The sequence below is a fragment of the Pseudomonas japonica genome, assembly GCF_013522925.1.
Lineage (GTDB): Bacteria > Pseudomonadota > Gammaproteobacteria > Pseudomonadales > Pseudomonadaceae > Aquipseudomonas > Aquipseudomonas japonica_A.
The window spans coordinates 230687-288357 of record NZ_JAAMQU010000005.1 but is presented as its reverse complement, the minus strand read 5'-3'; the positions used below and the strand labels follow the sequence as shown (position 1 = coordinate 288357).

Here is a 57671-nt window from a genome sequence, read left to right as displayed (position 1 = left end):
GATCAGCAGCTGCAATGGGTTGCCCGTGGTGCCATAGGCCAGCAGCAGGGTAAGGGCCATGATCGCCATCTGGATGATGATTGCCAGCAGCAGCGACGACATGTCCAGCCCGAACAGGCTGGGCACGATCCGGCGTAGTGGACGCAGCAGTGGCTGCGTGGCGCGCACGGCGAACTGGCTAAGTGGGTTGTAGAAATCCGCCCGTACCAGTTGCAGCACGAAGCGCAGCAGAACGATCAGCAGGTAAAGGCTGCCCAGGGTTTGCAGCACGTAAATCAGTGCAGTGTTCAATCCAATCATCTAACGCTCCTTAGTGGGCGAGTTGTTCTGCCAGTTCTTTCGAGCGATGGGCTGCCGCACCCAGAGCCTGTTCCACCAATGCCTCGAAGCCGCCGGCCTGGAAGGCCTTGATCGCCGCTTCGGTGGTGCCTGCCGGAGAGGTTACCCGACGGCGCAGCTCAGCGGCATCCACATCGCTGTCGGCGGCCATGCGCGCAGCACCAACGGCTGTTTGCAGCGTGAGCCTGGCGGCGGTTTCGCGGGGCAGGCCAAGGGCTTCGCCGGCCTGGGTCATGGCTTCGATCAAGAGGAAGAAATACGCTGGGCCGCTGCCGGATACCGCCGTTACGGCGTCCAGTTGCTGTTCGCTTTCCAGCCACAGTGCCAGGCCCACGGCGCCGAGCAGCTGCTGCGCGTCACGCTTTTGTTCTTCGCTGACCTGAGCCGTTGCATACAGGCCGCTGGCCCCTTCGCGTACCAGCGCCGGGGTGTTGGGCATGCAGCGCACGATGGGGCACTCACCAAGCCAGGTGTGCAGGCTGGCGCAGGTAATGCCCGCGGCAATCGACACAACCAGTTGGCCCGGGCGCAATGCAGGGCGCAATGCCTCGCACACGGCCTTCATGGCCTGGGGTTTGACGGCGAGTACCACGATGTCGGCATTGTTCGCTGCCGCGGCGTTGTCTTCGAACGTGGCGATGCCATAGGCTGCGGCGATGCGTTCGCGGGTGTCCTGGCCTGGATCGCTGGCCGAGAGCCGGCTGGCCTCGACGCCCTCGGCGCGCAGGCCACCGATCAAGCTCGCTGCCATGTTGCCGGCGCCGATGAAGGCGATACGTGGTGTGCTCATGAAAAATTCCTGTGATCGGATAATCAGGCGGTGGGTTCAGGCTTGCTGTAGTCGCGGGCGCCGAACAGTGCGGTACCAATGCGAACCCAGGTCGCGCCTTGGCTGATCGCGGCCTCGAGGTCATCGCTCATGCCCATGGACAGGCTATCCAGCGTGCCATCGAGGCTGTCACGCAAGGTGCGCACGCGTGCGAAGGTAGCGTTCTGCTCGTCAATGCTCATGCCGGGCTCGGGAATGGCCATCAAACCGCGCAGGCGCAAGCCAGGGAGGGCGGCAACCGCGGCGGCCAGGGCGGCAAGCTCGGCGGGTTCACATCCGGCCTTGCTGGCCTCCCCGCTTATGTTCACCTGCAGGCACACGTTAAGGGGCGGAAGATGGGCAGGCCGCTGTTCGGCCAGGCGTTGGGCAACTTTCAACCGGTCTACCGAATGCACCCAGTCAAAGTGCTCGGCAATGGCCTTGGTCTTGTTGGACTGGATAGGCCCGATGAAATGCCAGGTAAGGTCCAGGTCCGCCAGTTCGGCTTGCTTGGCCAGCGCCTCCTGAAGGTAGTTTTCGCCGAAATGCCGCTGCCCTGCGGCATGAGCTTCGCGCACGGCCTGGGCGGGCTTGGTCTTGCTCACCGCCAGCAGGTTCACGCTGCCAGGCGCCCTCCCCGCGGCCTGAGTGGCGGCACCGATTCGCGCGATCACCGAGGAAAGGTTGTCTGCTATGGTGGACATTAACTTGGCGCCAGCGGCTTTAGGGGTCTGCGGCATTCTACCTGCTTGTCTGTATTTGGGGAGTCTCATGGACATTACTGAGTTGTTGGCCTTCAGCGCGAAGCAAGGTGCCTCGGATTTACACCTTTCCGCCGGGCTGCCGCCCATGATTCGCGTGGATGGCGACGTTCGCCGCATCAACCTGCCGCCGCTGGACCATAAGGCCGTGCAGGCCTTGATCTACGACATCATGAATGACAAGCAGCGCCAGGATTTCGAAGAGTTCCTGGAAACGGACTTCTCTTTCGAAGTGCCGGGGGTTGCGCGCTTTCGGGTGAACGCGTTCAACCAGAACCGTGGCGCCGGCGCGGTGTTTCGGACCATCCCCTCGAAAGTACTGAGCATGGACGACCTGGGCATGGGTGATGTGTTTCGGCGCATTACCGATGTGCCGCGGGGTCTGGTGCTGGTAACCGGGCCTACGGGCTCGGGCAAGTCCACTACATTGGCGGCAATGATCGACTACCTGAACAACAACAAGCATCACCATATTCTTACGATCGAAGACCCGATCGAGTTCGTTCATGAATCGAAGAAGTGCCTGGTGAACCAGCGTGAGGTGCATCGCGATACGCTCGGCTTCTCCCATGCGCTGCGCTCGGCACTGCGGGAAGACCCGGACGTGATCCTGGTAGGGGAGATGCGGGACCTGGAAACCATTCGGCTGGCGTTGACGGCAGCGGAAACCGGCCACCTGGTGTTCGGCACCCTGCACACCACCTCGGCCGCCAAGACCATCGACCGCGTGGTGGATGTGTTCCCGGCCGAAGAGAAGTCTATGGTGCGCTCGATGTTGTCCGAATCATTGCAGGCGGTGATCTCTCAAACCCTGCTGCGCAAGATCGGCGGGGGGCGAGTGGCGGCCCACGAGATCATGATCGGCACGCCTGCCATCCGTAACCTCATCCGGGAGGACAAGGTCGCCCAGATGTATTCGGCCATCCAGACGGGCGGATCGCTTGGCATGCAGACGCTGGACGCCTGCCTCAAGGACCTGTTGTCCAAGGGCCTGATTGCCAAGGACGCGGCTCGGGAAAAAGCCAAGAACCCTGAAAGCCTGTAAACCGTGCCCTCCGTCAGGAGGGCACGTATTCAGCGCTGGGTGATACGTAAGGTGGTAGCGGCGGGCTGCTTCGGCAACACCCGCTTGGCCACTACGTAATGAGCTTTCCAGTACGGCTTGTTCAAGGTGTCGATAGACACCGCCTTGCCACGGCGCGGGGCATGGATGAACTTGTCGTCGCCCAGGTAGATCGCGACGTGGTTCACCTGGCGGCCCTTGATGTTGAAAAACAGCAGGTCGCCGGGCTTGAGGTCTTCCCGGGCAACCTTCACCCCATGGCCGTCGGCCATGGCGTTGGAAGTTCTGGGCAGGTCAATGGCTTTTACGTCATTGAAGGCGTATTTCACCAGCCCGCTGCAGTCGAAGCCCTTGCTTGGGCTGCTGCCTCCCCATTTGTACGGGGTACCCAATACCTGAACCGCGCGGCTGAGCACGGCATTGCTCTGGCTGTTCTGCCGGGCGGACATCTGGGCAGCCGCTACCTGAGCGGAATGGATACCAGCCTTGCGCGGAGCATGGCGGGGGGCGCGGGGCGCGGATTCGGCTTCGCCAGCCTGAGCGGTGTAACCCGAAAAACTCGAAGGCAGCGGTTGCTCACGGTTGGAGGCGTAAGCGGCCAGGGGACATAAAAGGCAAACTGTCAGCCATGTCTTGATTAGTAGGTGCATTAGGCAGGGCTCGATGATGTGGCGCGCAACTTTATAACAGCTTTTTTGCCCGTTTTTGACCCGCTGGTCGATCCGGGACCGCGCCACGGCGAACCCTCAACAGGGTTTTATGTCTATGACATCCACCCAGCCCCCGGTTTAGCCGGTTTCGCTCTCGCTTTATACTGGGTTACCGCTTGTCGGGTAGCCGTCGGAAAGTCACACTTTCTTCCACAAATTTTAATAATCGAGAGCGAAGTCAGCCTCTATGAATACCTATCGACCCGAGCCCAAGCTTCAAGACACGCACAGCATTGTGTTCGGCTATGCCTTGTGGATTTTTGGCTTCACAGGGGCTCACCGCTTTTACTACGGCAAGCCGGTGACCGGCACGATCTGGCTGCTCACGCTCGGCTTGCTAGGCATCGGCTGGTTGATCGACCTGTTCCTGATCCCGGCCATGGATCGCCAGGCGGACCTGCGCTTTCATAGCGGCCCGCTGGACTACAACATCGCCTGGTTGCTGTTGACCTTTCTGGGGCTGTTCGGGGTACACCGCCTTTACCAGCGCAAATGGATCACCGCGGTGCTGTACTTCTTTACCGGGGGGCTGTTCGTGGTGGGGATCCTTTACGACTTCTGGACGCTCAACGAGCAGATCTCCTTGAAGAACCGCGAGGCGTATCGCGGCTAGCGCGTGTGTCAGGCCGGCTGCGATAATCTGCGGCTCGCCCGGGCAGTCCGAGCGCACACAGGGCAGGGTACAGGTTGAAGGCATATTTTCTTGGCTGGACGGCGCAATACGAGCGGCGCTTCATCGCGTATTTGGCCACCTCCCAGCCTGTGGAAGTATTGGCCCCTCCCAGGCTGGCCCAGCGCGTTCAGCGCAAGATCCAGTCGCTGAACAAGCGCCTGGGAGGCGTTCGAGTGAGTGATGGCTGGCTGGGGCGGGTGGTTTGCCGGCTGCGCAATACAGGCCCGGCTGATCTGCTTGTGTGCAACGAGGGGCAGGTCCGTCGCAATGTGAACCCGGCCATCGTTCGGGCGTTTCCAGGCCGCAAGGTGCTGCTGGTTCGAGATCTGGTGGACGCCGCGTTTCTGAGCGAGGTTCGCCCGCTGTTTGACGCCATCTACAGTTTCGATCAGCAGCAATGCGAAGCGCTTGGAATGCGCCCCCTCAACCAGTTCTTTCCGCTTGGCTTTACCGAAACCGGGCGCGACGTGGCAAGGTCGACCGTAACGGGCCACGTCATGAAGTGCTTTTTCCTGGGCCGCGATAAAGGACGAGCAGCCATGCTCGAAGCGCTCGCGCAGAGCCTGCGGGCCAGTGGCTGCGAGCCGGATTTCTACATAGTGCGAGACGAAACCACGAATACGGTCACGCCTTACCACGTGGCCGATGTGATGGACTATGAACAGAACCTTGCCCATGCGCAGCAAGCCGACGTGCTGGTTGAGATCAACCAGCCAGGCCAGGCCGGAGTAACCTTGCGCACCTTGGAGGCTGCTTATTTCGGTAAGAAGCTGATCACCAATAACGGTGCAGTGAAAAACCTCCCGCTCTACCATCCGAGCAACGTCTACGTGCTGAGTGACGATGGCAATGCCGATCCGCAACAGCTGCGGGCGTTCCTGCGGGCGCCGCTGGTGGCCTTGCCTGACAACGTGCTCTATCGCTACTCCCCGGACTTCATGCTCGAGCAGTTGCTGGCCGATGCTCGGGCGGCAGGGTCCAACCCAGCCACATGCTGATGCGCCAAGCTCTTTCGCAGCGTTTGCAGATCTGCCCGCTCAACCACCGAGGTGGGTAACCGGCTGTGTGTAGACAGGTTCAGCACCTGCCTGCCCGTGCCATCGAAGGCACGCTTGAGCACGCGGAAGCTGGGCAGGATGCGTACATCGAAGTAATCATTAAGCCCGCAGGGCGATCGCTTGCCTATGCGGTCGTCATAGAACCGTTGCGCCGAGCCATTGAGGTCTACGCCAACCATGAATACCTTGTCGAAACCCAGGTGATAAGCCAGTTGCAGACAGACGTAGGCCACCGTGCGCGCGTCGAAAAACCCGTAGCTCATATCCTTGCTGAAACCAATACTGCGTGACCGCTTGCTCAATATGTTGCGCGAACGTGTCGCGCGATCACGGTCGTGGCCTAGCAGGTGCTTGAATCCGGTAGTGGGTGCTTTACGTAAAGGGTAGGCAACTGCTTTCTGTTCGGGCGTCAGCCGGGCGATTTCGTCTGGCCACAGGGCAAGGTTTTCCGCTCGCGCCAGGGCGGCCTGATACAGCTCCGGTTGTTCGCGCGGGAAACCGCGGTCGGTACATACGTAGAACAGCGGCCTGATAGCAGTGTCGAGGAGGTGGGAAATCGCACCGTTCATTGTAATGATCGGAACGGTCGAAAACTCCTGCACCGGGAAATCCTGGGTTGAGGGGCCGGAAGCGAGGACAATCACCGACCCACGCATGGTATTTCTGCACGCTGAAAAACAGCGGCTGGAGAGAACTGGCTGCAACATGAGAAACGGCACACCGATACAAGATCAGGGCACACTGCGTCGATAAACTAACCCGCATGCGTGCCTGATTGAGGAAGGAAGGCGTAGTGAGTCACGCTACCGGAGCCTGCCCTTCCATTGAAAACCAAAAGTATAAACTGAATGTGTCTGCCTTGTGCGCAAGCGGGTACGGTCACGGCCGTACCCCTTGCGTGCAGGGCCTTACGCCTCGTGAGTCAGGTGACCGTCGGCGAGTGTGTAACGCACGTTGCCCGGCAGGCAGTGCCCGAGGAAGGGGCTGTTTTCCCCACGCGAATGCCAGCGCTCGCCAGCCAGGGTGCTGGCGGTGGGGTCGAACAGTACCAGGTCTGCCGGGCCCCCCACTTTAAGCTCCCCGGCAGGCAGGCGCAGCGCCTGGGCCGGGCCTGAGGTGAGGCGGGCCAGTAATGTGGGCAGGTCCAGTACCCCTTCTTCTACCAGTGTCAGCCCAAGCGGCAGCAGTAGCTCCACGCTGCTGATACCTGGCTCGGTCGCTCCGAACGGCGCCTGCTTGGCGTCGCGTTCATGGGGTTGATGATGGCTGGAGATTGCCTGTATGACACCGGCTTTCACCGCTTCGCGCAGCGCGTCGCGGTCTGCCCGGGTGCGTAATGGCGGTTGCACGTGGTACAGGCTGGAGAAGCCGGTCAACGCTTCATCGGTGAGGATCAGCTGGTACAGCGCTACGTCCGCAGTAACCGGCAAGCCACGTGCCTGAGCCTGGGCGATCATTTCGGCGCCACGGGCCGTGGTCAACTGGCTGAAGTGAGCCCGTACGCCGCTTTGCTCCACAAGCAACAAGTCTCGCGCCAGCGCGACGGTTTCGGCCGTTTCCGGTATCCCCGACAAGCCCAGAAAGCTTGCCGTGGGGCCTTCGTGCGCCAGGCCACCGGCCGCCAGGTCCCGATCCTGAGAGTGGAAGACGACGGTCAGGTCGAACGTAGCGGCGTATTCCAGCGCCCGGCACAGCGTGCGCGTGTTGCTGAAGCTGTTCAAGCCGTTGCCGAAGGCGACGCAGCCTACATCTCGCAGCGCAACCAGCTCGGCCAGTTGCTCGCCTTCCAGGCCTTTGCTCAGCGCCCCGATGGGGTACACCTTGCAGTGGCCGGCATCGCGGGCGCGGTCCAGGATCAGCTCGGCCACGGCGGAGGTGTCCAGCACTGGGCGGGTCAGCGGAGGGCAGCACAACGAGGTCACGCCACCTGCGGCCGCAGCCCGGGTTTCGCTGGCGATGCTGCCCTTGCGGCTATAGCCGGGCTCGCGCAGGGCCACGTTGAGGTCTACCAGCCCCGGCGCGGCTATCAGCCCTTGAGCGGCGATCTGCCGCGCTGGCGCAAAGCCGACAGGGGCTGCGCCAATGGCCACTACCTTGCCGTTTTCCATATGGAGGTCGGACAGCTGATCCAGGCCCGACGCCGGGTCGATGAGCCGGGCGCCGATAATGCTTAAACTCACTGCACGTTCTCCTGCTCGAACTGCCGTTGGGCTGCCTGGCCGCTCATGGCCATGGACAGCACGGCCATACGCACGGCGATGCCGTAGGTGACCTGATTGAGAATGACTGACTGCGGGCCGTCGGCCACTGCTGACTCGATCTCTACGCCGCGGTTGATGGGCCCTGGGTGCATCACGATCGCATCGGGGCGCGCCAGTGCCAGGCGCTGAGTGGTCAAGCCGAACAGCCGATAGAATTCGCCTTCGCTGGGCAGCAACCCGCCTTGCATGCGCTCACGTTGCAGCCGCAACATGATCACTACGTCCACGTCCTTGAGCCCCTGGGCCAAGTCGGTATAGACCTTCACGCCATACTGCTCCACGCCGACCGGCAGCAGCGTTTTCGGGCCGATCACGCGGATGTCGGGGCACCCCAGGGTTTTCAGCGCAATCATGTTGGAGCGCGCCACCCGCGAGTGGAGGATATCGCCCACGATCGCCACTGAGAGATTTTCGAACCCACCCTTGTGCCGGCGAATGGTGAGCATGTCGAGCATGCCCTGGGTAGGGTGCGCATGGCGGCCATCGCCCCCGTTGATCACGGCGACATCAGGCGACACGTGTTCGGCGATGTAATGAGCTGCGCCGGAGTCAGCGTGGCGAACCACGAACATGTCGGCGGCCATCGCCTCCAGGTTGCGCAGGGTATCGAACAGCGTTTCGCCCTTGCTGGTGGAGGACGTGGACACGTTCAGGGTAATCACGTCCGCGGAGAGCCGTTGCGCCGCCAGTTCGAACGTGGTGCGGGTGCGTGTGGAGTTCTCGAAGAATACGTTGCAAACGGTCTTGCCGCGCAGCAAGGGGACCTTTTTGACCGCCCGGGCGCCTACCTCGAGAAATGAGTCGGCAGTGTCCAGGATCTCGGTCAGCAATTCCCGGGGCAATCCGTCCAGAGACAGGAAGTGCCGCAGTTGGCCCTGATCGTTCAGTTGCAAGGGGCGCTTGGCGTGGGTCGGGTTCATCGAGGAGACTCTTGAAGGCCGGAGGCAGGCTCAACAGCTTGCTGCTCCAGGGAAAGCGGGGAAGGGCCGAGCAATTTTACCCGTTCGTTCAGGGCCAGCGACAGGGTCACCCCGGCAATGTCTGGGCGGATCGGCAGCTCGGCGGCGTCCAGGTCTACCAGGCTGACCAGCGTTACGCTGGCTGGCCGGCCGTAATCGAACAGCTCGTTCAAAGCAGCCCTGATGGTCCGGCCGCTCATCAGTACGTCGTCAACGAGAATGAGGTGCTGGCCTTCGATTTCGAACGGCAGGTCCGACGGGCGTACCTGGGGATGCAGGCCGTTCTGGCTGAAATCATCCCGATAAAAGGACACATCGAGGGTGCCAAACGCAGCGGCAATACCCATTTCCTGAAGCAACGCCTGGGTTACCCAGACCCCGCCAGTTCGTATGCCGATGAAACGTGGTGCGTCGATGCCACGGGCCTGAAGGCGTGTGCGCAGGTCGATGGCCATCTGGCGGATGAGGTCCGCGGGGTTGGGTAAGGTCATGCAGGCTCCAATCGGCCGCGGCCAGCGGCCCGGCAGGGGTCAGAAATCAGAGAGTTGCGCGGCGTTGGCTTCCAGCCAGCCCTCCAGCAGCAGCCGCGCAGCGATGGCGTCCACTGGGTTGTCTCGGTAGCTGTGGGTGCGTTGGCCTCGGGCCATGCGCTCACCCTTCGCTTCGAAGGTGGTCAGGCGCTCGTCATGGGTGTGTACCGGCAGGTTGAAGCGGCCATTGAGCTGGCGGGCGAAGCGCTCCGCGCGGGCGCTCATGTCGCTTGGGCTGCCATCCATGTTCAGCGGCAGCCCCACCACCAGCGCATCGGGTTTCCATTCCTTGATCAGGGCTTCCACCTTGAGCCAGTCCGGCACGCCGTTTTGTGCCTTGAGTACGCACAGCTCACGGGCCTGGCCGGTGATTACCTGGCCCACGGCGAGGCCGATCTGCTTGCTGCCGTAGTCGAACCCCAGAAGCAGGCGCACGGCCATCAGGCGTGCCCCGCCTGGCTGGTGAGCAGGCTCAGGTTCACACCCAGGCGCGCGGCGGCTGCGCTGAGCCGCTGCTCGCTGGCCATGGAAAACAGGATGTCGGGATCGAACGGGCAAGTCAGCCAGGCGTTTTCGGCCATTTCGCTTTCCAGCTGGCCGGCTTCCCAACCGGCATAGCCCAGGGTGATCAGACTGTTGGCCGGGCCGCTGCCATCGGCGATCGCGAACAGTACGTCCTGGGACGTGGAGAGGGAAATCCCGCCCAGGTCCACGGTGGCGTCGTATACCGGGCCACTGGTGTGCAATACGAAGCCGCGGTCCATCTGCACCGGCCCGCCGCCATACACGGGCACCAGCTGTGCCGAAAGCGGTGGCGTGGCCTCTGGCCGGAGCTGTTCGAGAATATCCGCCAGGTTCAGCTCCTGCGGCCGGTTCACCACCAGCCCCATGGCGCCACGGTCAGTGTGCTCCACGATGTACGTGAGGGTCTGGGCGAAGTTCGGATCGGCCATGTGCGGCATGGCGATCAGGAACTGATGCTTGAGGTAGCTGGTTTCAAGGGTTTTCATAGGCGTAGTGTGGCGCTGCCTCGATGTGCTTACAAGCGATGGACTGTCACTAGTTGCTGGACAACCGGTCGCCCTTGGCGAACCGCCATGTCCTGATGATTTCGAGCCGATCGATGTCCGAAAGGTCCCCGGTGAACGGTGCGAATGGCGCCGCCAGGCGCACGATACGTTGTGCGGCTTCGTCCAGCAGGGGCTGGCCGGAGGATTCGAGTATCAGCACTTCGTACAGCGAGCCGTCGCGGTTGATCGACACCAGCATGCGCAGGCTGCCGTAGATCTGCTGCTGGCGTGCCCGCTCGGGGTAGTTCAGGTTGCCGACCCGTTCGACCTTCTTGCGCCAGTCTTCCTTGTACCAGGCGCCCTTGTCACGCATGGTCGAGGCTGCACTCAAGCGATAGATGCGAGGGCGTTTGGCGTAGGCCTGCTGCTCGTTCGACAGCTCTGCTTCAAGGCTGGCGATCTCGCTGGACAGCTGCGAGCTGTCGAAATCGGGCGTGGTGACCTTGGGTTTTTCGTCCGCGGGTTGCTGCTGTGGGCGTGCTTCGACCTTGCGTGGTTGCACGGTAGTGGTGGCCACGGCCTTGGTTTTCTGCGGCGCCTGCTCGCGTACGGGGCGCGGTGCCGGTGGTGGCGTGACCTTGTTGATCTGTTCGCTCTGGAAGGGCGCGACCTCGGTGGTTTTGGGCACCGCGTTGTGTTCGAGCGTGCCGCTGCCCTGCTGATTGTCCTGGGCCAGGAAATCCGCTTTTTCGGGTGCCTTGTCGCTCTTGAAGGTCGACAAGGTGATTTCCAGCGTTTTACTGATCTGGGCAGGGGGCTCCAGGCTGAAACTGACGCCGAGAATCACCGCCAGGTGCAACAAAGCGGCGACGAACAAGGCGAAGCCCAGGCGGTCTGCCGGGCGGGCCGCCTTGGGCGCAAGCTTTGAGGAAATGTCGGTAAAGCTGGTCATCGGCTATATGGAGCCCACACCGCTGGGAGTCGAATGGCGGAGCATCATACCGCAAATGCCCCGCTTCGGTGCCGCCGCTGGTAGGCGGGCGGCAGGATGCATCAGCGGCTTTGCAGCTTGCGCTCTATCGCGTCCATCAGCAGGCCGCCGATATCCGTGCCGTAGGCTGCGTCGATTTCACGGGCGCAGGTAGGGCTGGTCACGTTGATTTCGGTCAGGTAATCGCCGATGACGTCCAGGCCCACGAACAGCAACCCCCTTTCCCGCAGGCTGGGCCCTACCTGGGCGGCGATCCAGCGGTCACGGTCCGAAAGTGGGCGCGCCTCACCACGGCCGCCTGCGGCCAGGTTGCCTCGGGTTTCACCTGCGGCAGGGATCCGGGCCAGGCAATAATCCACAGGCTCGCCGTCGATCATCAGGATGCGCTTGTCGCCCTCGGTGATGGCCGGGATGTACTTCTGCGCCATGGTCTGGTGGGTACCATGAACCGTCAGCGTTTCGAGGATCACCGAAAGGTTGGGATCACCCTGGCGGTGGCGGAAAATGGACGCACCGCCCATTTCATCCAGCGGCTTGAGAATGACGTCGCCGTGTTCGGCCACGAATTCGCGGATGATGTCCTGGCGGCGGCTTACCAATGTTGGCGGGTTGCACTGCGGGAACTGGGTGGCGAACAGCTTTTCGTTGCAGTCGCGCAGGCTTTGCGGCTTGTTGACCACCAGCACGCCGGCCCGCTCCGCTTGCTCCAGGAAGTAAGTGGCGTACACGAACTCGATGTTGAACGGCGGATCCTTGCGCATCAGGATCACGTCCAGGTCTTGCAGCGCGATGTCCTGGGGGGCTTCCAGTTCGTACCAATGCTCCGGGTCGGCGAACACTTTCAAGCTCGACGCCTTGGCCCGTGGCTGCCCGTTGGCCTGGTACAGGTCTGGCAGCTCCATGTAGGTCAGCTCCCAGCCACGCGCCTGGGCGGCGAGCAAAAGCGCCAACGACGTGTCTTTCTTGTAGTTGATACGCGAAATGGGGTCCATGACGATGCCGACGCGAATGGGCATGGTGGTGTGTCTCCAGGCAGAATGGCAGGCTTTGATGGCCGTCAGGGTGGCCCGCTCAACCGTGCTGGTCAAGGGCGCCTGCAAGGGCGCCTGCAAGGGCGCCTGCAAGGGCGCGGCATGGAAGCCGCCTCAAGACTGTGCTAAAAAGCTCCGAGGCCCGCGCGTGACGCACCGCAGCGGCGCACGGGCCACCCGCCGACGAAACCGAACGAGCGATCATGGAACAGCATTCGCGAACGTATTCGCGGAACTTGAAGGTCATGGTGGTCGATGATTCCAAGACCATCCGCCACACCGCTGAGACACTGCTCGAGCAGGTGGGGTGCGAGGTCGTCACCGCCGTGGACGGCTTCGATGCCTTGGCGCAGTTGGCCGATCACGCTCCCAGAATAGTGTTCATCGACGTGATGATGCCTCGTCTCGATGGCTATCAGGCCTGCCAACTCATCAAACAGAACCCCCGCTTCTCTGGAACTTCAGTAATAATGCTGTCGTCTCGCGAAGGTCTGTTCGACCGGGCCCGTGCGCGCGCCGTTGGCGCCGACCGGTTCCTCACCAAGCCGTTCGATCGGGCCTCGCTGCTTGAAGCAATCCATGCTCAGGTGCCGGAGTTCCAGCCTTTGCCAACCTGACGGCGAGCGCGAAAGCGTTGATGCAGACGTCAATTCATAACCGAACGAGGACCAGCATGGCTCGAATCCTGATCATCGATGACTCGCCGACAGAATTGCAGAAACTGACCGGCATGCTCGAGCGGCAAGGGCACCAGGTGCTCAAGGCCGCCAATGGCGGCGATGGCGTTGCATTGGCCCGCCAGGAAAAACCCGACGCGGTGCTGATGGATATCGTGATGCCGGGCATGAACGGGTTTCAGGCTACCCGTCAGCTCACCAAGGACGAGTCGACTGCCAGCATTCCTATCATCATCATTACCAGCAAGGACCAGGAAACCGACAAGGTGTGGGGCGCGCGTCAGGGCGCGCGGGCCTACTTGACCAAGCCTTTCGAGGAGAGCGAGCTGGTGTCTGCCCTTGGCGATGTGCTGGCGAACTGACTGAGCGCATGAACGCTTCGTATACCGCTTTCGAACTGTTGCTGGCCATTGATCAACGCTGCCGCGCCCGGGCCGCCGGGCTGCCGGTGGAGCTTGAGGGCGAGCAGCCCTGGAGCGGCATCAGCTTTCGCATGGGCAACGGCTGGTATGTGGCCCCCATGAGCGAGGTGGCCGAAGTGCTGCCCGAGCCTCGCATGACCCGTATTCCGGGGGTAAAGCCTTGGGTATTGGGTGTAGCGAACCTGCGGGGGCGCCTTCTCCCGGTGATGAACCTTTCCGGATATTTCGGCGCGGCGCTGTCCAGCCACCGACGGCAGCGCCGCGTACTGGTGATCGACCACGAAGAAGTGTTCACTGGCCTGCTGGTAGACGAGGCGCCAGGCCTGCAGCATTTTCCCGCCACGGATATGGCAACGGTGCGCCCCGAAAGCCTCGACGAAGCGCTGTCCCCTTTCGTCAAGGGCTATTTCTTTCATGAGCGGGAATGGGCAGTGTTCAGCCCGTTCTCGTTGGTCACGGCAGCGGAGTTTCTGAATGCGGCGGCATGACACTGGCGGGGCGCGCGCATCGAGCAGTCAGGGCGCGGGTGCGACCCGGCAGGGCTCGCGCAGCACGGCTCAGATCGCCGGCCTGTTCGTGGCCCTGGTGATCCTGATCATGCTGCTGTTTGCCAATTTCGCTTACCTCAATACCCAGGGCAATCATGACAAGCAGTACATTGGCCATGCCGGTGAGCTGCGCGTGGTATCGCAACGCATTGCCAAAAATGCAACCGAAGCCGCCACGGGCAAGGCAGAGGCCTTCCGCGAACTGACCGCGGCGCGTAACGAATTCGATCGCCGCTGGCGCTACCTTACCGAGGGCGATGCCCACACCGGCCTGCCCCCGGCCCCGCATACCGTGCATGAACAAATGGTTGCGGTGCAGCGGGACTGGGACCGCCTGCGCAAAAGCGCCGATACCATCCTGGCCAGTGAGCAGACCGTGCTGTCGCTGCACCAGGTGGCCGCCACCCTGGCCGAAACCGTGCCGCAGCTACAACTGGAGTCCGAAAAGGTCGTTGATAGCCTGCTGCGCCGTGGCGCGCCAGCGGAGCAAGTGGCCGTCGCCCAGCGCCAGTCGCTGCTGGCGGAGCGCATTCTTGGATCGGTCAATATCGTGCTGGCGGGCGATGAAAACGCGGCACGGGCGGCCGAAGCCTTTGGCCGTGACGCCAATCGCTTTGGCGTGGTGCTCAACGGCATGCTCAATGGCAGCAGCACCCAAGGCATCCGCCAGGTGGACGACCTCCAGGCCCGTGCCCGCCTGCAGGAAATCGCCGAGCTGTTCGCGTTCGTCTCCGGCTCGGTGGGTGAGATCCTGGAAACCTCCCCAGAGCTGTTCAGGGTACGCGCCGCCGCCACGGATATTTTCAATTTGTCCCAGACCCTGCTGGACGAAGCCTCGCGCCTGGCCGACGGTTTCGAGGACCGCGCCGGCGGGCGTACCCTGGATGTGGTAGGCGGATACGTGCTCGGCCTGCTGGCGCTGGCGTGCATCATCCTGATGGCAACCATCATGGTCCGTGAAACCAACCGGCGGCTGCGCGAAACCGCAGAAAAGAACGAGCGCAGCCAGCACGCCATCATGCGTTTGCTGGACGAGATCGAGGGCCTGGCCGCTGGCGACCTCACGGTCACTGCTTCGGTGACGGAAGACTTCACCGGCACCATTGCCGACTCGATCAACTATTCCATCGACCAACTACGGGACCTGGTCGCGACCATCAACCGCGCCGCCGAACGGGTGGCAAGCGCGGTTCAAGATACCCAAGGCACCGCTCGCCAACTGGCCAAGGCATCCGAGCATCAGGCTCAGCAGATCAGCGAAGCTTCTCGCGCCATCAGCGACATGGCGCAATCCATCGACCATGTGTCGAGTAACGCGTACGAATCGGCCAAGGTCGCCGAGCGCTCCGTGAACATTGCCAACAAGGGCAGCGAAGTCGTACACAACACCATCCAGGGCATGGACGTGATCCGCTTCCAGATCCAGGACACCTCCAAGCGCATCAAGCGCCTGGGCGAGTCGTCCCAGGAAATCGGCGACATCGTTGGCCTTATTGATGACATTGCCGAGCAAACCAACATCCTTGCCCTCAATGCGGCGATTCAAGCCTCCATGGCGGGCGAGGCGGGGCGCGGCTTTGCCGTGGTGGCCGATGAAGTACAGCGCCTTGCCGAGCGCTCCTCGGCCGCCACGCGGCAGATTGAAATGCTGGTTCGCGCCATTCAGGCCGACACCAACGAAGCGGTCATGTCCATGGAGCAGACTACCTACGAAGTGGTGCGCGGGGCATCGCTGGCCCAGGACGCTGGCGTAGCGCTGGAAGAAATCGAAAGCGTGTCCCAGGACCTGGCCGCGCTGATCCAGCGCATCTCCAATGCGGCGCAGCAGCAAACATCCTCGGCAGGGCAGATCTCCCACACCATGGCGGTTATCCAGGAAATCACCACGCAAACGTCTTCGGACTCCACCGCCGCAGCAGAAAGCATGAGTAACCTGGCGCAAATGGCCAGTGACATGCGCCGCTCGGTGTCCGGGTTTACTTTGCCGCCGGCCGAGGCCGTGAAGCCATGAACAGGGCAGCATGAAATTCGACAGAGAAGGGCGTGCCGATGTGGTTGGGCTGCAGTGGCTCAAGCCAGAGTTGGCCGTGACCCTGGCCCAAGCGCGTCATGCACTGGATGCCGGGACCGATGGCCTGCCCGAATGCGCCCGTGCCTTGCACGCCGTGGTCGCCACGCTGGGTTTTGTGAATTTCCCCGGGGCGAGTCGCCTGGCTCGTGACCTGGAGCGCCTGGCTACGCTGCCCCAACCCACGGCAGCAGCGGTAGACGCCCTGCGCCACCTGATCGACCGGTTGCCCGGTTACCTGGAGCGCGTTGCCACAGCCCGCCATGACCTGCCGCTGCTGTTGCAGCCTTGGCTCAATGAAATCCGCGCCACCCTTGGTGAAGCACCGCTCTCCAATGCCGATATGGCGGACCTGGTAGGCCGGCCGGTTGCCGATGAACCGGTTCGCAGCATGCCGGCTGTAACCCCGGACCGTGCCGGGCTGGGCCCCTTGGTTGCCGCTTTGTGCGAAGAGTTGTCACGCAACAAGGCCCGGCTGGATCAATACCTGCTCGATGGCCGGCGTAACCCGGCTGAACTGGTGGCGATTGCCCCGTCGCTGAGGCGCATTGCCGATGCGTTGGCGGTGTTGGGGTTCCAACAGCCGCGGCGGGCCATCCTCGACCAGATGGGGATCATCCAAAACCTTGCCAACGGCGCCCACCCGGTGGACGACGCCAGCATCATGGACGCCGGCGGCGCGCTGCTGTACGTGGAAAGCACCCTGGCCGGCATGGTTGGCCCCGAGGATCTCGTACCCGGTGCCGCACAAATACCGCCTACGGAACTGGAGCGTATTCATCACCTGGCGATCGAGGAGGCGCTTACCGCGCTGGAGCGCATAGAGCAATCGATCAGCGAATGTGCGGATGGCGGCTGGGCCGCCGACCACCTGGCGGGGATCCCGGCTCAGTTGCTGGAACTGAGGGGGGCGTTGGCGATGGTGCGTCCCGAAGCCTTGCTGTCACTGCTCGACGCGCTCGAAACCTATGTCCACGACCGCCTGCTGCCCGCCAGACAGCCACCAGCGGCGGGCGTGCTGGAAACCCTCGCTGACGCATTATGTGCCATCGAATGGATGCTGCGCCGCTGGATGGTCGATCCCAGGGAAGCGGAAGAAGCCTTGCTGGCCAGCGCCGGGCATGCGCTGGCGGGGCTGTGGGCAGGCAAATTACCGCAGGCCACGGCATCACCGCAACCTGCGCCGGTACCGCCAGAGCGTGAGCCGGGAGAAGAGCCTCTCGATACCCAGTTGCTGGATATCTTCCATCATGAAGCCCGCACTTATCTGGAAATACTTCGCGGTTACCTGCGAAAAGCCGTTGCGCCAGCGGCAGTAACCGAGGCATTGCTGAGGGCACTGCATACGCTCAAGGGCAGCTCATTCATGGCCGGTGTAGTTCGCATGGGCGAGATGGCAGCCCCGGTTTATAGACTGTGCAGGGAGTTTCACACCCGACAGCGGCCCTTGGGCAACCCGGAACTCGGCTTGTTGCGCGAAGCACTGACCCTCCTGGAGCAAAGCCTGGAGGAGGTTGCCCGCCACACACCGCAGGCCATTACGCAAGACCATCGCCTGGCAGAACAGGCCGAAGCGCTGCTGGCGCGCACGCCTGCCAATATGAACAGCGGCCCAGCCGAATCGGGCGTTCGCGATCAGCGCGGTCAATTGCTTACCCAGGGCATTGAATATCTGGACGAAGCTCAGGAATACCTGACCGACTGGCAGCGTCAGCCGGGGCCATTTTCCGACCTGCCCTCGCTGATAGAGGCATTGGACCGCCTTGGCGAGATGACGCACTTGGCCGAATTGCCGGCCATGGATGCGCTATGCGAGGCCCTGCTGGACCTCTATGGCGCTATCGACGAAGCCAGCCTGGCCGCCTCCGCCGCTGTGCTCCAGGCAGCGGCGCAAGCTCACGATGCCCTCTACGACATGTTTGACGAATTAGCGGCGGGTCAGCCCGTGGCTGCGCGTCCGATGCACCTTCGTCGGCTGCGGTACTGGATTGAAAACGCCCTCGCCCCTGACGACTTGGGCGCGGTAGGTCAGGCAGCGGCACAGCGCCTGCCTGAAGCCTTGCCTTCCGGGCCGCCCGGTGCAGGTGCGCCGCATAGCGAATGGCTGGCGTTCTTCCTGGACGAGGCCGCCGACCTGCTTGAAAGCGCCGACGAGGCGCTACGGGTGTGGCTTCAAGATCCTCAGCGGGATAGCGCGCTGGTTGCCCTGGAGCGCGACCTGCACACCCTGGCAGGGGGCGCCACGCTGGCGGGGCTTGAGCCTTTTGCAAGCTATGCCAGAGCAGTTGCCGGGTTGTATGGCCGTTTGCACGATGCGGCCACTATGGATGGCGAAGCACGCGTACGTCAGGCGCACGAACGCCTGCACGAATGGTTGAGGCGGATGGCCGAGGCCGGCCCGGACGGCCCGCAAGAAGCACCTTGGTTATCCGTGTGGCTGGAGGATGTAAATGCGGCACTGCCATCACCGGGCGAGGATACGTCTGGCGTTGAGGAGAACGACGCGCAGGCTACCGAGCGCGAGCTGCTGCAGGTGTTTCTCGAGGAGGGCGCCGACCTGATTGAAAGTGCGGGCGCGGCGTTGGCTCGATGGCAGGCCGAGCCGAGCAACGCGCTGGAGGTGGAGAACCTTCTGCGTGACCTCCATACCCTCAAGGGCGGTGCCCGCATGGCAGAGGTGGGCCCCGTTGGCGACCTGGCCCATGAGCTGGAAACCCTCTACGAGCGGGTGTCGGCCGGGGAGCTGGAGCCCGCCCCGGCCCTGTTCAAATTGCTGCACAAGGGCCATGACCGCTTGGCCTTGATGCTCGATACGGTTCGCGCGGGCGATGCGGCGCCCGTGGATTTCACCCTGCTCGATGCGGTGCAAGGCTACGGCAGCCGGATCCTGCCTCCGCCCCGCGAACCTGCACGGCCTGCCGTGGCAGATCAGGCGCCCATGGCCGAGCGCGGCGGCGCCGACCAGATCAAGGTGGCCGCGCAAACCCTGGAAGGCCTTGCCAACCTCGCTGGAGAAGCCTCTATTACGCGAGGCCGGGTGGAGCAGCAGGTCAACGATGGCCACATGGCCATGCTGGAAATGGAAACCACCCTTGCCCGCATGCGTGATCAGTTGCTGCAGCTGGACAACGAAACCGTGCAGCCGCCAGGCGGCCGCGCTTCGCCCGCTGGGGCCCATGACGCTTTCGATCCGCTTGAGCTCGAACGTCAGACCCATCTGCGCGAGCTTGGCCGCGCCCTGCTGGAAGCGGTATCCGACCTTTCCGATCTGAAAGATACCTTGGCTGCGCGCAACCTGGAGGCACAGGCGCTGCTCGCGCAGCAGGCGCGGATCTGTTCCAGTTTGCAGGAAGGGCTGATGCGCACGCGGATGGTCCCGTTTGCCCGGGTATTGCCACGGCTGCAGCGTATCGTGCGGCAGGTAGCCGAAGAGCTGGGCAAGGACGTTGAGTTCGAGACACTGGACACTGAAGTCGAGATGGACCGCACCGTGCTCGAGCGCATGATCGCCCCCTTGGAGCACATGCTGCGCAACGCCATCGATCATGGCCTGGAAAGCGCGCCGGCACGGTTGGCCGCGGGCAAGCCAGAGCAGGGGCGGATAACTTTGCGGGTCGCCCACGAAGGCGGCGAAATCGTGATCGAAATGAGCGATGACGGTGCCGGCATTCCCCTTCAGGCCGTACGCGACAAGGCCATCAAGCGAGGCTTGCTCAGCCCTGACAGCGATTTGCGTGACCACGATGTATTGCAGTTCATTCTGCAGCCGGGGTTTTCCACGGCACAGAAGATCACCCAGATCTCCGGCCGTGGCCTGGGCATGGATGTGGTGCACGAAGAGGTGAAGCAGCTGGGCGGCAACATGATCATCGACAGCCAGGCCGGCAGTGGTGCGCGCTTCGTGATTCACTTGCCGTTCAGTGTGTCCATCAACCGAGCGCTGATGGTGCAGTGCGGCGAACAATTGTTCGCGGTACCTCTGAACAGCATCGAAGGCATCGTGCGGGTAGCGCCGGAGGAACTGGCCGCAGCTTATGCCACGCGCGTGCCGCGTTATCGCTATGCGCAGCTGTCTTACGACCTGCGCTACCTGGGCGACGTGCTCGGTGTCACCCCCCGGCCCGCCGCGCTGGAAGGCGGTTTTCCGCAACCGCTGCTGCTGGTCCGCGCCCCGGATCATCAGGTGGCCTTGCATGTGGATGCGCTCGCGGGGTCGCGTGAAATCGTGGTGAAAAGCCTCGGGCCGCAGTTCGCAGCGGTGCCTGGCCTCAGTGGCGCTACCATCCTGGGCGACGGCCGCGTGGTGCTTATTCTCGACCCGCTGGCGCAGATCCGTGCCGCCCACCTTCGCCCTGGCCCGACGGCCATTCCCACCGCCCGTTACGTGTCACCACCCACCAAGCCGTTGCTTGCCTTGGTGGTGGACGACTCCGTAACGGTGCGCAAGGTCACCAGCCGTCTGCTGGAGCGGCACGGAATACGTGTACTCACCGCCCGGGATGGCGTTGAAGCATTGCAACTGCTGGCCGAGCAGCAGCCCGACGTGCTGCTGGTAGACATCGAAATGCCACGGATGGACGGCTTCGAACTGGTGAGCAGGCTGCGCGCCGAGCTAAGGCTGACCACTATCCCGGTGATCATGATTACTTCCCGAACCGGGGAAAAGCACCGCCAACGCGCCATGGCGTTGGGCGTGAGCGAGTTCCTCGGCAAGCCCTATCAGGAATCCCAACTGCTGCACCTGATACGTTTCTGGAGCAGCAAGCATGCCTGAGCGGGCCTTTTCTCGACGTGACACGCTGAGCACGTTGTTGCTGCCACTGGCCGAGCGCCAGCTGATCGTTCCGGACGTGGCAGTCGCCGAACTGATCGGCTACCGGCCCGGTGTACCTGCAGGCTCGGTGGCGGCATGGGACCTGGGCAATATTACCTGGCGAGGGCGTCCGTTGCCGTTGGTGAGTTTCGAAGCGGCTTGCGGGCAGCCCCTCCCCAGCGGCGAGCGTGTGCGTATTGCCGTGATGCACGGGATAGGGCCGCGGTTGCCGTTCTTCGGGCTATTGGTGCAAGGCATTCCCCGCATCTTCAAGGCAGACAGCCAACTGAGCTACATCGACGTTCCGCTGGCCTCGCTGGAACTGGCGGCGGTGCTCGCCGGCAATGACGTTGCCCGGGTGCCGGACCTCGACGCCCTCGCCGGGGTCATTCTTCAAGGCCGCCTCACTGCGGGCTGAAGTCACCCCACAGCTGCTGTGCCAAGGCAAGCGCGACTACCGGGGCGGTTTCCGTACGCAACACTCTCGGGCCCAGCCGTGCCGGATGAAAGCCCGCAGCCTGGGCCTGCTCCACTTCCACTTCGCTCAAGCCACCTTCCGGGCCGATCAGGAACGCTAGCGAGGCGGGCGTTGCGTGGCTGCTGAGGGGGGCGGACACCGGGTGCAGCACCAGCTTGAGATCCGCTTCGCACGCTGCCAGCCATTCGGCCAATGTGAGGGGTGGGTGAATCACCGGCACCGTAGAGCGGCCGCTTTGTTCACAGGCGCTGATCGCTACCTGGCGCCAATGAGCCAGGCGTTTGTCGGCGCGCTCGTCCTTGAGGCGAACCTCACAGCGCTCGCTGACCACTGGCGTGAGCTCATTCACCCCCAGTTCTGTGGCCTTCTGGATGGCCCAGTCCATGCGTTCGCCACGGCTCAGGCCTTGCCCGAGATGCAAATGCAACCGGGATTCCGGCAAGCCCGGCATCATTTCCTCAACCTGTACGCTCACTGTTTTCTTGCCAACCTGCAGCAGGGTCGCGAGGTACTCATGGCCCCTGCCATCGAACAGTTGAACGCGGTCTCCCTCGGCCAGCCGCAGTACGCGGCCGATGTAATGGGCCTGCGCCTCGGGAAGCTGGTGCTCACCCACGGCCAGCGGCAGGTCGACATAAAAACGGGAAAGTCTCATGAGGCCACAATCGTCCCACAGATAAAGGTAATGAAGCGGCGGGCGTCAGCCCGGGTCGCGGAAGTTTGGATGCAGCCCCGTGGCTACGCTTACGGGGGCGCCATCGCGGGTGGCGATATCAATGCCTTCGGTGGCTACCTGCGCGAGGAAGTCGATCTGCTCGGGCGTAATCACATAGGGCGGCAAGAAGTACACCACACTGCCCAGGGGCCGCAGTAACGCACCACGCTCCAGTGCGTGTTCGAATACTTTGAGGCCGCGCCGCTCCTGCCACGGGTAGGCCTCGCGGCTGGCCTTGTCGCGCACCATTTCGATGGCCAGCACCATGCCGGTTTGCCGTACTTCGGCAACGTGAGGATGGTCGGCCAGGTGCGCGGTGGCGCTGGCCATGCGCTGCGCCAGGCCCTGGTTGCGTTCGATTACCCGGTCCTGCTCGAAGATATCGAGCGTGGCCAGCGCCGCCGCGCAGGCCAGCGGGTTGCCGGTGTAGCTGTGGGAGTGCAGGAACGCCCGAAGGGTGGAGTAGTCGTCGTAGAACGCCTGGTACACCTCGTCGGTGGTCAGGCAGGCGGCCAGTGGCAGGTAGCCCCCGGTCAGCGCCTTGGACAGGCAGAGGAAATCAGGGCGAATGCCGGCTTGTTCGCAGGCGAACATCGTACCGGTACGGCCAAAGCCTACGGCGATTTCATCGTGAATAAGGTGCACGCCGTAGCGGTCGCAAGCTTCACGCAGCAGCTTCAGGTAAACCGGATGGTACATGCGCATGCCGCCAGCGCCCTGGATCAGGGGCTCGATGATGACTGCGGCGATGGTGCCATGGTGCTCCGCGAGCGTTTGTTCCATGGCGGCGAACATCGTGCGCGAATGCGCTTCCCAGCTCACGCCTTCCGGGCGCAGGTAGCAATCCGGGCTAGGTACTTTGAGTGTGTCGAGCAAAAGCGCCTTGTAGGTTTCGGTAAACAAAGGCACGTCCCCTACAGACATCGCGGCGATGGTCTCGCCGTGGTAGCTGTTGGTAAGGGTAACGAAGCGCTTCTTCTCCGGCTGGCCGCGGTTGAGCCAATAGTGGAAGCTCATCTTGAGCGCCACTTCGATGCAGGACGAGCCGTTGTCCGCGTAGAACACCCGGTCCAGGCCTTCAGGCGTGATCCGTACCAGGCGCTCCGACAGTTCGATGACCGGGGCATGGCTGAAACCTGCGAGGATCACATGCTCGAGCTGGTCGACCTGATCCTTGATGCGCTGGTTGATACGCGGGTTGGCGTGGCCGAACACGTTTACCCACCAGGAGCTGACGGCGTCGAGATAGCGCTTGCCATCGAAGTCTTCCAGCCATACACCGTCGCCGCGCTTGATCGGGATCAATGGCAGGCGTTCGTGATCTTTCATCTGCGTACAGGGGTGCCATAACACCGCCAGGTCGCGGTCCATCCAGTGCTGGTTGAGGCTCATGATCAAGCTCCATTGGCGCCGAGAAGGGGCCGGTGAAAAAAGATGGCAAGCCTATGCAATGCGCTGCCCGCAGACAACCCGCAATGTATGGCCGGTTGTGCGTTACATCCGGGAATGATCCCAGCGTGCTCGCATGTGGCGAACAACGAATGCTTGATTAACCTTGCCTTAACGGATCACGAACATAATTCATATCGCGGTATTCGATAAATAAAAGCTAAATTTTTCGCTTTTTTTCGATAGGTAAGCGGTTAATCTTCCTCCACGAAATCAGAGGGCGCTGTGATGCAGCTTCGAAACTCACCTTCTCGCTACGGGGTTGTCAGCCTGTTCCTGCATTGGGGCGTCGCCCTTGCGGTGTTCGGCATGTTCGCCCTTGGGCTATGGATGGTTGGCCTGGGCTATTACGACCCTTGGCGCAAGGCAGCGCCGGAGCTGCACAAAAGCATCGGCCTGGTGCTGTTCCTGTTCATGGTGTTGCGCATGGTGTGGCGAGTGGTAAGCCCACCGCCGCCGCCTACGCCTAACCAGGGCCGGCCTACTCGGATAGCCGCAGTGACTGTGCACCTGTTCCTCTACCTGGACATTTTCCTGGTCATGGTCACGGGTTACCTGATTTCCACGGCCGACGGGGTAGGGATCTCGGTTTTCGGGCTGTTCGAAGTACCTGCCGCGTTCAGCGGTATTGAAAACCAGGCGGAGCGCGCCGGGGACATCCACCTGTACCTCGCCTGGGTATTGGTGGTGTTCTCCGTACTGCACGGGCTTGCCGCCCTCAAACATCACTTCGTCGACCGGGATGCCACCCTCGTGCGCATGCTGGGCCGCCGAGCTTGACCTTTATTAATGCACGTACCGCAAAGGAAATGGAAAATGCTTAAACACACTCTGGCCGCGCTTGCGCTCGGCACTGCCGCACTCACCGCTGGCCAGGCCATGGCGGCTGATTACCATATCGACAAGGAAGGCCAGCACGCTTTCGTCAACTTTAAGATCAGCCACCTGGGCTACAGCTTCATCACCGGTACGTTCAAGGATTTCGACGGCACTTTCAGCTTCGACGCCGCCAAGCCTGAAGACAGCAAGATCGACGTAACCCTGAAGACTGCCAGCGTGTTCACCAACCAGGCCGAGCGCGACAAGCACATCAGCAGCAAAGACTTCCTGGACGTTGCCAACTACCCTGAAGCGACCTTCAAGTCCACCAGCGTCAAGCCAACCGGCAAGAACGCCGATGGCAAAACCACAGCTGATGTGACCGGCGACCTTACCCTTCACGGCGTAACCAAGCCTGTGGTCATCAAGGCCACCTTCCTGGGCGAAGGCAAAGATCCATGGGGCGGCTACCGCGCCGGCTTCGAAGGCACCACTAGCATCAACCGCAAGGATTTCGCGCCCAAGTCCATGGACCTCGGCCCGCAGTCCGATACCGTTGAGCTGTACTTCGTGTTCGAAGGCGTGCAGAAGAAGTAAGCCTTTGCGAGCATAAAAAAACGCCGCGCCCCTGTCAGGGAGCGCGGCGTTTTTCATTGCCGGTGAAAATCAGTTCTTGCGGGTCAGCAAGGCTGGTTTCTCGCCGGTTTTGGCGCGGTTCTGCAGATCATCGAGCTGCTCGGCCGTCAGGGTGCGGTCCAGCTTGGATTCTTTCATGATGATCTTTGGCTTTGGCGCTTCGCGACGGCCTTCGGTCACTGCCGGCACTGCACCTTCCTCGCGAGGGCGACGGTTGCGTGGGTTATCACGGCGGTTCTGCCCCGCACCGGCACCTTGGCCGGCATTGTTACGCGGGCGCTTGGCGCCACCGTCGGCAGCCGAACGCGGCCCGGCAGGCTGGCTACGACGCGCGCCTTGGCCAGGGGCCTTGGCAGCCGCAGGAGCCTGGCTCACGCCAGCACTTGCAGGGGCATTAGGGCGACGGTTGCGGCCCTGACCTTTCTGGTTCTGGTAGGGGCTGACGTAATCGGCCCGGTTGCCAAAGTTATCGACTTCGTCGTCCAGGAACGCTTCAGGGTCCCGGTTGCCGGGTTCGACCGCTGGCGCGCCAGCCGACTGTGCCGGGCGCTGGGGTTGGCGGGGGCCACGTGCCCTGGGCTGACGGCCTTCGGTACGCTCGGCGCCGCGTTGTTCGCCAGAGCGGCTATCGGCCGCTTTCTCGCGGGGCTTGTCTTTCCCTTTGTCCTTGCCTTTATCCTTGCGCCCGCCCGAGGCAGGTTTGTCCCCACGGGGCTCACGGCCGCGCGGCTTGTTAGCCGGAGGACGTTCGCGGGTTTCGGGCTTTTCGGCCTCGATGGTGCTAGCGTCGAAGCCCATCAGCTCGCCATCGGCGATCTTCTGCCGGGTCATGCGCTCGATGCTCTTGAGCAGCTTTTCTTCGTCTGGAGCAACCAGCGAGATCGCTTCGCCGTTGCGCCCGGCACGGCCAGTACGGCCGATCCGGTGCACGTAGTCTTCCTCGACATTGGGCAGTTCGAAGTTCACAACGTGGGGCAGTTGGTCGATATCCAGGCCACGGGCCGCGATGTCGGTGGCCACCAGCACGCGTACAGTGTTGGCCTTGAAATCAGCCAAAGCCTTGGTGCGCGCGTTCTGGCTTTTGTTGCCATGAATCGCGGCGGCGGTAAGGCCGTGTTTTTCGAGGTATTCGGCAAGGCGGTTGGCGCCGTGCTTGGTACGGGTGAACACCAGCACCTGTTCCCACGCGCCTTGGGTAATCAAATGTGCCAACAGGGCGCGCTTGTGGCTGGCGCCGATGCGGTATACGCGCTGTTCGATCCGCTCGACCGTGGTATTGGGCGGGGTGACTTCGATCCGCTCCGGGTTATGCAGCAGCTTGCCGGCGAGGTCGGTGATGTCTTTGGAGAACGTTGCGGAGAACAGCAGGTTCTGGCGCTTCTCTGGCAGCCGCGCCAACACCTTCTTCACGTCATGGATGAAACCCATGTCGAGCATGCGGTCGGCTTCGTCCAGCACGAGGATTTCGACGTGAGCCAGGTCGACGCTGCCTTGGCCAGCCAGGTCGAGCAGGCGGCCAGGGCAGGCGACCAGCACGTCCACACCCTTGGCCAGGGCCTGTACCTGCGGGTTCACGCCTACGCCACCGAATACGCAGGCGCTGACGAATTTCAGGTCGCGGGCATAGATACGGAAGCTGTCATGGACCTGCGCAGCCAGTTCGCGGGTAGGCGTGAGCACCAGTACCCGGGGCTGACGAGGGCCGTGACGCTGGGATTTGTCCGGGTGGCCGGCTGGGAACAAGCGTTCCAGGATCGGCAGGGCGAAACCGGCGGTCTTGCCAGTACCAGTCTGGGCGGCAACCATCAGGTCGCGACCCTGCAACACGGCGGGGATTGCCCGCTGTTGCACGGGGGTAGGCTGCGTGTAGCCAGCGGCTTCGATAGCACTGACTAGAGCCTCGGAGAGACCGAGGGAAGCAAAGGACATGGGCAATCCTGTTCATTGTGAGGGCTTGGGCCCGAGGGAACGTTTGCCTGGCGCGGGGGCGGATATCGACGCAACCGCGTCCGGTACTGCTGGCGCTCGCGGAGGGTCCGCAGCGGGCTGCCGAGGCTGGGCCATGGCGCGGGCATGCGAAGAGGGAATGCGAGGTCCGGCGTCCGGGCGTAAGCCTGGCGGGAACGCCGGAGTATAACAGAGCGTTGGCATGACGCTGCGATTTCACTGCCCGATGGCCGGTTTTTTATAGGGAAGCGGGTTTGCCGCCGTTGAGCCGGCGTGCGTTACGGTCCGTGGTCGTAGCGCTTGAGCAGTTCCCGGTAGGCGGGCTCACGTTTGAAGGCTTGCAAGGTGCTGGCGAAACGCTCGGCCAGCGATGCGAGTTCACCGGTGCGGCGCAGCGCCAGATACAGCACGTCGCTGTGCAAGGTGCCCGGGATTTCTCTTATACGGCCCTCAAGGCCTGTTTGCCGCAAAGCGAACCGGCCTTGGCGGCGATCGCCAATTACCAGGTCCACACGGCCAAGCAAAAGTTTGCCAAAGTTGGCTTCCAGGTTGGGCGCTGGCTCCTTCTGTGCCTGTGAACCTTCGAACACTGGCCCATAGAGAAAACCCGGCGCTATGCCTACGCGCAAGCCTTGGAGGCTCTTCAGGCGGGCGGCGGGCTGAGGGCGCTCGTTTGCCTCGTACAGCACGAATTCGACCGAGGACAGCGCTTCGTTGGCATAGATCAACTGCCGTTCCCGCGTGGGTGTGCGGAAAATATCCAGCACGGCGTCGGCCTGACCTTCTTCGATCATCATCAAGCAGCGCTTCCAGGGCAAAAACTGCCACTGCACCTGCACCCCGAGCCTGTTGAAGACTTCGTTGGCGATCTCGTAGTCGATACCCGCGAGCGCCGTGCCGTCCTGGTAAACGTAGGGCCCCCATGGCTCGGTGACGATGCGCAGCGGCTGCGCCGATGCAAATGTCGGCGACACCAAGGCAAGGATGAAAATAAAAAGACAGACGAGGGCGCGCATGGGCGCAGAGTAAGCGCAGGGGGCGAAGCTGACTAGTCAGGCTTTCCCCTAATGGCACGATGAAGGCCCGGCGCTGAAGAACGCCGGGCCCGCATGGCTTAGCGGGGCAAGCCGAGGTTGTGCCAGATGGCCAGGCTGGCCTGGGCCTGGTTCAACGTATAGAAGTGCAAGCCTGGAGCGCCGCCTTCAAGCAACTGTTCACACATGCGAGTGATCACCTCTTCGCCGAACGCCTGGATGCTGTTGGCATCATCGCCATAGGCTTCCAGCTGCTTGCGAACCCAGCGAGGGATCTCCGCGCCGCAGGCTTCGGAAAACCGGGCCAGCTTGCTGTAGTTGGTGATAGGCATGATGCCCGGCACGATAGGCAAGTCCACGCCCAGTTTGCGTACCCGGTCAACGAAATAGAAGTAACTATCAGCGTTGAAGAAGTATTGGGTAATCGCGCTATCGGCCCCCGCCCGCGCTTTGCGTGCGAAGTTCGCCAGGTCGTCCTCGAAGTTGCGCGCCTGCGGGTGCATTTCCGGGTAGGCGGCGACTTCGATGTGGAAATGATCGCCCGTCTCGGCGCGAATGAATTCCACCAGGTCGTTGGCGTGGCGCAGCTCACTGGAGGCCATCCCCATACCCGAAGGCAGGTCGCCACGCAGCGCGACAATGCGCTTGATGCCGGCGTCGCGGTACTGCACAAGCAGGTCTCTCAGTTCAGCCTTGCTGTCACCTACGCAGGAAAGATGCGGGGCGGCTGGAACCTGTACTTCACGCTCCAGCTGCATCACGGTGTCGAATGTACGGTCGCGCGTAGACCCACCCGCGCCATAGGTGCAGGAGAAGAACTCGGGCTTGTAGGCGGCCAGCTGGCGCGCCACGTTCATGAGTTTTTCGTGGCCGGCGTCGGTTTTCGTCGGGAAAAACTCGAAGCTGAAGCTTTTATCGGCAAAAGACATTTCAGGGCAGCTCTTCGAAGAAGAGCCGCAAGCAGCAAGCTACATGCGGCAAGCCCGGTTTGAGCTTGCCGCTTGCCGCTTACCTCTTGCAGCTATTAATAACGGTAGGTGTCTGGCTTGAACGGGCCTTCGACGGTTACGCCGATGTATTCAGCCTGCTTGGGCGTAAGCTGGGTCACTACGCCGCCAAAGCCACGCACCATTTCCAGTGCCACTTCTTCGTCCAGCTTCTTGGGCAGTACTTCAACGGTAAGGCGTTCAGCCTTGGCCGCTGCCGGCAGGTCCGCGAACTTTTGCGCATACAGGTGGATCTGTGCGAGCACCTGGTTGGCGAAGGAGCCATCCATGATCCGGCTTGGGTGGCCAGTGGCGTTGCCCAGGTTCACCAGGCGGCCTTCGGCCAGAAGGATCAGATAGTCGTCGTTCTGTGCGTCAAAGCTACCGGCGCCGGTACGGTGGACTTTGTGCACCTGCGGCTTGACCTCTTCCCATGCCCAGTTCTTGCGCATGAAAGCGGTGTCGATCTCGTTGTCGAAGTGGCCGATGTTGCACACCACGGCGCGTTTTTTCAGAGCGCGCAGCATGTTGGCATCGCACACGTTGACGTTGCCGGTGGTGGTTACGATCAGGTCGATCTTGCCCAGCAAGGCAGCGTCCACCGAACCTTCGGTGCCGTCGTTGATACCGTCCTTGTAAGGGGAGACCAGCTCGAAGCCATCCATGCAAGCCTGCATGGCGCAGATCGGGTCCACTTCGCTGACCTTCACGATCATGCCTTCCTGACGCAGCGACTGGGCCGAGCCCTTGCCCACGTCACCGTAGCCGATCACCAGCGCTTGCTTGCCGGACAGCAAGTGGTCAGTACCACGCTTGATGGCGTCGTTGAGGCTGTGACGGCAACCGTATTTGTTGTCGTTCTTGCTCTTGGTCACCGAGTCGTTCACGTTGATCGCCGGCACCTTGAGGGTACCCTTGGCGAGCATGTCCAGCAGGCGGTGTACGCCGGTGGTGGTTTCTTCGGTAACACCATGAATGCGCTCGAGCATCGCCGGATATTTGTTGTGGAGGATTTCGGTGAGGTCACCGCCGTCGTCCAGCACCATGTTGGCATCCCATGGCTGGCCATCCTTGAGGATGGTCTGCTCGATGCACCACTCGTATTCGGCTTCGGTTTCGCCTTTCCAGGCAAATACCGGAACACCCGCGGCGGCAATGGCGGCGGCGGCCTGATCCTGGGTGGAGAAGATGTTGCAGGACGACCAGCGCACTTCGGCACCCAGGGCAACCAGGGTTTCGATCAGCACGGCGGTTTGGATGGTCATGTGGATGCAGCCGAGAATCCTGGCGCCCTTGAGCGGTTGCTCGCCCGCATATTTGCGGCGCAGGCCCATCAAGGCTGGCATTTCGGATTCGGCGATGATGATTTCGCGGCGGCCCCAGGCAGCCAGGGAAATATCGGCGACCTTGTAGTCGGAAAAATCGGCAGGCGTCAGTACAGCACTCATTCGAGAGTCTCCATTCGTAGTATGCGAATGGGCGCCGTTGTGCGTTCGGGCGAGGCCCGGGGCCGGTCATTGCCGGCCATGCTAACGCCCCAACCGAGCCTGACAGGATGACCTGCTGCAGCGCCCCTCGGTTGGGTGGCGGGAACGCCCACGTAGCGCGGGCGGTGAAACGTTGCGCAGTATATAGGGTGGCCGGGCAGGGTGTCGAATCCGCCGGGCGGTCAGGCATGATAGGGTTGGCCTACAGACATTGAGGGGGTGCGCATGAATTTCCATACCCGCAAGTGGGTTAAACCAGAGGATCTCAACCCGAACGGCACGTTGTTCGGTGGCAGCCTGCTGCGCTGGATCGACGAAGAAGCGGCGATTTACGCCATCGTGCAGCTGGGTAACCAGCGGGTGGTGACCAAGTACATCTCCGAGATCAATTTCGTCAGTGCTTCCCGGCAGGGGGACATCATCGAGCTGGGTATCACGGCTACCGAGTTTGGCCGAACGTCGATCACGCTCACCTGTGAGGTGCGCAACAAGATCACCCGCAAAAGCATCCTCACCGTGGACAAGCTGGTGTTTGTGAACCTGGGGGAAGACGGCTTGCCGGCGCCGCATGGGCGTACCGAAATCCGTTATATCAAGGACCAGTTCGGCGAAGAGGGGCTGAACGGCTAATTCAAACGAAAAGGATTTCGGGTGTTCGCCACTACCCTTGTTCTGCTCGCGGCTGTGTTGCACGCAGCCTGGAACACGTTGGTCAAGTTCAGCGCCGAACGGCTGCTGGTGGTTGCAAGCATGGACGCCATTGCGTTCCTGCTCGCGGTGCCACTGGTGTGCCTGGTGTCCGTGCCGCCCGCAGCCATATGGCCCTGGATGATTGCCAGCGCCCTGTTTGAGTTGCTGTATCGCTACTTGTTGATTCAGGCCTATCGAACCGCCGACCTGGGGTTGGTTTACCCACTGATGCGAGGCTTGTCTCCGCTGGTAGTGCTGGGCCTCACATTGATAGTGGGCAATGAGCCGCTCCACACGAATCAGGTACTGGGCATCCTGTTGATACCCTGCGGGATGGCCTGCCTGCTATGGCAGGGCGGGGGTGGCGATCGCCTGCCGTGGTCGGTGTTACCCATTGTAGTGCTCATCGGCATTTGCATTGGCAGCTACACCTGGATCGACGGCCAGGCCCTGCAGCGCTGGGGAAGGCCGCTGGACTACCTGGCCTGGCTTACCTTCATCAGTGCATGGCCGTTTCCGGCCCTTGCCCTGGCCAATCGCCGGGAACGCTTCAGGCAGTTCTGGCGTACCCAATGGCGGCTTGGCACCACCGTGGGTGTGTGCGTGCTTGCAAGCTATGCGCTGGTGCTATGGGCCATGGCTGCGGGCTCGGTGGCGGAAGCCGCCGCCCTGCGTGAAACCAGCGTGATACTGGTGGTACTTTTCGGCATGCGTTACCTCAAGGAGCCCCTTGGGTTGCCACGCTTGCTGGCCTGCGTGTTGGTGGTGGCCGGCATCATGATCATGAAAATAAACTGACAAGCGAGAGAACAATGACGACTGCTTATTGGTGTGTACTGGTCGCGATCCTGCTGCCGTATGCCTGCACGGTAACCGCCAAACTGGCGGGGGATCGCTTTGGCCCTAATGCCAATCGTGACCCTCGCGCCTGGCTGGACAAGCAACAGGGGCTATCAAAGCGTGCGCATGCCGCGCAATTGAACGGCTTCGAAATCACCCCGGCGTTCGCCGCGGCAGTCATCATCGCGCACCTCGCAGGGGGTACTACCCAAGGCACCATCGACCTGCTCGCCATGTTCTTCGTGGCAAGCCGGGTGGCTTATATCCTGTGCTATCTGGCCGACCGGGCACCGCTGCGCTCGATCGCCTGGTTCGTGGGGCTCGGGCTGATCATTGCCCTGTTTTGCGTAGCGGCCTGATACAGGCCGCTCACGGGTTTATTTGTCCAGTTCGTCGACAGCTTCCTGAAGCTCCTTGCGGGCTTCGGCGAGCTTGTCCTTGCGCTTGTTGATCTTGTCCGGATCGCCCTTTTTCATGGCCTTGTCGAGATCAGCCTGGCGCTCGCTTACTTCTTTCTTGGCGTCCAGCACTTTGGTCTCGCGCTCTTTCTTGAGGCGGTCGTCGGTGCAGTTGGCCTGCAACTCTCCCAGGGCGATCTGCAGGCCTTCGAGCTGGCTGGTGTTGCCGGCTTCGCGGGCACGGGAGATCTCCTCCTGTACGCGTTGTTCCTTGGCGGCACACCCCTTCGCCTCGGCGCTTTCATCCGGCGTGGCCGCCAGGGCTGGCTGGGCCATTGCGCCAAGAAGAAGGGTGAGGGTAAGCAAAGCTTTCATGAGGTCTCCGGGGTTGTAGCGGTGAGTTCAGGCCCATTGGAACGGATGTCCGGGGGAAGTTCAAACCCTTCAACGAACCCGTCCACACCCAGACGGTGGAGCGCGGCGGCCATTTTCAAAGCGGGAGGATGATGGAAAAAGGCCACTAGTTGGCTGGCCTTGCCGCTGCCGATCCCGGTTTCATTGACCCAATCCGACGCGGAGCGGCGCGCGAGTGGAGCCCAGTGCGGCACAAGCTGCACGCTTCCCAAGGGCGGTACGCTCATCGCTTTAAGCCATTTTCTGAAAGGTTTTTGGCGGGCACCTTCAAAGCTCGCAGCGATTCGCTTCGCGGAGCGCTCACCAATGCCATCGACAGCGGCGAGCGCTGCCTCATCCAGCGTCAGCCAGCTGTGCAGTTCGGGTAACAGCCCGGCATCCAGCAGGCGCTCCCAGGTTGCCTTGCCTACGTGGGCCATGCCCAGTGCATCCCGATGGCTCATCCATTGCAGCCGGGCCAGGTATTGGCTGCGGCAGCCTGTATCGAGAACCCAGCACGTCAACGCATTGAAGCTGGAAGGTTCGGGGGGAGTTACCGGGTAGCGGACGGGGCTGCGCGTGATCACGCCGCCCACGCGCGGAATGGTCAGCCCGGCAAGTTCCAGCGAGACCTGATCCCCTGGCCGTGCGTCCAGTGTTTGCCAGCGCCGAAGCGAGCCCAGGCTGGCACGCTTCACGGTACGATCATCCAGGCGCACGGGATGCAGTTCCAGCACTGGCGTGACTCGACCGGTTCGGCCAATTTCGAAGGTGACCTCGCGCACCTCGGCGAGCACGCTGCGCCAAGGGTATTTCCAGGCAGCGATCCAGTAGGGCGCTTGCGCCTTCCAGCGATGCGCAGCGGGCCGTTGGCTATCCCGCAGGATGATCCCGTCGGTGGCAAACGGAAGTGGCTCGTTGTACCAGCGATCCCGCCAGCCACGTGCGTCTTCCGGGTCGCTTATCCGATGGCTGTACGCCTGTGGTTCCGCAAAGCCCAGTTCGGCCAGTTGCGCCAGACGCTCCGCCTGCGTGCCCGGCCCTTTCGGCCACTCCCAGGGAAAGAAGCCAAGCGCCTGGCCCTCGGGGGTGGTGAGGTTGTGGCGCGCCATCATTCCGGCAACGCGGCTGCGCGCGTTCAGGCTTCCCTTCTGGGCCTGGACATGCCCCTCCAGGCGAAGGAAGAGTTCCCCTTGCAGTTCAAGGTCTACGTTGCGTGGCAGGGTAGGTGGCACGCCCGGAACATGCCGAGCGTTGGCGGTCCAGTCATGCCCGCTCACGCCATCGCCGCGGCTGATTACCTTGGCAAGGCGGCCCCGCTCGTAAACGATGGTCACCGCGACGCCATCCACTTTGGGTTGCACCCATACTTCCTCGCGCCCGCTCAGCCAGGCCTTGGCGTCATCGGCGTCCACCAGCTTGGCCACGCCGGTATGCGCGATCGGATGCGCAACAGGGCCTGAGCTGGCGGCAAGGGGCGGGCGCGCGGGTGCATTGACAGCGGGATAACACTGCCGCCAGGCACGCAGGCGGGTTTGGGCCTGGTCATAAAGCTCGTCATCCACCTTCGACACGCCGTCGCGGTGATACGCCAGGTTCCATTCATCCAGCTGGCGCTGCAGGCTTTCTACTTGAGCGACGGCGTGTTCCGGTGACCATGCAGGGCACGCCCAGGAAGGCGTGGATGCCAGCAGCGCAAGGGCGCCAAGGCAGCGAATCGGGTTCCACATACAGAGCATCCTTGCTCATCGGAAGGGAATGCCAAGCCTAGAACGAAAAAGCCTCTCGCGAGGGAGAGGCTTTTTCAGCATGTTGCCCGGATCAGAGGTTGGCGGCAGCCCGCAGCGCGTCGGCGCGGTCGGTACGCTCCCAGGTGAACGCCGTGAAGGTGTCGTTGCCGACGGTCATTTCGTAGGGGTTGCGCCCGAAGTGACCGTAAGCCGCGGTGGCCTGGTACATCGGGTGCAGCAGGTCCAGCATGCGGGTGATGGCGTACGGGCGCAGGTCGAAGTGCTCGCGTACCAGCTGGATGATCTTGTCGTCCGACAGTTTGCCGGTGCCGAAGGTGTTCAACGAGATGGACGTAGGCTGCGCCACGCCGATGGCGTAGGACACCTGGATCTCGCAGCGGTCGGCCAGGCCTGCCGCAACGATGTTCTTGGCTACGTAGCGGCCGGCATAGGCGGCGGAACGGTCGACCTTGGATGGGTCTTTGCCGGAGAATGCACCGCCACCGTGACGTGCCATGCCGCCGTAGGTGTCAACGATGATCTTGCGACCGGTCAGGCCGCAGTCGCCCACCGGGCCACCGATGATGAAGTTGCCGGTGGGGTTGATGTGGTACTGGGTGTCCTTGTGCAGCAGCTCGGCAGGCAGGCAGTGCTTGACCACCAGTTCCATCACGGCTTCACGCAGGTCGGCGTATTTCACTTCCGGGTTGTGCTGGGTCGACAGCACCACGGCGTCGATACCCACTACCTTGCCGTTTTCATAGCGGCAGGTGACCTGAGACTTGGCGTCCGGGCGCAGCCACGGCAGCAGCCCGGATTTGCGCGCTTCGGCCTGGCGCTCTACCAGGGCGTGCGAGAAGCGGATCGGCGCCGGCATCAGCACGTCGGTTTCATTGCTGGCGTAGCCGAACATCAGGCCCTGGTCGCCCGCGCCCTGGTCTTCCGGCTTGCTGCGGTCCACACCCTGGGCGATGTCCACGGATTGCTTGCCGATGATGTTCATGACCGCGCAGGTCGCGCCGTCAAAGCCGACTTCCGAGCTGTTGTAGCCGATGTCGATGATGACCTTGCGCACGATCTCTTCGAGGTCGACCCAGGCCGAGGTGGTGACTTCGCCAGCGATGATTGCAACGCCGGTCTTGACCAGTGTTTCGCAGGCAACACGGGCGTGCTTGTCTTCAGCGATGATGGCGTCCAGCACCGCATCGGAAATCTGGTCGGCGATCTTGTCCGGGTGCCCTTCGGACACAGACTCGGAGGTGAAAATGGAGTATTCGCTCATCTCGACGGCTTCCTGAAAAATTACCGATGGTGAGTGTCGCCAGCCGGCCGCCGGAAGTGGCGAACCTGTATCTGGAAACCGTTACGAAGGCCCACGTAGAGCCCATCCCCGGGGCGAAGCCCCGCAGCGGTGGCCCAGCGGGCCAGTTCTTCCTGTTCAAAACCCAGCCAGAGATCTCCGCAGGCCGTCCTGGCCCAATCCTGGTCATGGCTACACAACTCTGTAACCAGCAGGCTGCCACCGGGTTTTACCCGGGCAGCCAGCTGTTTCATGGCATGGGCGGGGTCGCTGAAATGGTGCAAAACCATGTTCACGACCACGCAATCGGCGCTCAGCGTGGTTTCACCCAGCGCGTCGTCCAGCCGCAATTCCACGTTGTCTATGCCTTCGCGGCGGCACAACTGGCGAGCCAGTTCGAGCATCTCGGGGCTGTTGTCCACAGCAGTGACCTGGCCGAAGCGGCGGGCCAGGTCCGGTAAAAAACCACCGTCCCCCGGGCCTACTTCCAGCGCGGTTGCGTTGCCGCCGGGCGGGAGGGTATCAAGCAACGCCAGCAGGCTTTCCCGATATTGGGGCAGGCCGGCAATCAGATCCTGTTGAGCGCGGAACCGATCCGCCACCCGGGAAAAGAACACCTGACTGGCATTGGCGCGCTGGCGTTCTACCTCTGCCATTCTGCGCTGGGCGTCGACGGGTAGCTCCAACGTGTCGGCCTCTTCCAGCAGTGCGCCGTGCAGGCGACCACCAATACGGTGGTCAGCCGGCAACGCGCGGCGATAGAAGATAGCGTTGCCTTCGCGCCGCGTAGCAACAAGGCCAGCCTGGGCGAGCACCTTCAAGTGGTGGCTCATGCCGGACTGCCCGATATCAAAGATCTGCGCCAGTTCCAGTACCCCGAACGAATCGCAGGCTAGCGCGCGAAGCACATTCAGGCGCAGCGGATCGCCACCGGCCTTGCACAGGCTGGCGAGGTCGTCGGCGGGTTCGTGGCGGATGGAAGGTACGCGCAAGCTCATAGGGCCGGGAGTCTAGTGCGGCCCCGGGTCACTCGCAAGGCTAATATCAAAAAGTTTTGATATTGGGCGAGTGAACCGTTTAAGGGCGAAAAATGCGCCGCACCGGCTATCTTCGATTGCGAGCACACCCGGCCATCAGCGAAAATGCCGCTTTTGCAGTTTCATCATTGTCAGTGGAGATCAGCGATGCCCAGCCGTCGTGAGCGTGCCAACGCCATTCGTGCCCTTAGCATGGATGCCGTGCAGAAAGCCAACAGCGGCCACCCCGGTGCCCCCATGGGAATGGCCGACATTGCCGAAGTGCTGTGGCGGGATTTCCTCAAGCACAACCCGGCCAACCCTGCATTCCTGGACCGTGACCGTTTCGTCATGTCCAACGGGCACGGCTCCATGCTGGTCTATTCGTTGCTGCACCTTACCGGCTACGACCTGTCCATCGATGACCTGAAAAACTTCCGCCAGCTGCATAGCCGCACCCCGGGCCACCCCGAATACGGCTATACCCCGGGCGTGGAAACCACCACCGGCCCGCTGGGCCAGGGCCTTGCCAACGCGGTAGGCTTCGCCATCGCGGAAAAAGCACTCGCCGCGCAGTTCAATCGCCCCGGTCATGACATCATCAACCACAACACTTATGTGTTCCTGGGTGATGGCTGCATGATGGAAGGCATTTCCCACGAAGTGTGCTCGTTGGCCGGTACGCTGGGCTTGGGCAAGCTCATCGCCTTCTATGACGACAACGGCATTTCCATCGACGGCGAAGTGGAAGGCTGGTTCAACGATGACACGCCCAAGCGGTTCGAAGCCTACGGCTGGCAGGTGATCCGTAACGTGGACGGCCACGATTCGGACGAAATCACCACTGCCATCGAAACCGCGCGCAAAAGCGCCCAGCCCACGCTGATCTGCTGCAAGACAACGATCGGCTTCGGTTCGCCCAACAAGCAAGGCAAGGAAGAGTGCCACGGCGCACCGCTGGGCAACGACGAAATCGCCCTCACCCGGGCCAACCTGAAGTGGAACCACGGGCCGTTCGAAATTCCCGAGGATATCTACAAGGAATGGAACTGCCGCGAGAAGGGCACTGCCGCCGAAGCCGAGTGGGATCAGCGTTTCGCCGCCTATTCCGCCGCGCATCCGGACCTCGCCAACGAGCTCGTCCGCCGCATGAGCGGTGAGTTGCCGGCCGACTTTGCCGAGCAAGCCAACGCCTACATTGCCGAAGTGGCCGCCAAGGGTGAAACCGTCGCCAGCCGCAAGGCGAGCCAGAACACCCTGAATGCCTTTGGCCCGCTGTTGCCCGAGCTACTGGGCGGCTCCGCCGACCTGGCCGGCTCCAACCTCACCCTGTGGAAGGGTTGCAAGGGCATCAGTGCCGAAGACGCCGCTGGTAACTACCTGTACTACGGTGTGCGCGAGTTCGGCATGAGCGCCATCATGAACGGCATCGCCCTGCATGGCGGCTTCGTACCTTACGGCGCGACCTTCCTCATCTTCATGGAATACGCGCGCAATGCCGTGCGCATGTCCGCCCTGATGAAGAAGCGTGTGCTGTATGTGTTCACCCACGACTCCATCGGCCTCGGCGAAGACGGCCCCACCCACCAGCCGATCGAGCAACTGGCAAGCTTGCGCGGTACGCCTAACCTGGACACCTGGCGCCCGGCGGATGCTGTCGAGTCGGCCATCGCCTGGAAATACGCACTGGAGCGCAACGACGGGCCTTCGGCGCTGATCTTCTCTCGCCAGAACCTCACCCACCAGCCGCGTGACGCCGAGCAACTGGCCAATGTGGCCAAGGGCGGCTATGTACTGAAGGACTGCGCAGGCGAGCCGGATCTGATCCTGATTGCAACCGGTTCCGAGGTTGGCCTTGCCGTGCAGGCCGCCGATGCCCTGACCGGGGCCGGCCGCAAGGTGCGTGTCGTTTCCATGCCGAGCACCAGCGTGTTCGACGCGCAGGACGCGAGCTACAAGCAGGCGGTACTGCCGCTGGAAGTGACCGCACGGATCGCTATCGAAGCGGCCCACGCAGACTTCTGGTACAAGTATGTAGGCCTTGAAGGCCGCATCGTCGGCATGACCACTTTCGGTGAGTCTGCTCCGGCACCGGCACTGTTCGAAGAGTTCGGCTTTACCGTGGACAATATCGTCGGTATCGCCAACGAGCTGCTCGAAGACTGACCCGCTCCGTCGCCGCGGCCTGCCTGGTACGGGCGGTTCCGCGGCGGCGCCGCTCACCAAGCTGCTCACCAAGGTGTAGACCGCGCCATGTCCCTATCCCGCCCTTATCGGGTTGCCCTCAACGGTTACGGCCGTATAGGCCGTTGCGTGTTGCGGGCATTGTACGAGCGCCGTGACCACGCAGGCATCGAAGTGGTCGCGTTGAATGACCTGGCAGACCTGCCGAGCCTTGAATACCTCACCCGCTTCGATTCCACCCATGGCCGCTTTCCGGGCGATGTGCGAATCGACGGCTCAGACCTTTGCATCAACGGCGATCGCCTGAAGGTGCTGCGCAGCGCAACGCCTGAAGGCGTGGACTGGGCAGGCCTGGGGCTGGACCTGGTCATGGAGTGCTCCGGCGCGTGGCATTCCCGCACCGATGGCGAGCGCTTCCTGGCCGCAGGTGCCCCCCGGATACTGTTTTCCCAGCCAATGGCCAGCGAGGCGGACGTTGATGCCACGGTGGTCTATGGGATCAACCAGCATCATCTCAGTGGCGCCGAGCGGCTGCTGTCCAATGCCTCCTGTACCACCAACTGCGCGGTTCCGTTGCTGCGTCTGCTCGACGCTGCCTTCGGGATCGAATACGCCTCCATCACCACGATTCACTCGGCCATGAATGACCAGCCAGTGATCGATGCCTACCACCATGAAGACCTTCGCCGTACCCGTTCGGCGTTCCAGTCGGTGATTCCAGTCTCTACGGGCCTGGCGAGAGGAATAGAGCGCCTGCTTCCGGAACTTGCGGGCCGAATTCAGGCCAAAGCAGTGCGCGTGCCTACCGTCAATGTGTCTTGCCTGGACATCACCCTTCAGACTGCCCGCGACACTGACGCGCAGGAGGTCAACCGGGTGCTGCGTGAAGCAGCGTCTGGCGGGCCATTGAAAGGCCTGCTGGCCTACACCGAGTTGCCGCACGCCAGCTGTGATTTCAACCATGACCCGCATTCGGCCATTGTCGACGCGAGCCAGACGCGTGTGTCTGGCCCGCGGCTGGTGAACCTGCTGGCCTGGTTTGATAACGAATGGGGCTTCGCCAACCGAATGCTTGATGTCGCGGGGCATTTCCTCGGCATCGCCACCACAAAAATGAACACGCCTAAGGACTGACACATGACCGTGTTGAAAATGAGCGACCTGGACCTTCAAGGCAAGCGCGTGCTGATTCGCGAAGACCTGAACGTTCCGATCAAGGACGGCGTGGTAGCCAGTGACGCGCGTATCGTCGCTTCGCTGCCCACCATCAAGCTGGCGCTGGAAAAAGGCGCCGCCGTGATGGTGTGCTCGCATCTGGGCCGTCCGGTGGAAGGCGAGTTCTCTGCCGACAACAGCCTCAAGCCTGTGGCCGAGTACCTGACCAAGGCATTGGGCCGCGACGTGGCGCTGGTGTCCGACTACCTCGACGGGGTCACGGTCGAGCCAGGTAACGTAGTGCTGTTCGAGAACGTGCGCTTCAACAAGGGTGAGAAAAAGAACGCCGACGAGCTGGCGCAGAAGTACGCCGCCCTGTGCGACGTGTTCGTAATGGATGCCTTCGGCACCGCACACCGGGCCGAAGGCTCTACCCACGGTGTGGCGAAATTTGCCAAGGTCGCGGCTGCCGGCCCATTGCTGGCCGCTGAGCTGGACGCCTTGGGCAAGGCGCTGAAGGCGCCGGCCAAACCCATGGCGGCCATCGTCGCAGGCTCCAAGGTGTCCACCAAGCTGGACGTATTGAACAGCCTGAGTACTGTCTGCGACCAGTTGATCGTGGGCGGTGGTATCGCCAATACCTTCCTGGCAGCCGCTGGGCACAAGGTAGGCAAGTCCCTCCACGAGCCGGACCTGCTCGACACCGCCCGCGCGATCGCGGCCAAAGTGAGCGTGCCGCTGCCCGTGGACGTGGTCGTGGCCAAGGAATTCGCTGAAAGCGCCGTAGCGACGGTGAAGGATATCGCCGACGTTGCCGACGATGACATGATCCTGGACATCGGCCCGAAAACCGCGGAGCAGTTCGCCGAGCTGCTCAAAAGCGCCAAGACTATTCTGTGGAACGGCCCGGTCGGTGTGTTCGAATTCGACCAGTTCGGGAACGGCACCAAGGTTCTGGCCAAAGGCATCGCCCAAAGCCCGGCGTTTTCCATCGCGGGTGGTGGCGATACCCTTGCGGCCATCGACAAGTATGGTGTTGCCGGTGATATTTCCTACATCTCCACGGGCGGCGGCGCCTTCCTGGAATTTGTAGAAGGCAAGGTATTGCCTGCAGTCGAGATGCTCGAACAGCGGGCAAAAGGCTGAAGCTCCGTGATTCGCGGCGCGCTTGTTCTCACCCTCGCCTGTGGCCTTATGGCGTGTAGCCATGAGGCCAGTCGGCAGCAAAAGGAGGGTACCGCCGCTGAGCGCTGTACCCCGGAGGGCGACCACGCCAATTGGCGCGCGCGGTGGCAAGCCGAGACGGCGCCGGTGATTGACAAGCGGCAGGGCCAGGAGGCCATGGATAACGACGAAGCGGACACCGCCGAAAGCATGGTGCCGTGCCCATGAGGCAACGAACGTTCAGCGGGGCGGTCTTTTGAAAACCATCCCGGTACGTGAAAGGAGTCCATCATGAAGCGTGTTCTTGCGTTGGCCTGCTCTCTGCTTGTGTTGTCAGGTTGTTCGATGTTCGGTGGCGAGCGCAGTGCGTGCGAGGTATTCAGCCCTGCTCCGGTGGAGCTGCCGAGCAATCAGAATGACCAGCGTGTGCAAACCAACGCGACAGGTGATCCGACCACAGGCGCTAACAACCTGCAGGATTGCGGGTCGCGTTGACCTGGGCCGCCTTGCCTCGGCAAGGCGGTGGTTGCTGTCCACGATTTGATTGGCCGGGGCCGTACATGGCCCCGTGAACACCCCCCGGGCCCACGTGATGGCCCGTGGCTAGCCTGTAGGGCGGTCGCTTTGGTGGCCGCGCTTGCACCTTAAACGACCCTGGACCGGGAGAGATACACACCATGGCACTGATTAGCATGCGCCAGTTGCTGGACCACGCCGCCGAATTCGGCTACGGCGTTCCGGCGTTCAACGTGAACAACCTTGAGCAGATGCGCGCGATCATGGAAGCGGCCGACAAGACCGACTCGCCAGTGATCGTTCAAGCGTCCGCGGGTGCTCGCAAATACGCTGGCGCACCGTTCCTGCGCCACTTGATTCTCGCCGCCGTCGAGGAATTTCCGCACATCCCGGTGGTGATGCACCAGGACCACGGTACCAGCCCCGACGTCTGCCAGCGTTCTATCCAGCTGGGCTTCAGCTCGGTGATGATGGACGGCTCGCTGAAGGAAGACGGTAAAACCCCGTCCGACTACGACTACAACGTACGTGTTACCCAGCAAACCGTCGCGTTCGCCCACGCCTGTGGCGTGTCGGTAGAAGGCGAACTGGGCTGCCTGGGCTCGCTGGAAACCGGCCAGGCCGGTGAAGAAGATGGTGTGGGCGCCGAAGGTATCCTGGACCACAGCCAGATGCTGACCGACCCCGAAGAAGCTGCGGACTTCGTCAAGCGGACTCAGGTCGACGCCCTGGCCATCGCCATCGGTACCAGCCACGGTGCTTACAAGTTCACCAAGCCGCCTACCGGCGACGTGCTGGCGATCGACCGTATCAAGGAAATCCACAAGCGCATCCCCAATACCCACTTGGTAATGCACGGCTCGTCCTCGGTACCGCAGGACTGGCTGGCGATCATCAATGAGTTCGGTGGCGACATCAAAGAAACCTACGGCGTGCCGGTCGAGGAGATCGTCGAAGGTATCAAGCACGGCGTGCGCAAGGTGAACATCGACACAGACCTTCGCCTGGCCTCTACTGGCGCGATCCGCCGCTTCATGGCGCAGAACCCCAGCGAGTTCGACCCGCGTAAATACCTGGCGTACACCGTTACCGCAATGCGCGATGTGTGCATTGCTCGCTATGAAGCGTTTGGTACAGCCGGCCATGCCTCGAAGATCAAGCCATTGTCCCTGGAAGTGATGTTCCAGCGCTATGCGAAAGGTGAATTGGCCGCCAAGGTCAACTAAGTTTCATATATAAGCGCAGCGCAAAAAAAAGCGGCGCGTAACAGCTCGATAAGAGAGCGTTACGCGCCGCTTTGTTTATAGGGGCTCGCCGTCAGGTGGAGTACCTATAAATCAGGAACCTTTCACATGGCTGATTTCCAGCTTGGTGAAGGTCACCTGGCCACCCTCGGAGGAATAACCGGCGTTGTCCTGTACGTACACGCCTGCCTTGAAGTACAGGTCTTTGGTTTTCCAGCCGGTGCTCAACTGTTTCGCCCAGTGGTAGTTGGCCGCGTCAATCGTCAGCATGCCGCCAGGGCTCAAGTTGATTGTGTAGTCAAACTTGCTGTTCAACGGAACACCGGTACCAACCTGAATCACCGTTGGCTCGTCCTGCGAAGGCGAAGAACGCAGCTTGGCGACGATGTTGCCGGTCTTGCTGCTGGTCTTGTACTGGTATTCCAGCTTTACCATCGGCTCGTTGCTGTCGTACTGGTGGATCTGACCGATAACGACCTTGCCGGTCGATGGCACCTTGTTGACAGTCAGGCTGGCACGCAGGAAGTTGTTGGCAGCAGGGTACTTCCAGTTGCGAAGCGAACCATCGGCATTGGTTTCACGCAGTTCGCTGCGTGGGTATTTCGCGCTCTTGGTAGTGGACCCGGTAACCGGGGCCCAGAAGAACAGAGTGCCATTATCGGCGCGGAAGTAAGAGTCCTTGTAACCCTTCACCAATGCTGGCGTTTCGATCGTCTTCGCAGGGCTGCCGACGGGGATGCTGAGGTTCCAGGTGGAGAGGTCGATCATGATATTTCACCTACACTACTAAACTGAAGAAAAGTTAATGGCCGAATAAATGTGATGAAAAACCCGGAACAATCCGGGCACATATAAAGGTGGCCTCCCTTTGTATGTAAAAGACGATACACTGTTTGCAATGCGGCGCCATCCCTTTGGCGCCAACCGTTTGTCGGCATCGCCTAACCCCTTGATTCGGTACGTTTCAGCAACTTACCGTTCGTCAGCTACGTCACAAAATGAGAGTTTTCCCGTTGCGTTAAGCGACAAAAGCGAGGCTAGAGTGTCTCCTACCCGGGCCCAGCGAACGCTGGCTTGTGGCCACCTTGATGAGAAGTAGCATGGATCGCGCGCACACCAGACCGACTGAAGACCGATCGACCATCCTTGTGGTGGACGACTATCCCGAGAATCTTCTGAGCATGAGGGCGCTGTTGGAGCGTCAGGATTGGCAGGTGATGACCGCGCCCTCGGGCGTCGAGGCTCTTGGCCTGCTGCTCCAGCACGAAGTGGACCTGGTATTGCTGGACGTGCAAATGCCCGGCATGGACGGCTTTGAAGTCGCCAGGTTGATGAAAGGCAGCCAGCGCACCCGCCTTACGCCGATCATTTTCCTCACGGCCAACGAGCAATCCGATGCCGCGGTGCTCAAGGGCTACGCCAACGGTGCCGTGGACTACCTGTTCAAGCCCGTGGACCCGGAAATTCTCAAGCCCAAGGTGCAAGCCATCCTGGAGCAGCAGCGCAGCCGACGTGAATTGCAGCGGCTGACACGGGATCTGGAAACGGCGCGGGCCTTCAACGCGTCGGTACTGGAGAATGCGGCCGAGGGTATTCTGGTTATCGACGAGATCGGCAATATTCGCTTCGCCAACCCCGCCATCTCCCGGCTGCTGGGCGCAACCATCGATGAATTGCAGAGCGCGCGCTTGCTGGACTTCATCGAAAAGCCCAGCGTGGCCAGCTGGCACGAATCCGAGTTCTTCCGTGCCTACACCCTGCGCGACATCCACCGCGTGCACGACGCGGTACTGAGAACCTACTCAGGCCAATCCTTGCCGGTGTCCCTGTCCTGTGCACCGCTGGCTTCGGAAAAAGCCATGGTGCTTACGGTCCAGGACATGTCCGTGGTCCGCAACCTGCATCAGCAGCTCGAATTCCAGGCGGTCACCGATCCACTCACGGGGCTGCTCAACCGCCGCGGCTTCTACCAGACCGTTGAAAGCGCCCTGGTACGTAACGAGCGGCCCGAGAAAAGCCAGGCCCTCCTTTATCTGGACATGGATGGCTTCAAGCGGATCAACGACACCCATGGCCATGATGCTGGCGACCGTGTGCTGCGTTGGGTCGCCACGCAGCTCAAGGCGTTGTTGCGCCCGTACGACATCATCGGGCGTATTGGCGGCGATGAGTTCACAGCCTTGCTGGACACCCTGGACTACCCCGAGCAAGCGGCGAAGGTCGCTGAAAAGATCCTGGAGCGCATGCGCAGTTGCACCCAGATCGATGGCTTGGAAGTCAGCCTGGGAGTGAGCATCGGGATTGCCACCTATCCTGAATGTGGCGTGAACCTCGAACACCTCTTGCGTGCGGCCGACATCGCCATGTACGCCGCCAAGCAGGCCGGCAAACAGCAGTACCGCTATTACGACCAGGACCTGAACGTAAGGGCGCGTTCCCGGCTGCTGTTGGAGGAGAGCGTCTCTGCGGCGATCGAGCACAAGGAATTCTCCCTCGTTTACCAGCCGCAGGTTCGCTTGGCCGATGGTCGCCTGCGGGGCTTCGAAGCGCTGTTGCGGTGGCAGCACCCGAGCGTGGGTGACGTGCCTCCAGGGCTGTTTATTCCCCTCCTGGAAGAGGCACGGCTGATCAGCCGGCTGACGTCCTGGATCTATCAGGAAGGCGCGTCGCAACGTCGGCAATGGCGGGAGCGTTTTGATGATGACCTTGTCCTGGGGATAAGCCTGAGTAATGCCCAGTTCAGTATGCCTAACCTGATTGCCGAACTGCAGCACGCGATCTCGGCCAACGGCCTGATGCCACACCAGCTGGAGATCGAGGTCGTGGAGCCCTCGCTGTTGCACAACCCTGAAGAAACCCGCCGCCAGCTCTCATTGCTAAGGGGCCTGGGCGTGCGGGTGGCGCTGGACGATTTCGGCTGGGACCATTGTTCGCTGAAGATACTTCGAGACCTGCCCATCGATACCCTGAAGCTGGACCGGCAATTGATCGCCCGCTTGCCGCATTCCGAGCGCGATACCGCGATTGCCCGTTCGATCATCGGCCTGTGCAAGGCCTTTTCCATCACCGTGATAGCGGAAGGCGTGGAAACCGCCGAGCAATACCGCTGGCTGGTGGACAACGATTGTGAATACATCCAGGGCTTCGTGGTAGCTCATCCGCTTACGGCCACGGATGCGGGCCAGTTCCCGGCAAGGTATCCGTGGGACTTCGCCTGAGCGCATCGACAGGCCGTTTGCGGCCTAGAGCACGGGCGCGCGGGTAGCGGCCGGTTTGGGCTGCGCCAGGTGCGCTGCCATGGTGCGCAGCGGGGCGAGATGGCGAACGATAAGGGCCAACTGGGCTTGTACCAGGCGTTGGCTCTCGTCCATTTCCTCCGGCATCTGTTCCAGATGCTCGGCCAGGGCCTGCTCCTCTTCGTTATGCACCGCAATGCTGCTGCGTTCGGCCAGGCCCTTGGCTATTGCTTCCAGGCTATTGGCCAGTTGCTCGCCCACGCCGGTTATCAGTTCCTCGCGTACGGGCTCCGGCAAACTGGTGCCACGGTGCGCGCCCAGCCCGGAGAGATAGCTCAGCAGCGTGTGGGATAACACCAGAAAGCGGAACCCGGCGTCGGCTTCTTTGCGAAAGTGCCCCGGTTCCAACAGCATGTTCGACAGCGTGGTGGACAGGGCGGCGTCCGCGTTGTGGGCGTTGCGCCGGGCCAATCGGTAGGCGAGGTCGTCGCGCTTGCCCTCGGCGTACTGCTTCAGGATCTGCCGCAGGTAGGCACTGCTGCAGCTGAGTGTGTTTGCCAGCACCTTGTTCAAGCGCCGGCCTTGCCAGTCTGGCAGGAACAGGAACACGCACAGGCCGGCGATCAGGCTGCCCAGCAGGGTATCCAGCAGCCGCGGCAGGAACAGGCCATAGCCATTGCCCGTCTGGTTGAAACAGAACAGCACCATCAGCGTGATCGCCGCGGTCGCCAGCGTATAGCGCGTGGTGCGGTTGACGAAGAACACCAGGCCTGCCACTACCGCGAACAGCGATTGCACCACAGGGTTGGGGAACAGGTCGAACAGTGCCCAGCCTGCGGTGAGCCCGATAGCCGTGCCGATGATTCGCTGGCCCAGCTTGCGCCGGGTAGCACCATAGCTTGGCTGGCACACGAACAGCGTGGTGAGGATGATCCAGTAGCCTTGGCTGGGGTGAATAAGGTGAACCATGCCATAGCCTATGGTCAGCGCCAGGGGCAGGCGCAACGCATGGCGGAACAGCAACGACGTGGGGGTAAGGTTCTGCCGCAGGCGGGCCCATACATCCTTGAAGCTGCGTGGCGAACGGTCCAGCAGGCTGCTGTCGGTGGCTTCTGCGAGAATGTCAGGGTTACTGGCATCGCTCAGCAGCCTGTCCAATGTGCCCAGGTTGGTCGCTAGCGCCCGCAGCGATCGCAGCAGACCCTTCCATGCCGGGTTGCTCTGGATGCGAAGGTGCTCCAGCGAGGCGTGAAGGTCGCTCAACGCTTCGGCAAAGGTGTCGTCATAAATGAATGGCTGCCGCAGTTGCAGTGTCTCGGACAAGCGTTCGCATGCTTTTCCCTGCTGACGCAACAAGCGCTGGCAGCGGAACAGCACATCGCTATGAAAGAACGCTTCGGCGAGTGCGTTATAGGGGTAGTGAGTGGAGCTTGCCCGCTCATGAATGTCTTGCGCCAGAAAATACAGCTTCAGGTAACGGCTGACCTTGGAGCCCGGGCGCGAACTGCCAACTCGATTGAAGATGATCTCCTTGGAGGTGTTCAGCGCGGCGACGACCCGGCCATTCTGCCGGGCCAGTTCCAGCCGCCGCCCTTCTACATCCAGCCCCCGGATAGGCTCGAACAGTGAGGATTTGAGCTTCAGGTACAGCCCCAGCTCGCGGAACACGCGGGCCAGCCCCTGCTGTACAGGCTGGTTCGAGAACAGGGCCTGCCACACGACCGAGAGCACCCCATACCAGGCCGCGCCCGCGACCAGCAACGCTGGCTCATGCCAGTAGCTGGTGAGCTCGCCACCTCGTTGGTCCACACCGATCATGGTGTACACCGAGAGGATCAGCGTGGCATAGGCAATGGCCCCGTATCGCTCGCCCAGCGCCCCCAGCATGGTCAGGGCGAAACTGGCCAACGCCATGGACGCCACAAAAATGATGGGGTAGGGGAACAGTAGCTCTACCGAGAACGCCGCAACGCTGAAGCACACCAAGGTCACCAGGAGTGCATTGAGGCGGCCCTGCCAATTATCGTCGGTTTCGGCCAGTGCGCTGGCAATGATCCCCAGGAACAGAGGGATCAACATATGCAGGTCGTTCCGTGACCAGCACAACGCCATGCTGCCTGTCAGGGCGATGAATACCCGCACGCTGTAGCTGAATTTATCCCGCGCCCAGAGCCGGCGCAGGGTATTCCCGAAAGATCTCGAAGCCATGGGAGGAGGGCCTGGTTCAGATGGCGCGATCATACAGGATTGAAAAGCGGTTTGAGCGAGGCGAGCCTGGCTGCCCTGTCAGGAGGAGCAGCTGATCTCCAGGTGCTTGCCCCAATCTGGCGGCCGCTGAGCGTAGGCGTCCATACCCGCTTGTGCTTCGAAGGGGTTGCTCAGTAACTGGTGCAGGCGGCGAACTTCGCTGTAGTCACCCGCCTCTGCCGCTTCGATGGCATTTTGCGCCAGGTAGTTGCGCAGGATGTACAGCGGGTTCACGGCGTTCATACGCGCCGTGCGAGCAGCGGGAGCTTCGTCGGGCTGGCGTGCGAGGCGATCAAGGTACAGTGCCCCCCACCCATCAAACCCGGAAAGGTCCACAAAGTGGTCACGTAACTGTTTGATCGCCAGGCCCGGTGCCTGCTCACCAAGGTGCCGGAAGAACAGGCTGTAATCCACGGCGCTGTTCTGCATCAGCTGCAATAGGCGCTCCACAAGCCCTTGGTCTTCTTCCTCGGCCGTTACCAGGCCCAGGCGACGGCGCATCAGGTCCAGGTAACTGGCCCGGAACAAGGGGAGGAACAATTCCAGCGCCTCTCGCAAAGCATCCACTTCGATCAGCGGCGTCAGCGCCTGGGCCAATGCGCTCAGGTTCCAGTGGGCAATAGGCACCTGGTTGCTATAGGCGTAGCGGCCCTGATTATCGGAGTGGTTGCAGATAAAGCGTGCGTCAAAGTCATCGAGGAACGCATAGGGGCCGAAATCGAAGGTAAGCCCCAGGATGGACATGTTGTCTGTATTCATTACGCCATGGCAGAAGCCGTACGCTTGCCATTTGGCAATCATTTCGGCGGTGCGCTCGACCACGCTTCTGAACATGGCAAGGTAAGGCTGCTCTTCAGCCGCGCACTCCGGGAAATGAGCGCTGAGTACGTGGTCCGCCAGTTGCTTGTGCAACTCAGGCTGGCGCGTGTAATAGAAATACTCGAAATGGCCGAACCGAACATGGCTGGGCGAAAGCCGCAGCAGCATGGCGGCGCGCTCCTGGCGTTCGCGCCATACGGGGGTATCCGACGCCGTAACGCACAACGCCCGGGTGCTGGGAATGCCCAGGGCATGCAGCGCTTCGGATGCCAGAAATTCTCGAATCGACGAACGCAGCACCGCCCGGCCATCGCCCATCCGTGACCATGGCGTTTGCCCTGCGCCCTTGAGATGAAGGTCCCAGTACTCACCGGCGTCGTTCACCACTTCGCCCAGCAACAACCCCCGCCCGTCTCCAAGCTGCGGGTTGTAGTGGCCGAACTGATGGCCGGAATACACCATCGCCCTGGGCTCTGCCTCTGCCCACAGCTTGTGGCCGCTGAATACCTCGGCAAAGAGTGGTGTGGTTGCCTGGCCCGGGTCCAGATCCAGCAGCCGCATGGCGGCCTCACTGGCGAGCACCAGCCGAGGCGCCTCGATGGGCTCCGGCATTACCTGGGTGGAAAACGCGTCCCCCAGCCGGGCGAAGCGGTTATCGAATTCGAGTTCGTCCAGCGCTTTCATCGGAGCTCCCCGCAAAGGCTCATAAAGGATGGACCTTTCTCACGCAGGATCGGTTTGATCGGGATCGGATTTACGCAGCAGCAAGTGCTCCTCGACGACCTGCGGGTTCTTCAGGTGCACCTCCAGCTGACGGAACGAGATGTTCACGCCGTGCTTCTTGAATTCACGGTTGATGAACCGGTTGATCTCGTCCAGGGCCGGGTTGCGATCCCCCAGGTCCCGCACGTGCATCCGCAATTCATGGTCAAGGCTGCTTTCGCCGAAGGCCAGGAAGTACACGATAGGCGCGGGCTCCTTCAGCACCCGAGGGTTTTCGTCCGCAGCTTGCAGCAGCAGCTTGCGCACGATGTCCAGGTCCGAGCCGTAGTCCACGCCGATTTTCAGCGTAACCCGGGTAATGGTATCGGTAAGCGACCAGTTGATCAGTTGCCCGGTGATGAACGTTTTGTTGGGGACAATGATGTCCTTGCGATCAAAGTCCGTGATGGTGGTCGCGCGGATGCGGATTTTGCTCACGGTGCCCGACAGGTTGCCGATGGTGATGGTGTCGCCGATACGCACCGGGCGCTCGAACAGGATCATGATCCCCGAAATGAAGTTGGCGAAGATCTCCTGCATGCCGAAGCCGAGCCCCACCGAGAGCGCCGCCACCAGCCATTGCAGCTTGTCCCAGCTCACGCCAAGCGTGGACAGCGTGGTGACGAAGCCCACGCCCGCGATGGTGTACGACATCAAGGTAGTGGTGGCGTAGGCGCTGCCTTGGGCTAGGTTGAGCTTGGACAGTACGAACACCTCCAACAGGCCCGGCAGGTTGCCCGCCAGCACGAAGGTGATGCAGATGATCACCAGCGCCCCCAGGAGGTCGCCCAGGCTGATCGGCACCATGCTCATGCTGGTGCCGGTTCCGCTGGTGTATTCGTACAGGGTGATGTTGTCCAGGTAGGCGAACACGCTGATAAGGTCTGACCACACCCAGTAAAGCGCGCCAAGGAAACTGCCCAACAGCAGCAGGCGAATCAACCGCAGCGACTGCTGGTTTACCTGGTCGATATCCAGGGTGGGCTCTTCGATAACGGTTTCCGGGTCGCCGCCAACTTCCCTGGCCGCCTGGCGCTTGCTCAGCGCGCGGTTGTAGGCCAGGCGCCGAGCCGCAACGCTCAGGCCGCGTACGAACGCCGCTTCGATCACCAGCCAGAACATCATCAGGTACAGCGTGGCAATCAACCGGTCGGTGAGCTTGAGCGCGGTGTAGTAGTAGCCGAAGCACACGGCCAGGAACAGGCCCACCGGCAGGAGTGTGAACAGGACGGCGATCAACCGCCGGAACAGTGAGGCGTTGCGGTGGGTGGGGCTGGCCAACAACAGGCGGCTGAGCAGCCAGGCCATGAGGGCGAAGCAGGCCAGTACCACGAGAATGCCGAGGGCATCGTCTGCAAGGCCCGAAGGTTGCAGCTCCGCCACTGCCACCACGCCCACCAGGGCCATGACCACGATACCGAGCCGGCGCACCCAGCCCTGGAGGAACGCAACCTGAGCCCGTTCCCAGCGGAAGTGCAACTCAGCCACGCCGCCAGGCGCCAATATGCGATAGGCCGTATAGAACATGAGCCACGCCTTGGCCATTTGCAGGAGCGCCGAGCCCAGGCTCAGGTTTTGCCCACGGGCGTCGATTTGCAGTGCAATGCCACATACCGCCAGCGCCAATGCCACCGGCATGGCGAGCAATACGTTCACCAGGATCGCCAGCGGCGTATTCCACTGGCTGTCACGACGGAAATGCCCGACGTTGCGATGCACCTGGGTGAGCTTGCCGTAGAGGTACTTGCGCCGCCACAGCAGGGCGCCGATCGCCAGCAACAAGGGAACGAACAGCAGCGGCCGCTGGGTAAGGCCATCGCTCAACTCGCGTACGCTGGACGCCCAGGGCAGTGTGGTCACCTGCTTGGCGAGGCGGCGTGGCAGGTTACCCAGCCATTCCGTATCCAGGGGCTTGTTGCTCGGTATCCAGAACATCTGCTCATCGAGGGTGGCACGCAACCCCTGAGCGGTGTCCAGCAGCTGCTTCTGATTCAACTGCAGGGTGATGGATTCGTTCAGCAGGGCGCTCAGTTCCCGGTTCAACCGTTCCAGCAGGTCGGCTCTCGTAACGGCGATGTCGAGCAATGATTTGCGCAGCGCGGGCGTGACCACCTCGGCGGGCTGGGTGGCGAGCAGAGTCTCGACATAGGTGCCAGGGCTGCTCAGCGCCTCGCGCTGCTGATTGATCTCGAACTGGTACAGGCGAATATCGGCGATCTTGTCGGCCAGGTTGCGATCCACCTTGAGCGCCGGCAAGGCCTGCTTCTGGGTGTAGAGGATCTTGGAAAGCAGCAGGCTGCCCTTGAGCACGTTGATCTGCTCATCCAGGGCCTGGTCGGCCTGGGTTACGGTGTCCAGCTGTTGCTTGGTATGCAGGTTTCGCTGGGTGAGTTCATTGAGCTCGTCGGTACTGCGCAGCAGGTAATCCGAAAGTTTCACGTTCGTTGCGCTTTCGGTGGCCAGCAGGCTGCTGTTGCCTGCCTTTTGCGCTTCCAGCGATTGCTGGGTGACTGTTTCCTGGGATTGCGCAAGGCGCTTCTGGTTGATCAGCGATTGCAGGTCCTGCACTTCCTGGGCAAGGCGGCCGATTTTCTCGATAAGCAGGTCATGCTGGCTGTTGCCCAGGTCTTGCAGGAGGCTGTTGCCGGCCAGTTCCTGCCGCCGCAGGGCGATCAGCGCGTTCAGCGAAGCCTGTTCGGCCAGGTACTGGTTGCGAAGGTCGGCGCCGATCAGCTTGCCGCTGTCCTTGCCGCTTTTGAGGATGAGGTTGATCTGCTGAATGCGGGTTTGCGCGTCGGCGATTTCGGTTTGCGCCCGCTCAGGCCGGGTTTGAGCGGTTATAGCCAAGGTGTTGGCGTCGCCCAGGGCCTTCTGCAGGTCGCTCTGCTGGGTGCCACGGTCGGTGAGCAATTGTTCGAGCTGAGGCACCGTGAAGTTCGCGTACCGCTGCGTGACCGGCTGCACCCTCGTGGCCTTGAGGCGGTCGAGGTCGTGCTGGTTGTCGGCGGTTTGCCGGGGTGCTTCGGCGATCTGCTGCTTGACCGTAGCCAACTGCTGCTCGCGATCGGCCTTCGTAGACAGGTACGTAAGGGTTTGTTCGAGCACCTGTTCCAGGGCTTTCTGGTCCGGATCGGAAAGCTTTCGATCGGCGATGTGGTCCAGGCTCTGCTGGACCGAGTCGGTGGTTGGAGCGTCCGCGGCGAAGATTGCGGGCGTGAAGAAACCGAGCAGGGCAGTACACAGGAGGGCGCGCAGGATAGGCATGTTCAAAACAGGTCAAATGACTGAACGGCGTATTTTACGGGCTTAAGCCCTCGCTGTGGCAGCGATATGTTTCCCGAATGTTTTTCATTCCACCAGTGGCCGCCGCTTGCGCGGCCAGGGGGAATACTTACAGGAACAAACCAGGCCCTGGCTTGCTGCCTTCCGGGAACCGCACGCCCACCTTGGCAATGCGATTGGCATCCATGACGGCAACGGTCCAGAGGGTGTTGTTCCATTCCACCTGGTCGCCGACCACCGGTGCACCACCCACGCGGCTGCTGATGAAGCGGCCCAGCGGTGTTTGTGGATCTTCGCCGTCCAGGCGCAGGCCGTACAGCGCGGCCACGGCACCCAGTTCGGCATCGCCCTCCAGCACGAAGTCGCCGAAGAAGCGTAGGTCCAGCCCACGCTGCGGCGCCTGGCTGAACAGCTTGCCCAAGGCTGGCAGGTCGTGTTCATGGCCGATCACGCAGAGAATGTCATTCACTTCCAGCACCGTACTGCCCGAGGGGTGCAGCAATTGTTCGTTGCGGAACAAGGCGGCGATACGGGTGCCTTCCGGCATTTTCAGTTCGCGCAGCGCTGCGCCGATGCACCACTTTTCGGCCCCGAGGCGATACACGAACAGCTCCCACTCGCTGGTGTGATGCACCTCCAGCGCCGAGCGGGAAATGGGTGCGGGGTCGGGCGGCACCGTTACCTTCAACAGCTTGGCCACCCAAGGCAAGCTGGTGCCCTGTACCAACAGCGATACCAACACGATGAAGAAGGCCAGGTTGAAATACAGCTGAGCATGGGGCAAGCCGGCCATCAGCGGGAACACCGCAAGAATGATAGGGACGGCCCCACGCAACCCGACCCAGCTGATGAAGCCTTTTTCGCGGCCATGAAACGCCTTGAACGGTGCCAGCCCTACCAGCACCGACAGCGGACGAGCGAAGAGAATCATCCACAGGGCCAACGCGAGCGCCGGCAGGGCGATAGGCAGCAAATCGTGCGGTGTCACCAGCAGCCCCAACACCAGGAACATGCCGATCTGGGCAAGCCACGCCATGCCGTCGAGCATATGCAGTATGCCGTGGCGGCTGCGCACAGGCCGGTTGCCGATGACCAGCCCGCACAGGTAGACCGCCAGGAAGCCGCTTCCATGCAAGGCGTTGGTGAGCGCGAACACCGCGAGGCCGCCACTGATAACCAGCAAGGGGTACAGGCCGTTGGCCAGGTTGATACGGTTTACCAGATAAAGCATTACCCAGCCGCCGCCCAGGCCCAGCACGCCGCCTATGCCGAACTCTTGCAACAGGTGAAGCAACAGGCCCCAGTGGAAGCCGGTTTCTCCGCTTGCAAGCATGTCGATCAGTGTCACCGTGAGGAACACGGCCATGGGGTCGTTGCTGCCCGACTCGATTTCCAGGGTAGCGGTTACGCGCTCGTTCAGCCCCTTGCCGCCCAGCAGCGAAAACACCGCGGCGGCGTCGGTAGAGCCAACGATCGCCCCGATCAAAAGCCCTTGTATGAGGTTGAGATCGAACAGCCAGGCTGCGGCCATGCCGGTAAGGCCGGTAGTGATAAGTACACCGACGGTGGCCAGTGACAGCGCGGGCCAGAGCGCCACCCGAAAGCTTGCAACCCGGGTGCGCAAGCCGCCATCGAGCAGGATTACCGCGAGGGCAAGGTTACCCACCAGGTAAGCGGTGGGGTAGTTGTCAAAGACGATGCCTGCACCGTCCACCCCGGCGACCATCCCCACCGCAAGGATAATGACGAGGATCGGGATACCGAGCCGGGACGACAGGGAGCTGACCAGAATGCTTGCACCGACCAGCAACGCGCCGATGAGAAACAGGCTGTTGATGGTTGTCGCATCCAAGGGCCGTACTCCATTCAAATCAAGGGCGAAGGCACGTGCAGAGAACGTGCCAACCGATTCTAACCTGTGCCTTCGGCCATGTGTCAAAAGGGATGGTTAATAAAAGTAGTCAAAATCATAGCGTCCAAACAAAAACGGCCCAGCGAATGCCGGGCCGTTTGCGTCCAACGCCCTGAGGTCAGCCGATAGTCATCAGGCTGGCATTCCCGCCTGCGGCAGCCGTGTTCACGCTCACTGCCCGCTCGATCACCAGGCGCTCCAGAGCGATATTGGTTTCGCCGTGGGACAGCCCTTGAACGCCAACAATGGCGCCGGCGCGCCCGGCGATCACTTCGCATACCGCGCGCAACTGGTCCGAGTCGCCGTGATGGATAACCGCGTCGAAGGCCGCCTCGTCGCGTTTCCAGTCGGCGATCAGCTGAATGCGTGCCTGAACGTCCTTCGGCAGGCGGCTCACCACGCTACGGGCGGGTTCGCCTTCCATCATTACGGCACGGCTACCGACCGCCAGTACCGCAGCCAGCTGGGCCAGCAAGTCGGCCTCGGAGTCCGCCAGGCAGAGCACGTGTTCGCGAGGCAGGATCACGTAGCTGTTGCGCTCACCGGTCGGGCCTGGGAGGAGACGGGAGATACCGCTCTGCGACTGGGCCGCGTACTGGTTGCAGACATCCACCAGCCCCGATTGCTGATTGCTTTCGGCCCATGCCTTGAGTGCCTGCAGCGGCTTGAGCAGCAGATCATGCACGCGGCTGTCCGGGGTGCCGATGTCGCTACGGTCGAAGGTACGGCTGACCGCGTCCGCCGGCCGAGTTGACAGCAGGCGGTACAGGTACAGCGGCCCGCCCGCCTTCGGCCCGGTGCCGGAAAGGCCTTCGCCACCGAATGGCTGCACGCCCACGACGGCGCCCACGATGTTGCGGTTCACGTACATGTTGCCCGCGTTGACGTTCTCGGTGACCTTGGCGATCGTCTCGTCGATACGCGTATGTACGCCCAGAGTGAGCCCATAACCGGAAGCGTTGATCTGGCCGATCAAGGCATCCAGCTCACGGCGCTTGTAGCGCACCACGTGCAGCACGGGCCCGAAGATCTCGCGCTCTAGCTCGTCGAAGCTTTCGAGTTCGATCAAGGTCGGCATTACGAAGGTACCGCGGCGGCATTCGGCGGTATCGGCGATCGCCACCTGGTACACCGTGCGGCCTTTCTCGCGCATCGCCTGGATGTGCTGCTCGATACCCGCCTTGGCTTCGGCGTCGATCACCGGGCCAATGTCCACAGACAGGCGTTCCGGGTTACCGAGGCGCGCCTGGGCCATGGCGCCCTTGAGCATTTCGATCACGCGGTCGGCGCTGTCTTCCTGCAGGCACAGCACGCGCAGGGCCGAGCAACGCTGGCCGGCACTGTCGAAGGCCGAAGACACCACGTCGATCACCACCTGCTCGGTGAGCGCCGAAGAGTCCACGATCATTGCGTTCTGCCCGCCCGTTTCGGCGATCAGCGGGATCGGCCGGCCCTGAGCATCGAGGCGGCCGGCGATGTTGCGCTGGAGCAGCCGCGCCACGTCGGTCGAACCGGTGAACATCACACCCTTCACGCGCTCGTCACCCACCAGTCCCGCGCCGACGGTTTCACCGCGCCCCGGCAGCAATTGCACCACGCCTTCCGGAATGCCCGCTTCAAGCAGCATGCGTACGGCTTGGGCGGCGACCAGCGGGGTTTGTTCGGCGGGCTTGGCCAGTACCGGGTTCCCCGCGGCCAGCGCTGCGGCTACCTGGCCGGTGAAGATGGCCAATGGGAAGTTCCACGGGCTGATACACACCACTGGGCCCAACGGGCGGTGCGCATCGTTGTTGAAGTCATGGCGTGCCTGCACGGCGTAGTAGCGCAGGAAGTCCACGGCCTCGCGCACTTCGGCGATGGCGTTGGCGAAGGTTTTGCCGGCCTCGCGCACCAGCAAGCCCATCAGTGGCTGGATCTGCGCTTCCATCAGGTCAGCGGCGCGCTCCAGGATGGCGGCACGCTCGGCTGGCGGCGTGGCTTGCCAGATTGGGCCGTTGATCAGTGCGCACTGAATGGCAGCATCGACATCGGCAATATCTGCCTCCTGCACGTGGCCGACCACGTCGCGGTGATCCGACGGGTTAAGCACGGGCTGGGCAGGGGCTTGCGAGGCTTCACAGCCAAGGATCGGGCCGGCCTTCCAGTCATTGTGAGCGGTGGCCAGCAGGGCGCTGCTCAGCGAGGCCAGGCGGTGCTCGTTCGCCAGGTCGATACCGGACGAGTTGCTGCGCTCGCTGCCATAGAGGTCGCGTGGCAATGGGATGCGCGGATGAGGCAGGCCGAATGCACCTTCCTGCGCGCCCATGCGCTCGATGGTCGCCACAGGGTCGGCCACCAGTTCCTGGATGGAGATCGAGTGGTCAGCGATGCGGTTGACGAAGGACGTGTTCGCGCCGTTCTCAAGCAGCCGGCGGACCAGATAGGCCAGCAAGGTTTCGTGCGTGCCCACCGGTGCATACACACGGCATGGGCGATTCAGCTTGCCGTCGGCAACCTTGCCTACCACCTGC

49 protein-coding genes and 1 riboswitch (2 of these 50 running past the window's edge) are annotated in these 57671 nt (G+C 62.1%); of the genes, 21 read left to right on the top strand and 28 right to left on the bottom strand.

The window, feature by feature from the left end; genetic code table 11:
- The 3 genes in view from G7016_RS10385 to G7016_RS10375 are tightly spaced (at most 23 nt apart) and all read right to left on the bottom strand, a layout consistent with a single transcriptional unit that may run on beyond the window.
- Positions 1–300 carry the 5' portion of a YggT family protein gene (locus tag G7016_RS10385; RefSeq protein ID WP_181113706.1) on the bottom strand. Its footprint begins 291 nt before the window's first position, so 300 of the gene's 591 nt are visible here — the first part of the coding sequence; it begins with the start codon at positions 298–300; the stop codon falls past the left edge of the window.
- A gap of 10 nt (positions 301–310) precedes the next feature.
- Positions 311–1129, bottom strand: coding sequence for a pyrroline-5-carboxylate reductase (proC, locus tag G7016_RS10380; protein ID WP_181113704.1), 819 nt, complete (start codon positions 1127–1129; stop codon positions 311–313).
- Positions 1130–1152: 23 nt separating this feature from the next.
- Positions 1153–1851, bottom strand: a complete 699-nt coding sequence (locus G7016_RS10375; protein WP_181113702.1) for a YggS family pyridoxal phosphate-dependent enzyme — start codon at positions 1849–1851, stop codon at positions 1153–1155.
- Between the two features lie 67 nt (positions 1852–1918).
- On the opposite strand from G7016_RS10375, the gene G7016_RS10370 reads away from it, so the two are divergent.
- A complete protein-coding gene (locus G7016_RS10370) occupies positions 1919–2953 on the top strand; it encodes a type IV pilus twitching motility protein PilT (protein WP_181113700.1) in 1035 nt (344 codons plus the stop codon).
- A gap of 29 nt (positions 2954–2982) precedes the next feature.
- Here G7016_RS10370 and G7016_RS10365 read toward each other — a convergent pair whose 3' ends face one another.
- A complete protein-coding gene (locus tag G7016_RS10365; RefSeq protein WP_181113698.1) occupies positions 2983–3621 on the bottom strand; it encodes a C40 family peptidase in 639 nt (212 codons plus the stop codon).
- Between the two features lie 247 nt (positions 3622–3868).
- On the opposite strand from G7016_RS10365, the gene G7016_RS10360 reads away from it, so the two are divergent.
- A complete protein-coding gene (locus G7016_RS10360) occupies positions 3869–4294 on the top strand; it encodes a TM2 domain-containing protein (RefSeq protein ID WP_181113696.1) in 426 nt (141 codons plus the stop codon).
- A gap of 74 nt (positions 4295–4368) precedes the next feature.
- Complete coding sequence (locus G7016_RS10355; protein WP_181113694.1) at positions 4369–5352, top strand: hypothetical protein; 984 nt, start codon at positions 4369–4371, stop codon at positions 5350–5352.
- Here G7016_RS10355 and G7016_RS10350 read toward each other — a convergent pair.
- The 8 genes from G7016_RS10350 to gshB form a co-directional block, all read right to left on the bottom strand.
- Positions 5277–6014 (bottom strand): lipopolysaccharide biosynthesis protein, encoded by a 738-nt coding sequence (locus tag G7016_RS10350; protein ID WP_181113691.1) that lies wholly within the window; start codon positions 6012–6014, stop codon positions 5277–5279. The two genes, G7016_RS10355 and G7016_RS10350, sit on opposite strands and share 76 nt — an antisense overlap.
- A 306-nt stretch (positions 6015–6320) precedes the next feature.
- A complete protein-coding gene (locus G7016_RS10345) occupies positions 6321–7592 on the bottom strand; it encodes a dihydroorotase (RefSeq protein ID WP_181113689.1) in 1272 nt (423 codons plus the stop codon).
- Positions 7589–8593, bottom strand: a complete 1005-nt coding sequence (locus G7016_RS10340; protein ID WP_181113686.1) for an aspartate carbamoyltransferase catalytic subunit — start codon at positions 8591–8593, stop codon at positions 7589–7591. The genes G7016_RS10345 and G7016_RS10340 overlap by 4 nt, the downstream gene beginning before the upstream one ends.
- Entirely contained in the window at positions 8590–9123 is a 534-nt protein-coding gene (gene pyrR, locus G7016_RS10335; protein WP_181113684.1) for a bifunctional pyr operon transcriptional regulator/uracil phosphoribosyltransferase PyrR, read from the bottom strand. The genes G7016_RS10340 and pyrR overlap by 4 nt, the downstream gene beginning before the upstream one ends.
- Positions 9124–9162: 39 nt before the next feature.
- A complete protein-coding gene (ruvX, locus tag G7016_RS10330) occupies positions 9163–9603 on the bottom strand; it encodes a Holliday junction resolvase RuvX (RefSeq protein ID WP_181113682.1) in 441 nt (146 codons plus the stop codon).
- Positions 9603–10172: a YqgE/AlgH family protein gene (locus G7016_RS10325; RefSeq protein ID WP_181113680.1), complete on the bottom strand. Its 570-nt coding sequence runs from the start codon at positions 10170–10172 to the stop codon at positions 9603–9605. The genes ruvX and G7016_RS10325 overlap by 1 nt, the downstream gene beginning before the upstream one ends.
- A gap of 49 nt (positions 10173–10221) precedes the next feature.
- Complete coding sequence (locus G7016_RS10320; RefSeq protein ID WP_181113678.1) at positions 10222–11124, bottom strand: energy transducer TonB; 903 nt, start codon at positions 11122–11124, stop codon at positions 10222–10224.
- Positions 11125–11225: 101 nt separating this feature from the next.
- The gene (gene gshB / locus G7016_RS10315) at positions 11226–12179 is read right to left on the bottom strand and encodes a glutathione synthase (protein ID WP_181113676.1); all 954 of its coding nucleotides are present in this window, start codon (positions 12177–12179) and stop codon (positions 11226–11228) included.
- Positions 12180–12397: 218 nt separating this feature from the next.
- Between gshB and G7016_RS10310 the strand changes: the two genes are divergently transcribed.
- Genes G7016_RS10310 through G7016_RS10285 form a run of 6 tightly spaced genes read left to right on the top strand, consistent with a single transcriptional unit; the run spans position 12398 to position 21140 of the window.
- On the top strand, positions 12398–12811 hold the full coding sequence (locus G7016_RS10310) for a response regulator (protein ID WP_181113674.1): 414 nt from the start codon (positions 12398–12400) through the stop codon (positions 12809–12811).
- Between the two features lie 56 nt (positions 12812–12867).
- A complete protein-coding gene (gene pilH / locus G7016_RS10305; RefSeq protein WP_181113672.1) occupies positions 12868–13233 on the top strand; it encodes a twitching motility response regulator PilH in 366 nt (121 codons plus the stop codon).
- Positions 13234–13241: 8 nt separating this feature from the next.
- Positions 13242–13781, top strand: coding sequence for a chemotaxis protein CheW (locus G7016_RS10300; protein WP_181113670.1), 540 nt, complete (start codon positions 13242–13244; stop codon positions 13779–13781).
- Positions 13768–15852, top strand: a complete 2085-nt coding sequence (locus G7016_RS10295) for a methyl-accepting chemotaxis protein (RefSeq protein WP_181113668.1) — start codon at positions 13768–13770, stop codon at positions 15850–15852. The genes G7016_RS10300 and G7016_RS10295 overlap by 14 nt, the downstream gene beginning before the upstream one ends.
- Before the next feature lie 10 nt (positions 15853–15862).
- Positions 15863–20683, top strand: coding sequence for an Hpt domain-containing protein (locus G7016_RS10290; RefSeq protein ID WP_181113666.1), 4821 nt, complete (start codon positions 15863–15865; stop codon positions 20681–20683).
- Positions 20676–21140, top strand: coding sequence for a chemotaxis protein CheW (locus G7016_RS10285; RefSeq protein WP_181113664.1), 465 nt, complete (start codon positions 20676–20678; stop codon positions 21138–21140). Before G7016_RS10290 ends, G7016_RS10285 begins: the two co-directional genes overlap by 8 nt.
- Here the strand turns inward: G7016_RS10285 and G7016_RS10280 are convergent.
- Together G7016_RS10280 and G7016_RS10275 are read right to left on the bottom strand one after the other, a co-directional pair.
- On the bottom strand, positions 21127–21855 hold the full coding sequence (locus tag G7016_RS10280; RefSeq protein ID WP_181113662.1) for a 16S rRNA (uracil(1498)-N(3))-methyltransferase: 729 nt from the start codon (positions 21853–21855) through the stop codon (positions 21127–21129). The two genes, G7016_RS10285 and G7016_RS10280, sit on opposite strands and share 14 nt — an antisense overlap.
- 45 nt (positions 21856–21900) lie before the next feature.
- Positions 21901–23307 carry an adenosylmethionine--8-amino-7-oxononanoate transaminase gene (locus tag G7016_RS10275; protein WP_181113660.1) on the bottom strand — a complete coding sequence of 469 codons (1407 nt, stop codon included), beginning with the start codon at positions 23305–23307 and terminating at the stop codon, positions 21901–21903.
- Positions 23308–23592: 285 nt separating this feature from the next.
- Here G7016_RS10275 and G7016_RS10270 point away from each other — a divergent pair, with 285 nt between their 5' ends.
- Together G7016_RS10270 and G7016_RS10265 are read left to right on the top strand one after the other, a co-directional pair.
- Positions 23593–24144 carry a cytochrome b gene (locus G7016_RS10270; protein WP_181113658.1) on the top strand — a complete coding sequence of 184 codons (552 nt, stop codon included), beginning with the start codon at positions 23593–23595 and terminating at the stop codon, positions 24142–24144.
- A gap of 36 nt (positions 24145–24180) precedes the next feature.
- Positions 24181–24780: a YceI family protein gene (locus tag G7016_RS10265; protein ID WP_181113656.1), complete on the top strand. Its 600-nt coding sequence runs from the start codon at positions 24181–24183 to the stop codon at positions 24778–24780.
- A 69-nt stretch (positions 24781–24849) separates the two neighbouring features.
- Here G7016_RS10265 and G7016_RS10260 read toward each other — a convergent pair whose 3' ends face one another.
- From G7016_RS10260 to ahcY, 4 genes are all read right to left on the bottom strand, one after another.
- Positions 24850–26748: a DEAD/DEAH box helicase gene (locus G7016_RS10260; protein ID WP_181113654.1), complete on the bottom strand. Its 1899-nt coding sequence runs from the start codon at positions 26746–26748 to the stop codon at positions 24850–24852.
- 296 nt (positions 26749–27044) lie between these two features.
- On the bottom strand, positions 27045–27782 hold the full coding sequence (locus tag G7016_RS10255) for a substrate-binding periplasmic protein (RefSeq protein WP_181113652.1): 738 nt from the start codon (positions 27780–27782) through the stop codon (positions 27045–27047).
- Between the two features lie 98 nt (positions 27783–27880).
- Complete coding sequence (gene metF / locus G7016_RS10250; protein WP_181113650.1) at positions 27881–28729, bottom strand: methylenetetrahydrofolate reductase [NAD(P)H]; 849 nt, start codon at positions 28727–28729, stop codon at positions 27881–27883.
- Between the two features lie 95 nt (positions 28730–28824).
- Positions 28825–30234, bottom strand: a complete 1410-nt coding sequence (ahcY, locus tag G7016_RS10245) for an adenosylhomocysteinase (protein WP_181113646.1) — start codon at positions 30232–30234, stop codon at positions 28825–28827.
- A gap of 22 nt (positions 30235–30256) precedes the next feature.
- Positions 30257–30369: riboswitch (S-adenosyl-L-homocysteine riboswitch) on the bottom strand.
- A gap of 129 nt (positions 30370–30498) precedes the next feature.
- Between ahcY and G7016_RS10240 the strand changes: the two genes are divergently transcribed.
- From G7016_RS10240 to G7016_RS10230, 3 genes are read left to right on the top strand one after another with little or no spacing between them, the layout of a single operon-like run.
- Positions 30499–30903, top strand: coding sequence for an acyl-CoA thioesterase (locus G7016_RS10240; protein WP_181113643.1), 405 nt, complete (start codon positions 30499–30501; stop codon positions 30901–30903).
- A 21-nt stretch (positions 30904–30924) separates the two neighbouring features.
- Positions 30925–31761: an EamA family transporter gene (locus tag G7016_RS10235; protein WP_181113641.1), complete on the top strand. Its 837-nt coding sequence runs from the start codon at positions 30925–30927 to the stop codon at positions 31759–31761.
- Positions 31762–31775: 14 nt separating this feature from the next.
- Positions 31776–32162, top strand: a complete 387-nt coding sequence (locus tag G7016_RS10230) for an MAPEG family protein (RefSeq protein ID WP_181113637.1) — start codon at positions 31776–31778, stop codon at positions 32160–32162.
- Positions 32163–32180: 18 nt separating this feature from the next.
- Here G7016_RS10230 and G7016_RS10225 read toward each other — a convergent pair whose 3' ends face one another.
- The 4 genes from G7016_RS10225 to G7016_RS10210 all read right to left on the bottom strand — a co-directional run bounded on the left by G7016_RS10225 (position 32181) and on the right by G7016_RS10210 (position 36622).
- On the bottom strand, positions 32181–32576 hold the full coding sequence (locus G7016_RS10225; RefSeq protein ID WP_181113635.1) for a DUF1090 domain-containing protein: 396 nt from the start codon (positions 32574–32576) through the stop codon (positions 32181–32183).
- The gene (gene ligB / locus G7016_RS10220) at positions 32573–34324 is read right to left on the bottom strand and encodes an NAD-dependent DNA ligase LigB (RefSeq protein ID WP_181113633.1); all 1752 of its coding nucleotides are present in this window, start codon (positions 34322–34324) and stop codon (positions 32573–32575) included. Before ligB ends, G7016_RS10225 begins: the two co-directional genes overlap by 4 nt.
- Before the next feature lie 91 nt (positions 34325–34415).
- Positions 34416–35606: a methionine adenosyltransferase gene (gene metK, locus G7016_RS10215; protein ID WP_181113631.1), complete on the bottom strand. Its 1191-nt coding sequence runs from the start codon at positions 35604–35606 to the stop codon at positions 34416–34418.
- Between the two features lie 20 nt (positions 35607–35626).
- On the bottom strand, positions 35627–36622 hold the full coding sequence (locus G7016_RS10210) for an ArsR/SmtB family transcription factor (protein ID WP_181113629.1): 996 nt from the start codon (positions 36620–36622) through the stop codon (positions 35627–35629).
- 186 nt (positions 36623–36808) lie between these two features.
- Between G7016_RS10210 and tkt the strand changes: the two genes are divergently transcribed.
- The 6 genes from tkt (at position 36809) to fba (ending at position 42885) form a co-directional block, all read left to right on the top strand.
- Positions 36809–38806 carry a transketolase gene (gene tkt, locus G7016_RS10205; RefSeq protein ID WP_181113627.1) on the top strand — a complete coding sequence of 666 codons (1998 nt, stop codon included), beginning with the start codon at positions 36809–36811 and terminating at the stop codon, positions 38804–38806.
- 87 nt (positions 38807–38893) lie between these two features.
- Positions 38894–39958 (top strand): erythrose-4-phosphate dehydrogenase, encoded by a 1065-nt coding sequence (gene epd / locus G7016_RS10200; RefSeq protein WP_181113625.1) that lies wholly within the window; start codon positions 38894–38896, stop codon positions 39956–39958.
- Between the two features lie 3 nt (positions 39959–39961).
- Positions 39962–41125 (top strand): phosphoglycerate kinase, encoded by a 1164-nt coding sequence (locus tag G7016_RS10195; RefSeq protein ID WP_181113623.1) that lies wholly within the window; start codon positions 39962–39964, stop codon positions 41123–41125.
- Between the two features lie 48 nt (positions 41126–41173).
- Positions 41174–41371 carry a hypothetical protein gene (locus G7016_RS10190; RefSeq protein WP_181113621.1) on the top strand — a complete coding sequence of 66 codons (198 nt, stop codon included), beginning with the start codon at positions 41174–41176 and terminating at the stop codon, positions 41369–41371.
- 63 nt (positions 41372–41434) lie between these two features.
- Positions 41435–41638, top strand: a complete 204-nt coding sequence (locus tag G7016_RS10185; RefSeq protein WP_181113619.1) for a lipoprotein — start codon at positions 41435–41437, stop codon at positions 41636–41638.
- 182 nt (positions 41639–41820) lie between these two features.
- Positions 41821–42885: a class II fructose-bisphosphate aldolase gene (fba, locus tag G7016_RS10180; protein ID WP_181113617.1), complete on the top strand. Its 1065-nt coding sequence runs from the start codon at positions 41821–41823 to the stop codon at positions 42883–42885.
- Positions 42886–42996: 111 nt separating this feature from the next.
- On the opposite strand, the gene G7016_RS10175 is transcribed toward fba, so the two are convergent.
- On the bottom strand, positions 42997–43671 hold the full coding sequence (locus G7016_RS10175) for a polysaccharide lyase family 7 protein (RefSeq protein WP_181113615.1): 675 nt from the start codon (positions 43669–43671) through the stop codon (positions 42997–42999).
- 332 nt (positions 43672–44003) lie between these two features.
- On the opposite strand from G7016_RS10175, the gene G7016_RS10170 reads away from it, so the two are divergent.
- Entirely contained in the window at positions 44004–46121 is a 2118-nt protein-coding gene (locus G7016_RS10170; RefSeq protein ID WP_181113613.1) for a putative bifunctional diguanylate cyclase/phosphodiesterase, read from the top strand.
- Between the two features lie 24 nt (positions 46122–46145).
- Here the strand turns inward: G7016_RS10170 and yccS are convergent, their stop codons facing one another.
- The 5 genes from yccS to putA form a co-directional block, all read right to left on the bottom strand.
- A complete protein-coding gene (yccS, locus tag G7016_RS10165) occupies positions 46146–48347 on the bottom strand; it encodes a YccS family putative transporter (protein WP_181113611.1) in 2202 nt (733 codons plus the stop codon).
- 78 nt (positions 48348–48425) lie between these two features.
- Positions 48426–49889: a protein adenylyltransferase SelO gene (selO, locus tag G7016_RS10160; RefSeq protein ID WP_181113609.1), complete on the bottom strand. Its 1464-nt coding sequence runs from the start codon at positions 49887–49889 to the stop codon at positions 48426–48428.
- A 39-nt stretch (positions 49890–49928) separates the two neighbouring features.
- Positions 49929–53231, bottom strand: coding sequence for a mechanosensitive channel MscK (gene mscK, locus G7016_RS10155; protein WP_181113607.1), 3303 nt, complete (start codon positions 53229–53231; stop codon positions 49929–49931).
- A 127-nt stretch (positions 53232–53358) separates the two neighbouring features.
- Positions 53359–55101: a potassium/proton antiporter gene (locus G7016_RS10150; protein ID WP_181113605.1), complete on the bottom strand. Its 1743-nt coding sequence runs from the start codon at positions 55099–55101 to the stop codon at positions 53359–53361.
- A 178-nt stretch (positions 55102–55279) separates the two neighbouring features.
- On the bottom strand, positions 55280–57671 hold the 3' portion of the coding sequence (putA, locus tag G7016_RS10145) for a trifunctional transcriptional regulator/proline dehydrogenase/L-glutamate gamma-semialdehyde dehydrogenase (protein WP_181113603.1). It continues 1559 nt past the right edge of the window; 2392 of the gene's 3951 nt are visible here — the last part of the coding sequence; its start codon lies beyond the right edge, outside the window — the gene reads right to left on this strand; the stop codon is at positions 55280–55282.

What these genes read in the sequence shown, in the direction of transcription:
- proC (WP_181113704.1), bottom strand. Translation starts at nt 1,129, where the DNA reads ATGAGCACACCACGTATCGCCTTCATCGGCGCCGGCAACATGGCAGCG.
- G7016_RS10375 (WP_181113702.1), bottom strand. Translation starts at nt 1,851, where the DNA reads ATGTCCACCATAGCAGACAACCTTTCCTCGGTGATCGCGCGAATCGGT.
- G7016_RS10370 (WP_181113700.1), top strand. Translation starts at nt 1,919, where the DNA reads ATGGACATTACTGAGTTGTTGGCCTTCAGCGCGAAGCAAGGTGCCTCG.
- G7016_RS10365 (WP_181113698.1), bottom strand. Translation starts at nt 3,621, where the DNA reads ATGCACCTACTAATCAAGACATGGCTGACAGTTTGCCTTTTATGTCCC.
- G7016_RS10360 (WP_181113696.1), top strand. Translation starts at nt 3,869, where the DNA reads ATGAATACCTATCGACCCGAGCCCAAGCTTCAAGACACGCACAGCATT.
- G7016_RS10340 (WP_181113686.1), bottom strand. Translation starts at nt 8,593, where the DNA reads ATGAACCCGACCCACGCCAAGCGCCCCTTGCAACTGAACGATCAGGGC.
- pyrR (WP_181113684.1), bottom strand. Translation starts at nt 9,123, where the DNA reads ATGACCTTACCCAACCCCGCGGACCTCATCCGCCAGATGGCCATCGAC.
- ruvX (WP_181113682.1), bottom strand. Translation starts at nt 9,603, where the DNA reads ATGGCCGTGCGCCTGCTTCTGGGGTTCGACTACGGCAGCAAGCAGATC.
- G7016_RS10325 (WP_181113680.1), bottom strand. Translation starts at nt 10,172, where the DNA reads ATGAAAACCCTTGAAACCAGCTACCTCAAGCATCAGTTCCTGATCGCC.
- G7016_RS10320 (WP_181113678.1), bottom strand. Translation starts at nt 11,124, where the DNA reads ATGACCAGCTTTACCGACATTTCCTCAAAGCTTGCGCCCAAGGCGGCC.
- gshB (WP_181113676.1), bottom strand. Translation starts at nt 12,179, where the DNA reads ATGCCCATTCGCGTCGGCATCGTCATGGACCCCATTTCGCGTATCAAC.
- G7016_RS10310 (WP_181113674.1), top strand. Translation starts at nt 12,398, where the DNA reads ATGGAACAGCATTCGCGAACGTATTCGCGGAACTTGAAGGTCATGGTG.
- pilH (WP_181113672.1), top strand. Translation starts at nt 12,868, where the DNA reads ATGGCTCGAATCCTGATCATCGATGACTCGCCGACAGAATTGCAGAAA.
- G7016_RS10300 (WP_181113670.1), top strand. Translation starts at nt 13,242, where the DNA reads ATGAACGCTTCGTATACCGCTTTCGAACTGTTGCTGGCCATTGATCAA.
- G7016_RS10295 (WP_181113668.1), top strand. Translation starts at nt 13,768, where the DNA reads ATGCGGCGGCATGACACTGGCGGGGCGCGCGCATCGAGCAGTCAGGGC.
- G7016_RS10290 (WP_181113666.1), top strand. Translation starts at nt 15,863, where the DNA reads ATGAAATTCGACAGAGAAGGGCGTGCCGATGTGGTTGGGCTGCAGTGG.
- G7016_RS10285 (WP_181113664.1), top strand. Translation starts at nt 20,676, where the DNA reads ATGCCTGAGCGGGCCTTTTCTCGACGTGACACGCTGAGCACGTTGTTG.
- G7016_RS10280 (WP_181113662.1), bottom strand. Translation starts at nt 21,855, where the DNA reads ATGAGACTTTCCCGTTTTTATGTCGACCTGCCGCTGGCCGTGGGTGAG.
- G7016_RS10275 (WP_181113660.1), bottom strand. Translation starts at nt 23,307, where the DNA reads ATGAGCCTCAACCAGCACTGGATGGACCGCGACCTGGCGGTGTTATGG.
- G7016_RS10270 (WP_181113658.1), top strand. Translation starts at nt 23,593, where the DNA reads ATGCAGCTTCGAAACTCACCTTCTCGCTACGGGGTTGTCAGCCTGTTC.
- G7016_RS10265 (WP_181113656.1), top strand. Translation starts at nt 24,181, where the DNA reads ATGCTTAAACACACTCTGGCCGCGCTTGCGCTCGGCACTGCCGCACTC.
- G7016_RS10260 (WP_181113654.1), bottom strand. Translation starts at nt 26,748, where the DNA reads ATGTCCTTTGCTTCCCTCGGTCTCTCCGAGGCTCTAGTCAGTGCTATC.
- G7016_RS10255 (WP_181113652.1), bottom strand. Translation starts at nt 27,782, where the DNA reads ATGCGCGCCCTCGTCTGTCTTTTTATTTTCATCCTTGCCTTGGTGTCG.
- metF (WP_181113650.1), bottom strand. Translation starts at nt 28,729, where the DNA reads ATGTCTTTTGCCGATAAAAGCTTCAGCTTCGAGTTTTTCCCGACGAAA.
- ahcY (WP_181113646.1), bottom strand. Translation starts at nt 30,234, where the DNA reads ATGAGTGCTGTACTGACGCCTGCCGATTTTTCCGACTACAAGGTCGCC.
- G7016_RS10240 (WP_181113643.1), top strand. Translation starts at nt 30,499, where the DNA reads ATGAATTTCCATACCCGCAAGTGGGTTAAACCAGAGGATCTCAACCCG.
- G7016_RS10230 (WP_181113637.1), top strand. Translation starts at nt 31,776, where the DNA reads ATGACGACTGCTTATTGGTGTGTACTGGTCGCGATCCTGCTGCCGTAT.
- G7016_RS10225 (WP_181113635.1), bottom strand. Translation starts at nt 32,576, where the DNA reads ATGAAAGCTTTGCTTACCCTCACCCTTCTTCTTGGCGCAATGGCCCAG.
- ligB (WP_181113633.1), bottom strand. Translation starts at nt 34,324, where the DNA reads ATGTGGAACCCGATTCGCTGCCTTGGCGCCCTTGCGCTGCTGGCATCC.
- metK (WP_181113631.1), bottom strand. Translation starts at nt 35,606, where the DNA reads ATGAGCGAATACTCCATTTTCACCTCCGAGTCTGTGTCCGAAGGGCAC.
- G7016_RS10210 (WP_181113629.1), bottom strand. Translation starts at nt 36,622, where the DNA reads ATGAGCTTGCGCGTACCTTCCATCCGCCACGAACCCGCCGACGACCTC.
- tkt (WP_181113627.1), top strand. Translation starts at nt 36,809, where the DNA reads ATGCCCAGCCGTCGTGAGCGTGCCAACGCCATTCGTGCCCTTAGCATG.
- epd (WP_181113625.1), top strand. Translation starts at nt 38,894, where the DNA reads ATGTCCCTATCCCGCCCTTATCGGGTTGCCCTCAACGGTTACGGCCGT.
- G7016_RS10195 (WP_181113623.1), top strand. Translation starts at nt 39,962, where the DNA reads ATGACCGTGTTGAAAATGAGCGACCTGGACCTTCAAGGCAAGCGCGTG.
- G7016_RS10190 (WP_181113621.1), top strand. Translation starts at nt 41,174, where the DNA reads ATGGCGTGTAGCCATGAGGCCAGTCGGCAGCAAAAGGAGGGTACCGCC.
- G7016_RS10185 (WP_181113619.1), top strand. Translation starts at nt 41,435, where the DNA reads ATGAAGCGTGTTCTTGCGTTGGCCTGCTCTCTGCTTGTGTTGTCAGGT.
- fba (WP_181113617.1), top strand. Translation starts at nt 41,821, where the DNA reads ATGGCACTGATTAGCATGCGCCAGTTGCTGGACCACGCCGCCGAATTC.
- G7016_RS10175 (WP_181113615.1), bottom strand. Translation starts at nt 43,671, where the DNA reads ATGATCGACCTCTCCACCTGGAACCTCAGCATCCCCGTCGGCAGCCCT.
- G7016_RS10170 (WP_181113613.1), top strand. Translation starts at nt 44,004, where the DNA reads ATGGATCGCGCGCACACCAGACCGACTGAAGACCGATCGACCATCCTT.
- yccS (WP_181113611.1), bottom strand. Translation starts at nt 48,347, where the DNA reads ATGGCTTCGAGATCTTTCGGGAATACCCTGCGCCGGCTCTGGGCGCGG.
- selO (WP_181113609.1), bottom strand. Translation starts at nt 49,889, where the DNA reads ATGAAAGCGCTGGACGAACTCGAATTCGATAACCGCTTCGCCCGGCTG.
- mscK (WP_181113607.1), bottom strand. Translation starts at nt 53,231, where the DNA reads ATGCCTATCCTGCGCGCCCTCCTGTGTACTGCCCTGCTCGGTTTCTTC.